This is a genomic window from Kitasatospora sp. NPDC022785 (assembly GCF_055561295.1).
On record NZ_JBVHHB010000012.1, the window covers coordinates 1 to 57671 of the forward strand.

Below are 57671 nucleotides of genomic sequence, written 5' to 3' on the forward strand. Positions count from 1 at the left end.
GACGGCGCCCTCGAAGACCAGCGGCTTGAGGGAGGCACGGGCGGTGTAGAGCGCGGCCGTGTAGCCGGCCGGGCCGGAACCGATGATGATCACGTTACGGACGTCGCTCACTGCATCTCCTGGTTCGCATCGCGACCCGCGTTAGGTGCGGGGAGGGCGGTCCTGCTCCGCCGCCCGGGACAACGACTGACCAGTCTCTCGCATTCCCAGGCGGATCCGTACCAGGTGCCCGCAGTGTGGGAGCGCCGGACGGCCCGGAGCGTGGATCGTGGGGGCACCACCGGTCAGCGGGCCGGGACGGTGCGGTGCAGCAGGACGGGGCCGCAGTCGGGGGCGCGGAGGTAGACGTCCAGCTTCTCCGGCTGGTCCGGGACGGCGTACACCAGGGCCTCGGCCGGGGCGCCGTCGTAGCTGCCGGAGTCGGCGGCGAGCAGCGGTCCGGCGCCCGGCGCCGGGCAGGCCGTGGCGCTGTGCCCGCCGGCGATCCCCTGCTGCCCGTCGGCGGGCGGTACGTCGGACGTACCCGTGGACGGCCGGGACGACTGGGCGGCGCCGTCGGGGGTGACGCCCGTCCGGGCGAGCAGCTGCCGGACCTGGGCGGCCAGCTGGTCGTCCCGGTAGACGGTGCCTCCGTGCTCGGTCCTGGGGGTGTTGGGGGCGCCGCCGGGCACAGCCCCGGCGGTGTCGGGGGCGCCGCTGGGCACGGCCCCGGCGGCGGAAACGGCCGTGGTGTCCGAGGCCGTCCGGTCGGCCGGGGAGAACAGCAGGGAGCCACCGAGGCCCGCCCCGAGCAGGACGGCGGCCGCGCCGAGCAGCAGGCCGATCCGGCGGCGGCGGGAGCGTGGGCGGCCGGGTCCGGTGGCCGCGGAGCCTGCGGGCCTTCCGGGTGGCCCGAGGGGGGCCTGGGAGGGGGCGGCTCCGGGCCGGGACGCGCCGGCCGGGGCGGTGGTCCGTCCGGTCGGTGCGGGGGCCTTCCGGGGGGTGCCGGGGCCCTCGGCGGGTACGTCGCGCTCGGCGGCCGCCGAGGCCAGGGCGGCGTCCAGCCGGGCGGCGACGTCGGCTGGCATGGCGGGCGGCTCGGCGGAGCCGAGCAGGGCCTGCACTTCGGCGAGCGCTTCGGCGGTCTCACGGCAGTCGGCGCAGCCGGCCAGGTGGTCGCGGAGCGCCGCGGTCTCGTCGGCGGACTCGACGAGACCCTCGGCTAGGTCGGCCAGCTCGTCGACGGAGGGGTGCGGTCCGGCGGCGTGCGGATCCACGGGATCCACGGGCTCGCCGGGGTCGGGAGAGGAGAGGGGGGCCGTCATCGCGTGCTCGCATCTCCTTCCAGAATCGGCCGGCCGGTGTCCGGTCCTGTCCTTGTGACGGTGCGCGCCCCGGACGGGTTCCCGGGCGGCGAGGCGGCGTCCCGCGGGGAACGGGCCGGTCTCTCCGTTCCACGTGGAACGGCGTCACGTCGCGCGGTGCCCGTGGCCGGTGCCGCGCCGTCCTCGCGCAGGTGGCGGACCAGCGGCAGCAGCCGCGCGCGGCCGCGGGCGCAGCGGCTCTTCACGGTGCCGACCGGGACGCCGAGCAGCTCGGCGGCCTCGGCGACGGGGTAGCCCTGCATGTCGACCAGGACCAGTGCGGCCCGCTGCTCGGCCGGCAGCTCGGCGAGCGCCGCCGTCAGCTCCCGGTGCAGCTCGGCCCGGACCACGGGGGAGTCGGCCGGTTCGGCGGAGCCGACCAGCGCGTCCAGCCGCTGCGGGTCGTCGTCCAGCGGCTTGGTGCGGCGGGTGGCGGCGCGCCGGGCGCGGTCCAGGCAGGCGTTGACCACGATCCGGTGCAGCCAGGTGGTGACGGCCGAGCGGCCCTGGAAGGTGTGGGCGGAACGGAACGCGGAGACCAGGGCGTCCTGGAGGGCGTCGGCGGCCTCCTCGCGGTCGCCGAGGGTGCGCAGGGCGACCGCCCAGAGCCGGTTGCGGTGACGGTCGACCAGCAGGCCGAAGGCGTCCCGGTCGCCGGCGACGTGCCGGGCGAGCAGCGCCGCGTCGTCGTCCGCCGGTTCCGTGCCGTCCGCCACTGCCACCCCTCGTCGTGCCTGCCGTGTTCGTCCCGGGACCGATGGCTCAGCCGAAGACCTTGACCTCGGCGATCTGGCCGCGCCAGTCCTTCCCATCCTTCGGCAGGCTCGTCATCCAGATCAAGAGGTAGCGCGTGGTGACCGGGCTCTCGAAGGTGTAGTTGGCCGTGACGCCGCTATTCTTCCCGGCCACCGTGAAGTCGCCCGGCTGGGCCGCCTGCGGGTTGGCGGCGGCCGACGCACCGGGCACCCGCAGCTCGGCCGTGGTGGCGCCGACGAACTGGACGTTCACCGAGCTGACGGCCTGTGGTGCACCGAGGTCGATCAGCAGACCGGTGCCCGCCTTGAGCGGCTTGTTGGGACCGAACGGATCCTGGTAGCCCTTCGTGGTCCAGGCGGTGCTCGCGTCTCCGTCGTAGGCGTTGCCGAGCGTGAAGGTGCCCTCGGGGGAGTCGCCCAGCGGGTTGTACGAGATCGCGTCCTTGACCGGGATCGGCACCGGGGTGTGCGCCGCGGCGTGCACGGTCGGGGAGGCGGCCGTGGTGGGCGTGGTGGAGGCCGTGATGGTCGTCCCGTTGTTGCGCAGGTTGTCGACCAGCTGCCAGGAGGCGACGCCGATCGCGCCGAGGGCGACCGTCCAGGCCGTCACCTTGACCACCCGGCGCAGCCGCCGCCGGGTGCGCCGGACGGGGGCCTGCCGGGCCGCGGGCGACGCCATGACGGGACCGGTGTGGGGGGCGGCGACCACCCGGGTCGGGTTGGGTGCGGTGGGCAGCGCGTGGGTGTTGTGCCGCGGCGGGGCGGTGAAGGCCGGCAGCTCCGGCTCGGGCTGGCGGATGCGCGGCATCAGCGCGACCGCCTTCGCCAGCTGCTCGGGGGTGGTGATCGGCTCGGCGTGGTGCGGCGGCTGGTCCAGCAGGGCGCGAGCGGCCAGCTCGGAGAGGCCCTTGTGGACCCCGGCCCGGACCTGGTCCGGCGGTACGTCACGGAGGTTCCTCGGGAGGCCCTTGAGGTCGTAGCGGTCCTCGGGGAAGGGCCAGCGGTGGGTGAGCGCGGCGAACAGCAGGGCGCCGATGGCACGGGTGTCGGTGCGCTCGGCGTCGTCGGTGCCCTCGCCGGCGACCTCGTCGGGCAGGCCGCGCAGGGCGGCGTCGACCGCGATGCCGTTGATCCGGTACTGGCCGCTGTCGGTGCGCAGCACGCAGCGCGGGGTGAGCCGCAGATGGGCCTGGCCCCGGCGGTGGGCGGCGGCGACCGCGTCGGTGACCTGGCGGACCATCTGGTACGCCTCGTGCGGCTCCATCGGGCCGGTGGCGAGCAGCTTGGCGAGGTCGGAGGCGTGCGGCAGCCACTCCCGCACGACGTAGACCAGCTCGCCCTCCTGGACGGCGTCCAGCACCTGGACGAAGCGCGGGTCGCCGAGCAGCGCGGCGGACTTGGCGGCGGCCAGCACCTTGCGGGCGCGCTGGTGGCCCGAGGCCATCAGGTGGACGCCGACGGCGCGGCGCAGCTTCTCGTCGACCGCGCGCCAGCTGCTGAAGGTCTCGGTGTGGGAGATGCACTCCTCCAGCCGGTACCGGTTGCCGATCTTGTCGCCGCTGTGCCGCAGCGGGGCCGGCAGGGTCTTCGGGAGGGTGCCGGTCTCGCGCGGGTCGTGGGTGGGCTGCGGGTCCTGCGGCGGGCGGCCGGCGGGGCGTGCGGTGGCGCCGTCGGCGGTGCCCGCCCGGCGGGCGCGGTCGCCGGCGGCCAGTTCGGCGCGGATCTCGTCGGTCGAGAGCGGCGCGGTGATCTCGGAGGTCTCCTCGCAGGCGGAGGCCATGGGGGACTGCGCGTCGTCGCCGCCGCGGTCGTCACCGCTCCCGGTGCCGGCCTCGCCGTCGGCTTCGGGCGCGTCGGCCTGGTCGGCTTCGGTGGCCTTGCCGGCCGCGGTGGCCCGGCCCGTCTCGCCGGCGAGCTCGTCGATCGCCGCGGCCAGTGCGGCCTCGTCCGCCGCCCCGTCAGCTGCTGACGTGTCGACGACCGCCTTGGTGCCATCAGCCACCGTGGTCCTGCCTCCCCTTGTGTCGCCCCGGCCTGAGAGAGTCGCTGGAGCCGATCGGGCCGAGGCCCCGTGCTCCAGGTCAATTGTGCCCACTCTTCTCCACCGGGTACGACCGCTGAAAGGTCCACGTGGTTGCGCGATGGTGGAGAGATGTGGTGCAGATCCGGCACTGGGCCGCCATTCCGGGCCCGGGAGGACCCCGGGCGCGGAGGGCGGCCCAGTACCCGCCCCATCGGGGCGGAGAAGCCCGGCCGTCCGGTTGACGCCCGGTCAGGGCGGTGGCCGGTACGACCGGTTGGTGCGGAGGTCAGCGGCCCAGTCGGCCGCGGACCATCCCCAGCATGGCGTTGAGCTCCTCGATCCGGAGCTTCTTCGCGATCAGCACGAAGACGGCGAGCTGGAGGCCGCCGGCCACGACGATGGTGAGCACGCTGCCCAGCCAGCCGTCGATGACCTGCTGGACCGCCAGGCTGACGCCCACGCCGACCAGTGCGGCCGGGACGCAGGCGGTGATCAGCCGGGTGTAGGTCTTGCCGATCCGCTTGGTGTCCAGCCCGCCGATCTTCTTCTTCAGCTTGGGCACCGCCACCGTCACCCCGATGGCGTAGGCGAGACCGTACCCGAACGCCATGCCCGTGACGACCCACTCGGCGGGCAGGACGAACCAGCAGGCCAGCGAGAAGGCGGCCTGGCAGGCCGCCACCCAGACGGTGTTGGAGAACGGCGTCCGGGTGTCCTCGTAGGCGTAGAAGCCGCGCAGCATCACGTACTGCGCCGAGTACGGGATCAGGCCCAGCGCGAACGCGGAGAGCATCAGACCGACGTTGGTGGCGTTGTCCAGGGCGACGTCGTTGCCGCCCACCGCGTAGATCGCACGGCCGATCGCCGGGCCCAGCGAGAGGAACAGGAACGCGCCCGGGACGACCGCCACCGCGGTGGTGCGCAGCCCGTACGAGAGGTCGTCGCGGACGGCGCCGGCGTCCTCGTCGGCGGCGGCCCGGGAGAGCCGGGGGAGGACCGCGCTCATGATCGAGACGACGATCACCGCCTGCGGCAGCTGCCAGATCAGCAGCGCGTTGGAGAACGCGGAGAGACCGACGCCGCCGTGGCCGCCCTTCTCGGCGGCGTTCCCGGCCGCGGTGGCCAGCTGGGTGATGACCAGGTAGCCGGCCTGGTTGGCGAGGACGAAGAAGAACGTCCACTTGGCCAGCCGGGCCGCCTTGCCCAGGCCGTGGCCGCGCCAGTCGAACCGCGGGCGGAAGTGGAAGCCGGCCGCCCGCAGGTAGGGCACCATCGCCAGCGCCTGGACGGCGAGGCCGACCAGTGTGCCGATGCCGAGCAGCCGCACGCCCTCGGGGGAGATCGTCTCCGGGGTGACCTTGGTGCCGCCGAAGCTGCCGAAGACCCAGAGGTACGCGGAGAAGGTGAAGATCACCACGACGTTGTTGAGGACCGGGGTCCACATCATCGCGCCGAACCGGCCGCGGGCGTTGAGGATCTGGCCCATCACCACGTGGATGCCCATGAAGAAGATGGTGGGCAGGCAGTACCGGGCCAGCGCCACGGTGGTGTCGGCGCTGGCGGGGTTCCTCATCAGCGGGTGCGCGATCAACTGGACCAGCAGGGGCGCGCCGAGCACGGCCGCGAAGGTCACGCCGGCCAGACCCACCATCACCAGGGTGAGCAGCCGGTTGGCGTAGGCGGTGCCGCCGTCGGCGTCGTTCTTCATGCTGCGGACCAGCTGCGGCACGAAGACGGCGTTCAGGGCGCCGCCGCCGATCAGGATGTAGAGCAGGGTGGGCAGCGTGTTCGCGGCGTTGTACGAGTCGCCCATCACGCCGAGGCCGATCGCCGCGGCGATCACCATCGTCCGCAGGAACCCGGTGCCGCGGGAGACCAGGGTGCCGGCCGCCATGATCGCGCTGGAGTTGAGCAGGCTGGCGACCTTGCCGCCGCCACCGGCCGCCGGAGCGGGTGCCGCGGGGGCGTGCTCCTCGGCGGCCAGCTCATCCAGGGGCTCCACCGCGGGCGGAATCTGCACCGCCGCCACCTGCATGGTGGCCTCCTCCTCGGAGAGCGGCGGGTCGAACTCGATCGGGGGCACGAACGGGCGCTGCCCGTCCGGGCCGTTCGGACCGTTCGGCCCGCCGTGGTGGCCGTGCTGGCCCGGTCCGCCCTGGTACGCGCCGGCCGGGGGGAACGGCGCGGACGAGGGGAACGGCGCCGGCGCCACGGGCGGCTGGGCGAGCAGCGGCTGGACCGGCTGGACCGGGGGCTGCTGGGCGGGCGGACGGACCTCGGCGGCCGGGGCGGCCTGGGCGCCGCCGAACAGCGCGTCCACGCCCACGTACTCGGTGGACTCGGAGTCCCAGGCGGAGTGCGCCGGGCCCGGCTGCCACTGCTGGTCCTGCTGGTCCTGCTGTCCCTGCTGTTCCTGCTGCGGTCCGGCCCACTGGCTGCCGACCGGCGCCGGCCGCCCCCACGGAGCGTGGGGCTCCTGCCAGTCCGCCGCCGGCTCCTGCTGCTGGGCTGCCACCTGCTGCTGGGCCGAGGCCGAGGCCTGCTGCTGGGCCGCGGCCTGCTGCGGCGGGGTGTCCCAGCCGGGCTGCACCGGCGGGACGGGCGGGGCGAACGACGCCGGCGGCACCGGCGTCGGGTAGCCGCCGCCCTGCGGCGGCAGCTGCGGCGGCACGTCGTACGCGGCGGCCGGCGGCTGCGGCGCCGCGGGCCGGGCGGCCCGCAGGCCGTACGGATCCTGACCGTCCCCGGGGCCCTGGTACGCGTCGGCCGCGTACGGGTCCTGGGCGTAGGTGTCGGCCACGTACCAGTCGCCGGACGGCGACTCGGCGCCCGGCCGGCTCTCACCGCGGCCCGGCGGCCGCTCCTCGCTGCGCCCGGTCATGTCACCTCTTCGCTGTCGTGGGGGAGGCCGACCCGGCATCGGGCGGGTGTCGGCGGTATCAAGGACCAACCTTCTCATTGCTGGTGGCCCGATCCCGGCCATCTGTGCTGCTGCCGCGCGGTGTCCGCCCGGCGTCGCTGGGTCCGGCACCCCCGGCAGGGGCCGCTCCCTCGTCGTCCTCCTCCGGGGTGTCGGCCTGCTCGCCGGCCGCCGGGCCGTCCACGAGCGGCGCGTCGCCGATCGGCTCGTCACCCTCGTCGCCGTTCTCCGCGCGACGCTTGCGCTGGCGGAAGAACCGCAGTGCCGCCAGCAGGAGCAGCACCAGGCCGCCGCCGAAGACGTAGAGCACGCCGTTGGTCACCGAGGTGACCTCCACGGTGAACTGCCGTGCCTCGCCGTACTGCTGCGGGTTCGGGCCGGTGGTCCAGAGCTCGGCGGTCACGGTCACCGGCCCGTTGTTCTGCGCCTCGGCGGGGAACCGCAGGGTGACGCCCTGCGAGGCGGGCAGCACCAGCTCCTCGGCCGGGTGGATCTTGAGCCGGTTGGCCTGGGTCGGACGGAGCACCAGCTTGAGGTTGGTGACCGGCTGGGTGAGGTTGTTGCGGACGCTGACCTGCAGCACCCCGGTGTCCCCGGCGAAGGTGATGGAGGTCTTCTCCGGGACGTTCACCGCGTCGGTCAGCTCTTTGAGGTAGCGCTTCACCCCGTCGCGGTAGACGGAGCCGGCCGGGGCCTCGTGGCGCCACTCGGTCGACATCGACCGCACCATCGCCGCGCTGAACGGACCGCGGACCCGCTGCGGCAGGGTGAGGACGCGCATCAGAAGATCCAGCTTGCTCTGGATCTCGACGGTGTCCGTCATCACCGAGGACGGCAGCTCCGAGGCCCGGGCCTGCGCCGGGTAGTCGGTGGCGGGCGGGACGTTGGTGTTGGCCTTCGGATCGGCCGGGCCCTGGGCGATCACGTCCAGCTTGACCGGCTCCACCCATTTGCCGGCCTGCGCCGCCTGCACGGCGGTGGCCAGCACCTTGGCGGTGTCCGCGGTCAGCTCGCGCGGCGGCATCACCAGCAGGCCTCGCGGGTTCTGCGGCTCCTGCCGGGAGATCACGAACGTCTCGGCGAGGAACCGCTGCACCGCCAGGGTCTGCGCCTGCGGGGTGTTGAGGTCCGTCTCGAACAGGGCCGAGACCGTTTCGTCGGCCACCGCCGCGTTCAGTCCGTTGCCGATCGGCCGGACCGCGGTCGGCGTGTACTTCAGCGAGTCGGGCTCGGGCAGGCTCGCGCCGTTGACCAGCACCAGCCCGCTGCCGGTGCGCTGCGTCATGGCCGAGATCTGCTGGTCCAGGTACCCCTGGTAGGGCCAGGCCACGTCCGAGCGGGTGTCCACCGCGAGCCGGCCCTCCACGGTCAGCCGGCCCGCCGTGGTCGCCTTGCCGAGCGCGGTGTCCACGCCCTGGAGCTCGGCGGCGTTGTGCGCGATCGAGGCGAGGTCCGGGTCGGCGTAGGGGAGCGCGACCACCTGGCTGCCGTTCTTGGCCACCGCGGCCCGCAGCTTCTCCAGCCAGGCCGTCGCGGCGGCCGAGCCGGTCCCCACGAAGGTGTTCTCCTCCTTCGCCGCCTTCTTGTCGCTCTTCTCGATGCCGGGCTTCTGCACCCGGTACGTCTTGGACATCGCGAACGCGGTGTCCAGCAGGTCCGGGTCGATCACCCAGGTCAGGCCGGTCATCGACGAGCCGGTCTCGACCAGCTCGTACAGCCGGCCGCCCGGCGCGAAGTCGGCCGCCAGGCTGTCGTCGCGCAGCACCGGGATGGTCTGGTCGTTGTCGGACATGGTCTGCGCGACCAGCACCGGTGCGTGCACCAGCGGCCAGAGGGTGGCGACCTTGGACGGCTGCGCGTCCGTCGGCGTCGGGTCGTACGGCAGGAAGGTCCGGGCGATGCCCAGCGGGCGGTCGTGCTGGTTGTCCGCGGTCGAGCCCCAGACGTCCACCGCCAGCTCGTAGACGCCCTCGCCGGAGAGTTCGAGGTCGCTCACCGCGACGCTCAGCGTGTAGGGCTGGGTCTGGCCCGGGCCCAGCTCGTTGAGCGCGTACTGGGGGCTCTCCAGGTCGACGCCGTCCGCGCCGGCCGGGCTGGTCCGGGTGGTGACCGAGGCCAGCTCGCTGCGGGTGGTCAGCGGCTTGCCCAGCCACGGCTTGCGGACCGCCGCGTGGGCGGACTTGAGCACCGACTTGCCGCCGTTGGTGATGTGCCCGGAGATCGTCACGGTCCCGTTCTGGACGGCCACCGGTTTGTTCACCGCCTCGATGGTCATCACCACCGGGTACTCGGCGGAGACGCCCGAATCGGCGGCGGGGCGCGGGCCCCCGGCGGACAGCGCGGCGGCCGGCAGCGCCGGCAGCAGCGCCAGCACGGCGCCCAGCACGGCCGCGAACCGCCGCACGGTCCGCGCCGTGCGGCGTGCGGGCCCGCGTTCGTGGGTCGGTCCGTACGCCTCCAGGCCCGAGTGCCGTGCCGGCTCGCTCATGCGCCCACCTCGCTGCCCTCGGCGGTCGCTTCGCGAGACGCGCACCTGTTGTCGGCTCGCTCGCTTCGCTCGCTCATGCGCCCACCTCGCTCACGCGCTTCGCCCTCGCCGTTCTCGATCGCTCGCTGCTTGATGCTGTGATGCCGCCGGTTCCCCGCCCGCCGGGGAGGCCGGCCGTGGGATCAGCGGTGAAGAAATGCGACCGGGCATGCTCCGGTCGGCCGTACTGGCACGCGGCACCGCGGCCCCTCGTCGGTGCCGCGACTCGCTCCACCGGCATGGTAACGATGCAGCCGGGGGTGCAGTGTTGCGGGCCTTGTGGTGAGCACCGGAAAACGCGCGGGCGGCGGGGCCGCCGGGGCACGTACCCTTGTGAGCCGTGTCCACTGCCAATGAGCCCCACGAGTCCGGCGTCCATCATCCCAGCATCGCCACCCAGGTCGTCCAAGGCCTGAGCGAGGCGCAGACCCTCGGTCTGCAGGAGCTGCTGCGGGTGTCCCCGGTCGCCGACGAGATCGCCCGCCGCTTCCAGGCGGCCGGTCACCGGCTCGCGCTGGTCGGCGGCTCGGTCCGGGACGCGCTGCTGGGGCGCCTCGGCAACGACCTGGACTTCACCACCGACGCCCGCCCGCAGGAGATCCTGAAGCTGGTCAAGGGCTGGGCGGACGCCGTCTGGGACGTCGGCATCGCCTTCGGCACCGTCGGCGCGCGCAAGGACACCCCCGAGGGGTCCTTCCTGATCGAGATCACCACGTACCGCTCCGAGGCGTACGACCGCAGCTCGCGCAAGCCCGAGGTCACCTACGGCGACACCATCGAGCAGGACCTCGTCCGCCGCGACTTCACCGTCAACGCGATGGCCGTCGACCTGCCCGGCCGTGGCTTCGTCGACCCGCACCGCGGGCTGGAGGACCTGGAGGCCCGGGTGCTGCGCACCCCCGCCACCCCCGAGGAGTCCTTCTCCGACGACCCGCTGCGGATGATGCGGGCCGCCCGCTTCGCCGCCCAGCTGGACTTCGAACCGGCCCCCGAGGTCGTCGCCGCGATGACCGCCATGGCCGAGCGGATCACCATCGTCTCGGCCGAGCGGGTCCAGGCCGAGCTGAACAAGCTGCTGCTGGCCGCCCACCCGGTGAAGGGCCTGCGGCTGCTGGTCGACACCGGGCTGGCCGGCCACGTGCTGCCCGAGCTGCCGGCGCTCCAGCTGGAGCGGGACGAGCACCACCGGCACAAGGACGTCTACGAGCACTCGCTGACCGTCCTGGAGCAGGCCATCGACCTGGAGCAGGACGGCCCGGACCTCACCCTGCGGCTGGCCGCGCTGCTGCACGACATCGGCAAGCCACGCACCCGCCGCTTCGAGTCGGACGGCCGGGTCTCCTTCCACCACCACGAGGTGGTCGGCGCCAAGATGACCCGCAAGCGGATGCGCGAGCTGAAGTACTCGAAGGAGCTGACCGAGGACGTCTCGCGCCTGGTCGAGCTGCACCTGCGCTTCCACGGCTACGGCGGCGGCGAGTGGACCGACTCGGCGGTGCGCCGCTACGTCACCGACGCCGGGCCGCTGCTGGAGCGCCTGCACAAGCTCACCCGCTCCGACTGCACCACCCGCAACCGGAAGAAGGCCGCGGCGCTCTCCCGCACCTACGACGGGCTGGAGGAGCGGATCACCGAGCTGAAGGCGCGGGAGGAGCTGGACGCCGTCCGTCCGGCGCTGGACGGCAACCAGATCATGGAGCTGCTGGAGCTCAAGCCGGGCCCGCAGGTCGGCAAGGCGTACAAGCACATGCTGGAGCTGCGTCTGGAGCACGGCCCGATGGAGCACGACGAGGCCGTCACCGCGCTCCGTGCCTGGTGGGCCGCCCAGCAGGGCTGAGCGCCAACGGCGTCAACGGCGCGAACTGCACCGAAAGCACCGAAAGGGGTGGCCCCGGAATCCCGGGACCACCCCTTTCGCGTACGCGGCGGCGGACCGTCAGTCGTTGATCCCCTGCAGGCAGAGCACGTAGCTCAGGGCGGCGGAGGACGACGTCCGGGTGTAGCTGCTGTCCGAGTCCGGCACGCTGTCGCAGACCTTGTCGTCGCTGGTGGCGAGCATCTTGCGGAGCACCTTGTACTGGGCGCGCTTGTCGCTGCAGGGCAGCATGGTGATCCGCGGGTTGGGGTCGTGGGTGGCGCTGGTGCCGTTCTCGTTGCGCAGGCAGTCGCCGGCCTTGGCGCGGTCGATGTCGTCGGGCACCGTGCTCGCCGCGGCCGACGAGGGCTTCGGCACGGCCGGGGTGGTGATCTCCGGGATCGGCGGCAGTGAGAACGACGGCATCGGGGGGATGCTCACCGCGGTCGGCGAGGGCATCACCAGCGGGTGGTACGGCCTGTCGTTGCGGATGTTGTCGTTGAGCAGGGCGCCGGTCGCGATCAGGATGATCGTCGTGATGATCGAGAAGACCGGCAGCAGCAGCATCAGCATGTGCGGGCGCTTGGTCAGCGGGGCGCCCGGGTCGAGCTGCGGGCCGTGGGTGCCGGGGGCGGGCGGCGGCAGGTCCTTGATCTTGTTGTGCGCCGCGAGGTTCCGCAGCAGGGTGGCCACCGTGAAGATCGAGCCCAGGTAGCTCCACCAGCCCTGCACCATCGTGCGGGCCGACATGTCGCGCACGACCGCCGTCCCGCAGGTGCGGCAGAACGGCCCCGGCTGCTTCAGGAACCGCATGATGATGACGATTCCCTGGTGCCCGCGAACGGTGGTGTTCACGGCCGGGAAGCCGCCGCAGAACCGGCAGACCGGCCCGCCCTGCGGATTCTGCTGGGCGTAACCGGCCTGCTGCGGGGCGGCCGGGTAGCCGTAGCCGGGCGGCGCGGCCTGCGGCGGCGGGGCCTGGGGCGGTACGCCGTACCCGGGTGCGCCCTGCTGCGGGGCGGCGGGGTAGCCGTAGCCGGGCGGCTGGGCGCCGTACGGGCTGCCGCCGGCGTACGGGTTGTTGTTGTCGGCGGGCGGTGGCGCGCCGTACGGCATCTGGGGCGGTGGAACGGACAAAGGGTCCCCCGGGGAAGGTTGGGCGAACGGGTCAGGACTTCTTGGCCGGCGGCACGCCGGGTGAGAGCGGGCCGAGACAGAGGACGTACCGCTTCTTGTTCCAGCGGCGGCCGCTCTTGCCCGAGACCGTGCTGGTGGTTCCGACGGTCTGCTTGCAGCGGTTGGTGTCGGTGGTGCCGGAGTACGTGGACAGCACCTTGTAGTTCGCCTTGGCATCGGTGCACTTGACGATCTCGACGTCGCGCGAGCCGCTCGCCTTGACGCAGTCGCCCGCCTTGGCGCTGCTGACGCTCGGGCCGCTGACGAAGTAGCCGACGACCAGGGCGATCGCGCCGAGCACACCGCCGACCAGCTTCAGCTTGGTCTTGGCGCCGGTCTTCTTCGCCGGCTCGGCGGGCATCGGCGCCATCGGCTGCTGCCCGTACGGCGGCTGCTGGCCGTACGGCGGCTGTCCGTACGGCGCCTGGCCCCCGGGCGGCGGACCGTACGGGGGCTGCTGCCCGTACGGGGGCGCGGGCTGGCCGGGCGGGGGCGCGGCCGGGTGGCCGTACGCCGGTGGCTGCCCGTAGCCGGTGGGGCCCGGCTGCGGCTGGCCGTACTGCGGAGGTGGAGCACCGTACGCCTGGGGGGCCGGCGGCGGGCCGGGGTGTCCCGGGGGTGCCTGCGGGTAGCCGTACTGGGGTGGCGGCCCGTACGGACCGGGCGGTGTGCTCATCAGGTTGTCCCCCGAGACAGTGTGCTGTCGCTCCGACAGATCTGACGTACCTTAGCGACTCGTTCCGACGCCGCCGGTTTGAGGGGGTACAGGCTCTCAGACCGCCTGGTCACCGGGGAGCGGGCCGGTCCGCCGGGCCGCCCGCAGATAGAGGACGGCGGCCAGCGCGTACACCAGGGCGACGCCGGCGACGACCGCGACGGAGCGGCCGGAGAGCGGCAGCACCAGCGCCGTCACCAGGGCGGCGGCCACGAAGGCGACGTTGAACAGCACGTCGTAGATGGCGAAGACGCGCCCGCGGTAGTCGTCCTCGACCGACTCCTGGACCACGGTGTCGGCGCAGATCTTGGTGCCCTGGGTGACCACACCGAGCAGCAGGGCCGCGATCAGGCACGGCACCAGCGAGAAGCCCAGGCCGAGCGCGGGCACGAAGACGACCGGCGCCGCCAGGCAGAGCGTCATCCAGCCCGCCAGCCCGAGCCGGCGGGTGCACCAGGGGCTGATCACCGCGGCGACGAAGAAGCCGGCCGCGGAGAGGGCGACCGCCTGGCCCAGCGTGGCCAGCCCGGCCGCGCTGTCGGCGGGGTCGTTGAAGGTGTAGCGGGCGAGCATCACCACCATGACGATCAGCACGCCGTAGCAGAACCGGGCGGCGGTCACGGCGGCGAGCGCGTGGACGGCGGGCCGGCAGTCCCGCACCAGGTGGGTGACGGCCGCGCCCAGGTCGCGGGCGGCCCGGGCCAGTGCCTGGCCGAGCGCGGGGCGCTCCGCGTGGTGCTCGGGGCCGAGGAGGTCCCGGTGCATCCGGAGGGCGGCCAGCGCCGCCGTGAGGTAGAGCACGGCGGCGACCGTGACCAGCGCCGCGTCGGCCCTGGGCCCGGGCGCCATCACCTGGTGCAGCAGGAAGCCCAGGCCGCCGCCGACGGCTGCCGCGACCGTCCCCAGGGTGGGGGAGAGCGCGTTGGCGGTGACCAGCTGTCGCTGGTGCACCACCCGTGGCAGGGCGGCGGAGAGACCGGCCAGGATGAACCGGTTGAGCGCCGTGACCAGCAGCGCCGAGGCGAAGAAGAGCCAGGTCGGGGCCTCGATGAGGAGCAGCGCCGCGGTGACCAGGCCGAGCCCGAACCGGGCCAGGTTGCCGTAGAACAGCACCTGCCTGCGGCGCCAGCGGTCCAGCAGCACCCCGGCGAACGGGCCGATCACGGAGAACGGCAGCAGCATCACCGCCAGCACCGAGGCGATGTCGGCGGGGGAGGACTGCTTCTCCGGGGAGAAGACGACGTAGGCGGCGAGCGAGACCTGGAAGACGCCGTCGGAGAGCTGGGAGAGCACCCGGGCGGTCAGCAGGCGGCGGAAGTCGCGTCCGCGGAGCAGGTCGAGGAGCGTGGCGCGGTGCGCGGTCTGGTGGGTGTTGCCGTTCTCCGTGATCGCCACCCGCCCAGACTGCCATGGAACCGGCCTGTGTTTCACGTGAAACATTCGCCGTGAAAAGGTGAACGGGCCCACGGTCGGTGACCGTGGGCCCGTTCAGGCGCCTAGGAGCCGCAGACTCAGCGCTCGACCTCGCCGCGGATGAACTTCTCGACGTTCTCCTTGGCCTCGTCGTCGAAGTACTGGACCGGCGGGGACTTCATGAAGTACGAGGACGCCGACAGGATCGGGCCGCCGATGCCGCGGTCCTTGGCGATCTTCGCGGCGCGCACGGCGTCGATGATGACACCGGCCGAGTTCGGGGAGTCCCAGACCTCGAGCTTGTACTCCAGGTTCAGCGGGACGTTGCCGAAGGCGCGGCCCTCGAGGCGGACGTACGCCCACTTGCGGTCGTCCAGCCACGCCACGTAGTCCGACGGACCGATGTGGACGTTGTTGGCGCCCAGCTCGCGGTCGCGGATCTGCGAGGTGACGGCCTGCGTCTTGGAGATCTTCTTGGACTCCAGGCGCTCGCGCTCGAGCATGTTCTTGAAGTCCATGTTGCCGCCGACGTTCAGCTGCATGGTGCGCTCGAGGATGACACCGCGGTCCTCGAACAGCTTGGCCATCACGCGGTGCGTGATGGTGGCGCCGACCTGGGACTTGATGTCGTCACCGACGATCGGCACGCCGGCCTCGGTGAACTTGTCCGCCCACTCCTTGGTGCCCGCGATGAACACCGGCAGGGCGTTCACGAAGGCGACCTTGGCGTCGATGGCGCACTGGGCGTAGAACTTGGCCGCGGCCTCGGAACCCACGGGCAGGTAGCAGACCAGAACGTCGACCTGCTTGTCCTTGAGGATCTGGACGACGTCGACCGGGGCCTCGTCGGACTCCTCGATGGTCTCCCGGTAGTACTTGCCCAGGCCGTCGAGGGTGTGGCCGCGCTGGACGGTCACACCGGTCGGCGGCACGTCGCAGATCTTGATGGTGTTGTTCTCGCTGCTGCCGATGGCGTCGGCCAGGTCGAAGCCGACCTTCTTGGCGTCGACGTCGAAGGCGGCGACGAACTCCACGTCACGGACGTGGTAGTCACCGAACTGGACGTGCATCAGCCCGGGGACCTTGCCGGCCGGGTCGGCGTCCTTGTAGTACTCGACACCCTGCACCAGCGACGCGGCGCAGTTGCCCACGCCGACGATGGCTACGCGAACCGAACCCATTCCGGTTGCTCCCTGTGATCTCATGAGGGCCGCCGGGGCTCGGCGGCACTCGTCCTGCTTCTTCGATGACTCTTTGACGGGCGCGCGAGGCGCCCACTCCTGCCGCGTGGCACAGGGCTGACGCGGTGTCAGCGCTCCTGGGCGGAGCGCCCCGGGCGGTCGTACGGTGGCCCGGGCGGATCCGGGGATCCGTCCTCCTGGCCACGGCCGTCCGAAGTCTTGGGTACTGCGGGGCCGGTCCCGTCGGTGGACGGTCCGGTCCGGCCGGTGCGGTTGGCCCGCTCGGTCTCGATCAGCTCGTTGAGCCACCGGACCTCGCGCTCGACCGACTCCAGGCCGTGCCGCTGCAGTTCGACGGTGTAGTCGTCGAACCGCTCGCGCGCCCTGGCGAGCGAGTTGCGCATCCGCTCCAGTCGCTCCTCCAGCCGGCTGCGGCGCCCCTCCAGGACGCGCATCCGCACGGCCCGGTCGGTCTGGCCGAAGAACGCGAAGTGGACGCCGAAGTGCTCGTCCTCCCAGGCGTCGGGGCCGGAGTCGGCGAGCAGTTCCTCGAATCGCTGCTTGCCCTCGGGAGAGAGCCGGTAGACGATCTTGGACCGCTTGCCGTTGAGCGCGGTGGCCGGGACGTACTCGACGTCCGGGTTGTCCTCGACCAGGAAACCCTGGGCCACCAGGCTCTTCAGACAGGGGTAGAGCGTTCCGTAGGAGAACGCGCGCAACGTTCCGAGCAGGACGTTGAGCCGCTTGCGCAGCTCGTATCCGTGCATCGGGGCGTCGTGGAGCAGGCCGAGAACGGCGAACTCCAGCACTCCTGAGCGCCTGCCCAATGCCGTCGTCCTCCTTCCCCTCAGCCGGTCCGTGACCCGCCGTCTCCGGCGGTATGCCGCTCCGATGTATCGGCTCGATATATCGAGAACAGTAAACCTGGGTCCCCGGCGGGGCAAGGGGGGCACGCGTGAATGTGATCACAAGGCGACGCGCGGGTGTGCTTGGCAACGGGCGTGTAATGATCTGCTGCCGTTTTGCGGGGATTGGCGCCTGATGCCCGATTAGTTGTATTTCTCGGCTGCGTACGCTGTCGCGTGTGCACGAGGACCACCTCCGGGGTTAGGGCGGTTACGGGCATCGGACGTGAACCCTGCCTTCAGGCTCGACCGCCTGGCGAGGAGTAGCTGGAACATGAGCGAACGACGGCGCAGGTCGCCCAACGGCGGGCAGCCTCCGGGCGACAGCGGTCGGCCGATGGGTGCCGGACAGGACGAGCTGGGCTCGGAAGGTCTCGGCCGGCGGCGCCCCCCGGGCGTCCGCGAGACCGCTCAGCAGCCCCGGATGACCCGCGCCGAGATGCGCAAGGCGGCCCAGAAGGGCGGCGGCAAGCGCGGCGGCGCCGAGAGCGCCGGCGCCGGTGCGGGCGGTGACCGGGGCGGCAAGCCCGGCAAGAAGCGGTTCATCGACTACCCGCGCTTCGGCAAGCAGGGCTTCCGTCGCTGGCTGCCGTCCTGGCGGCAGTGGCTCACGGCGTTCCTGGTCGTCTTCGCGGCCTGCGTCGGCACGGTCTTCTTCATCTACCAGAACACCACGATCCCGCCGTTGAAGGATCTGGTGAAGGACCAGAACAACATCTACTACTGGGCCGACGGCACGGAGATGACCCGCAAGGGTGAGACCAACCGTCAGATCGTCGAACTCGCCGACATCAGCCCCAACCTGCAGAACGCGGTCATCGCGGCGGAGAACTCGACCTTCCGCACCGACAGCGGCATCGACCCGATGGGCATGGCGCGCGCGGCCTACAACATGGCCAAGGGCGGCCAGACGCAGGGCGCCTCGACCATCACCCAGCAGTACGTGAAGAACGCGTACCTCAGCCAGGAGCAGACCCTCGACCGCAAGGTGAAGGAGTTCTTCATCACCCTGAAGGTCAATCAGGAGTACGAGAAGCCCGAGATCCTGAAGGGGTACCTGAACACCAGCTGGTTCGGCCGCGGAACCGGTGCGCAGGCCGCCGCCCAGGCGTACTACGGCGTCAACGCCAAGGACCTGGACCTCTGCCAGAGCGCGATGCTGGCCGGCCTGCTCAAGGGCGCCAACCTGTACGACCCGAGCATCAAGGGCAACCACGACCGCGCGGTGGAGCGGTGGAACTGGATCCTCACCCGGATGGTGGAGACGAAGAACACCACCCCCGAGGAGCGTGCCAAGTGCACGACCTTCCCCGAGCCGATCAAGAAGGTCCCGCCGACCAACATGAACGGCGAGATCAGCTACCTGGTCGACGTCGCCAACCGGTACGTCATGTCGAAGGACCCGAACATCAACGCGCAGGCGCTCGAAAAGGGCGGCTACAAGATCTACACCACCTTCGAGAAGGACAAGGTCGACGCCCTCAAGAAGGCCGTGGACGACGTCAAGGGCGAGACGCTCAACGTGCAGAAGCGCCCGGACAACGACAACTTCGTCCAGTTCGGTGCGGCCAGCATCCGCCCCGGTGACGGCGCGCTCGTCGCGATCTACGGCGGCGACGGCGTGGAGAACCAGCACTTCGACAACAACGCCGACGCCCAGGGCGTCCAGGTCGGCTCGACCTTCAAGCCCTTCGTGCTGGCCGCGGCGATGCAGGTCGGCGTGCAGACCGCGACCGAGAACGGCAAGCCGAAGCGGATCAACGCCGACAGCCGCTACCTGGCCGACGACCTGTCGGAGATCCGCAAGCCGGACGGCTCGCTGGTGATGGGCGACGACGGCAAGCCGTACCGGCAGAAGAACGAGGACAAGCGCAAGCCCGGCTACGTCTCGCTGCGACAGGCCATGCAGTGGTCGTACAACGTGCCGTTCGTCCAGCTCAACCAGGACGTCGGCGGCCAGAACGTGGCCAACATCGCCGAGGCGATGGGCGTGCGCAAGGAGAGCTTCGTCGACACGAAGACCGCGACCTTCCCGCTCGGCACCTCGGGCATCAGCCCGATCCGGATGGCCGACGCCTACTCAACCCTCGCGGCCAGCGGCAAGCAGACCGACCCCTACTCGGTGACCAAGGTCGAGTGGCAGGGCGCCGCCCGCCCCGGCTTCAACAAGCCGGAGGCGAAGCAGGCGCTGGAGCCGGTCGTCGCGGACAACGTCACCGACGTGCTGGTGAACGTGGCGAAGAACGGTACCGGTCAGAAGGCCAGCACGCTGGGCCGTCCGGTGGCCGGCAAGACCGGTACCACCGACGAGAACAAGTCGGCCTGGTGGGTCGGCTACACCCCGCAGCTGGCCACCAGCGTCGCGATGTGGCGCGAGGACCCGTCGGCGCACAACCGGCTCTCGCTCAACGGCACCGGCGGCAAGGAGTCCATCCACGGTGGTGACATCCCGACCGACATCTTCACCCGGTACATGAAGGTGGCGCTGGCCAACGAGAAGAAGATGGACTTCCCGGCGCCGCAGCCGGTCGGCAGCCAGGTCGACTCCTCCGGTGCCCCGAGCACGGCCTCGCCGACGACCTCGCCCTCGGCGACCGAGACCATGGCGACCACCGCTCCGGAGCCGGGTGCCCCGCAGCCGCCGGTACCGACCACGACCCAGGCCCCGTCCTGCGTTCCCGGTGTCGACTGCCCGGGCACGGTGCCCACGCCGCCGCCCGCGACCAAGACGAACCCGCCCGGTGGCGGTGGTGGCGGTGGTGGCGGTGGCGGCTCTTCGCCCACCTGCCTCATCCCGGGGCTGTGCGGCTCGAGCCAGCCGGCACCGTCTTCGTCCTCGGCCAGCCCCTCCGGTTCCAAGACGAACAAGCCGAGCCAGTCGTCCAGCGCGACGCCTGGCGGCGGCCCGCAGGGGGCGGCACCCTGACGCGCCGGGTAACGCTCGGCCGGGACGTTCCGAACGGCGCCGAGCAGCGCTGAACGGCGGTGGCGGTCCTCTCCGGAGGGCCGCCACCGCCGTTTCGTCACGATTGGCCCGATCGGGCCGAAGCCGCTCAGGGGGCCTCCTCGTCCAGCCGGGGGAGGTGCGGCAGGATGTCCGGCATGACGTCGAGCGATCCTGACGAATCCGTCGGCCAGATCGGGCCCATCGAGGCCGCCGGGGCGGCTCCGGCAGCGCCCGGCCCGGTCTCCGCCGCCGCGGCCGCGCCCCCGGCCAACACCGTGGTCGTCCCGGCGGACGAGGATCCGGTCGCCGCGGCCGGCAGCGAGGTGATCGGCGGCCCGCCCGGCCGGCGCGCCCTGCTCGGGGTCTCCTGGTGGATCCCGGCGCGCTTCCTGGCGCTGGTGGTGATCGCGGTCTCGGTGCTGGGCATGGCGCAGAAGCTGCCCTGCTACAACGGCGCCTGGTTCCAGCCGGGGTCGCCGCAGTACATCCACGCCTGCTACAGCGACATCCCGCACCTGTTCGGCGGCCGCGGCTTCGCGGCCGGGCTGCACCCGTACGTGGACCGGATCCCGGGCACCTCGGGCGATCTGCAGTTCCTCGAATACCCGGTGCTGACCGGCCTGTTCATGCAGGTCGCGGCCTGGCTGACGCCCGGCGGCGGCACCCAGCAGGCCCAGGAGCAGTGGTTCTGGGCGATCAACGCGGGCCTGCTGATGGCCTGCGCGGTGGTCGCCGTGGTCGCCGTCTCCCGGACCCACCGGCGCCGCCCCTGGGACGCCCTGCTGTTCGCGCTCGCGCCCGGCCTGCTGCTCAACTCCACCGTCAACTGGGACCTCCTGGCGGTCGCGCTGGCCGCCCTCGCACTGGCTTGGTGGGCCGGCTCGCGCCCGGTCTGGGCCGGGGTCTTCATCGGCCTGGCCACCGCGGCCAAGCTCTATCCGCTGCTGCTGCTCGGGCCGCTGCTGATGCTCTGCTGGCGGGCGGGGAAGTGGCGCGAGTTCCGGGCCCTGCTGGGCGGGGCGGTCGGCGCCTGGCTGCTGGTGAACCTGCCGATCATGCTGGCCAACTGGCAGGGCTGGTCGACCTTCTACGTCTTCAGCAAGCACCGCAAGGAGGACTACGGCTCCTTCTGGCTGATCCTGATGCAGAGCCGGGGCGTGGGGCTGGCGGACCTCGACCTCTACATCGGGGTGCTGATGGTGCTCTGCTGCCTGGGGATAGGGTGGCTCGCCCTCTCGGCGCCCCGCCGCCCGCGCGTCGCACAGCTGGCCTTCCTGGTGGTGGCCGCGTTCGTCCTGGTCAACAAGGTGTACTCGCCGCAGTACGTGCTCTGGCTGATCCCGCTCGCGGTGCTGGCCCGGCCGCGCTGGCGGGACTTCCTGATCTGGCAGGCCTGCGAGGTGATCTACACCCTGGGCATCTGGTCCCACCTGGGCTTCGTCACCGGGCCCAAGCAGCACGGGATCGGCGAGTCCTGGTACCACTTCGCGATCGCGCTGCACCTGGTCGGCACGCTCTACCTGGTCGGGATGGTGATCCGCGACGTGCTGCTGCCGGACCGCGACCCGGTGCGCTGGGACGGCAGCGACGACCCGTCCGGCGGGGTGCTCGACCAGGCCCCGGACGTCTTCGTGCTCGGCACCGCCCGGCAGCTCCACGAGGAGGCGAGCTACGCCGGATACGCGCCGGCCGGCCCGGAGCAGTGGCTCGACGAGCCGTACACCCCGGAACCGGCCGAGACCACCAGGCCGTAGCGGCCGAGCGGGTCCTAGCGGTCCACCACGCGGTCGAAGTGCGTGGTGGTGTGCCGGACCTGCAGGGTCAGCTCGTCGCCGACCGCCGGCGGCTTGGTCTCGTTGTCCAGCAGGAGCAGCGAGACCTGCATGTGCGGCGGCTCGGCGAACCAGAGCTGCTTGCCGGCCCAGTTGAACGGCGACTTGGTCTTGTTGACCGTCGCCAGGCCGGCCCGGGCGATCCCCTTGGCCCGCGAGGACATGCCCTGCACGTACTTGGGCGCCTCCAGCCCGATGCCGTGCGCGGTGCCGCCGGCGACCACCAGCAGGTGGCCGTCGGTCGGTGCCGGGTGCTGGCGGTAGCCGTAGCGGTCGCCCTTCGCCACCGGGGTGACGTCCAGCACCGTCGCCCGGACCTCCAGCGCGCCGTGGTCGCCGAGCCAGAGCCGGGTGCCGATCCGGGCCCGGAAGACGGTGTCCGGGTAGCGCCGGCCCAGCTCCTCCATGCCCGCCGCGCCGAGGTGGCTGACGAAGACGGTGTGCACCGGCACCCCGGCGGCCCGGGCGGTGTCCACCCAGTAGGCGACCTCGTCCACGGGGGAGGAGCCGTCCGGCCGGTCCATCGGCAGGTGCAGCGCCAGGCCCTCGAAGGAGACGCCGTCCAGCTCGGCGGCGACCACCGGCAGGTCGGCCGCGCTCACGCCGTGCCGGCGCATGGTGGTCATGCACTCCAGCACCACCCGGGAGCCGCGCAGCGCACGCAGCCCGTCCAGGCTCGCCACCGTCCGGATCACCCGGGCGTGCGGCAGCGGCAGCACCTCCTCGCCGACCCGGTACGGGGTGAGGACCAGCAGCTCGCCGCCGTACCAGTCGGCCGCGTCGGCCGCCTCGTACGCGGTGCCGACGGCCAGCACACCGGTGCCGAGGAGGGTCGCCTCCTCGGCCAGCCGGTGGTTGCCCAGGCCGTAGCCGTTGCCCTTCGCCACCGGCACCAGGCCGGGGAACTCGGCCAGGACGGAGCGCTGGTGGGTGCGCCAGCGTTCGGTGTCGAGGTAGAGCGACAGCGTCATCGGGTCATCTCCCAGGGGGTGTTGGGCACGGCGGGGCGCAGGCTGCTCAGCGGCGCGACATGTAGAGGTCGAGCGCCTTGTGCAGCAGCTTGTTGAGCGGGAAGTCCCACTCGCCGAGGTACTCGGCGGCCTGGCCGCCGGTGCCGACCTTGAACTGGATCAGGCCGAACAGGTGGTCGTCTTCGTCCAGGGTGTCGCTGATGCCGCGCAGGTCGTACACGCCGCCGCCGAGCGCGTACGAGTCGCGCATCATCCGCCACTGGATCGCGTTGGAGGGCTTGACCTCGCGCTTGTGGTTGGCCGAGGCGCCGTAGGAGTACCAGACGTGCTCGCCGACCACCAGCATCGTGGTCGCGGCCAGCGGCTCGCCCTCGTGGTAGGCGATGTAGAGCCGCATGCGGTTCGGGTCCTCGGCGGTGAGCGCCTTCCACATCCGCTGGAAGTAGGCCAGCGGACGCGGGGTGAAGCGGTCGCGCTCGGCGGTCACCAGGTACAGCTGGTGGAAGATCGGCAGCTCGTCGTAGCCGCCCTGGACCACCTCGACGCCGCTCTTCTCGGCCTTCTTGATGTTGCGGCGCCAGAGCTGGTTGAAGCCCTTCTGGATGTCGTCCAGCGAGCGGTTGGCCAGCGGCACCTGGAAGACGTAGCGCGGCTGGACGTCGCCGAAGCCGGCGCCGCCGTCCTCGCCCTGCAGCCAGCCGGCCTTGCGCAGCCGGTCGGCCACCTCGAAGGCGCGCGGCTCGTACCAGTCGGCCTCGATGTCGCGCAGGCGCTTGGCCTGCTTGCCGGCGATGGCCTCCTTGATGGTCGGCGCGTTCCAGCGGCGGATGACCACCGGCGGGCCCATCTTCACGGAGAACGCGCCCTGCGACTTCAGGTGCGCCAGCATCGGGGAGAGCCAGCGGTCGAGGTCGCGGTCGAACCAGTCGATGACCGGTCCCTCGGGCAGGTACGCCAGGTAGCGCTTGACCTTCGGCAGCTGGCGGTAGAGCACCAGGCCGGCGCCGACGATCTGGTTGGAGTCGTCGATCCAGCCGATCGACTCCGAGCGCCATTCGGCCTTCACATCCCCCCAGGACGGCACCTGCATGTGGCTCGCCGAGGCGCGGCTCCTGATGAAGGCGAGGTGCTCCTCGCGGGTGATCGTCCTCAGGCGCAGGCTCATGCTCGGTGCTCCTCGTCGGTCGGGCTCGGTGGGGGCCCCAGGTTCTCGGGGGTGACTTTATCGCCCGGGGCCCGCTCGGCTGCGGGCGCGGCGGCGCCCCCGTCGGGTACCTGTCTCCATCAGGTAGGTACGCGACGGGGGCGCCGAGGGTTCCTTGTGGGGCGGACGGGGCCGTTTCTGTCGGGCGGGTCGGGCCGGTGGACCGGCCGGTGGGAGGGTCAGCCCAGGAATCCGCCGCGGGCGATACCCAGGTAGAGGCCCCACGCGGAGGCGACGACGGTGATCATGAGGACGAAGCGCTCGGCCGTGGTGACGGAGACGAACTGCCCCCAGAGGCCGGTGACGACGCCGAAGAGTCCGGTCCACGAGCTCACTGCGTGGAGGCCGTGGAAGAACGAGGTCGTGAAGGCCAGCACGCCCAGCAGGGCCGTGATGCCGACCAGGGTGTTCTCGCGGGGGTGCCGGTGGCCGTCGGTGTTCAGGGTGAGCGGGAGCCCGTGGATGGTCAGGGCCATGAGTCCTACCTCCTGGCGAGGAGACGAACGAGCAGGAAACCCGTTCCGTCCAGATTGCGGCGGTTGGGTGGGGATCACAACCCCTATGCGTTTTGTTCGTCCGTCCGAGTGCAGGTAGGCTGTGCCGTCTGCACTGGTGTAGTTGTGCCCCCTTGCGCCCTCTTCCGGGTCGGCGGGGCTCGACTGTCGGACCCGGCCGCTACGGTGGCCGGTGTCGTCACTACTCCGGTGCCGACGCTGCACAACCCTCCTGCCACGGAGAGACCGTGGCCGCTGAGTCCAAAGGAGGTGGGTTACTCATGCGTCACTACGAGCTGATGGTCATCCTCGACCCCTCGGTTGAGGAGCGCGCTGTCGCCCCCCTGATCGAGAACTTCCTCACCGTCGTCCGCAACGGCGGCGGCAAGGTGGAGAAGGTCGACACCTGGGGCCGTCGCCGTCTGGCTTACGAGATCAACAAGCAGTCCGAGGGCATCTACTCGGTCATCGACCTCAAGGCCACGCCTGAGGTCGTCAAGGAGCTCGACCGCCAGCTGGGCCTGAGCGAGTCGGTTCTGCGGACCAAGGTCCTGCGCCCGGACACCCACTGAGCCACCTCTGAGGCCCTCGGGCCTCGGGTAGCTCGCGTCCGCTGTTTCACGTGAAACAGCGGTGAACGGAACTCTTCCGGAGAGGTCATCACCACCATGGCAGGCGAGACCGTCATCACCCTCGTCGGCAATCTCGTCGACGACCCCGAGCTGCGCTTCACCCCGTCGGGTGCGGCGGTCGCGAAGTTCCGCATCGCGTCCACCCCCCGCACCTTCGACCGTCAGACGAACGAGTGGAAGGACGGCGAGAGCCTCTTCCTCACGTGCAACGTCTGGCGGCAGCCGGCGGAGAACGTGGCCGAGTCGCTGCAGCGCGGCATGCGCGTCATCGTGCAGGGCCGACTGCGCCAGCGGTCTTACGAGACCAAGGAAGGCGAGAAGCGGACGGTCTTCGAGGTCGAGGTCGACGAGGTGGGCCCGAGCCTGCGTTCGGCGACCGCGAAGGTCACCCGGGCCAACCGGTCCGGCGCTCCCGGTGGCGGCGGCTTCGGCGGCGGCCAGCAGGGCGGCGGCCAGGGCGGCGGTAACTGGGGCGGCGGTGGCGGCCAGCAGGGCGGCGGCTGGGGTGGAAACTCCGGCGGCGGCCAGTCCGGCCCGTCCGACGACCCGTGGGCGTCCAGCGCTCCCTCTGGTGGCAACCAGGGCGGCGGCAGCTGGGGCGCCCCGTCCGGTGGCGGCTTCTCGGAAGAGCCCCCGTTCTAAGAGCTGACAGATTTCGTGCGGCCCGGCGGCCGGCGTCGTGAGACGCCTGCCGGGCCGTGAACCCCAAATGGAGCACACAATGGCGAAGCCGCCTGCTCGCAAGCCGAAGAAGAAGGTTTGCGTCTTCTGCAAGGACAAGGTCAACTACGTTGACTACAAGGACACGAACCTGCTGCGGAAGTTCATCTCCGACCGTGGCAAGATCCGTGCCCGCCGGGTCACCGGCAACTGCACCCAGCACCAGCGTGACGTCGCCACGGCCGTGAAGAACAGCCGTGAGATGGCGCTGCTGCCCTACACCAGCACCGCGCGCTAAGAGAGGGTGACCAAGTAATGAAGATCATCCTCACGCACGAGGTGCCGGGTCTCGGCTCCGCCGGCGAGGTCGTCGAGGTCAAGGACGGCTACGGCCGCAACTTCCTGGTCCCGCGTGGCTTCGCCATCCGCTGGACCAAGGGTGGCCAGAAGGACGTCGACGCCATCCGTCGCGCCCGCAAGATCCACGAGATCCAGACCCTCGACGCCGCCAACGAGGTCAAGGGCAAGCTGGAGGGCGTCCAGGTCAAGCTGGCCGTCCGTTCGGGTGAGGCCGGCCGTCTGTTCGGCTCGGTCACCCAGGCCGACGTCGTCGAGGCCATCAAGGCCGCCGGCGGTCCGGCTGTGGACAAGCGCGCCGTCGCGATCGCCTCGCCGATCAAGACCGTGGGCACCCACAAGGTCTCGGTCAAGCTGCACGCCGACGTCCAGGCCAACCTCGACGTCGCCGTCGTCGCTGCCTGAGCTCCGTAGCAGTGGCCTGAGGGCCGGTCTCCCCTTCCGGGGGAGGCCGGCCCTCGGTCGTTCCCGCCGCGCGCCGGGGCTCCGGACGCTCCCGGTGTCAGGCCCGCACCGCGCCGGTGACCAGCCACTTGCCGCCGCGGGCCCGCCAGGCCAGGAAGCCGCCGCGGACCAGCATGAACAGGTTCATCGCCCACCAGAGCCCGGCCAGCCCCGCGCCGGTGGCCGGGACGGCGAAGGCCACCGGGGCGAAGACGGCCAGCGTGGCCAGCATCGCCCAGGCCAGATAGGTGCCGTCCCCGGCGCCCATCAGCACCCCGTCCAGCACGAAGACCAGGCCGGCGACCGGCTGGCAGAGCGCGAGCAGCAGCAGGACGGTGTTCAGCTGTGCCTGCACCGCCGGGTCCGGGGTGAACAGCGGCACGTACAGCGGCCGGGCGGCCACCACCAGCAGGCCGAGCACCAGGCCGGAGCCGACGCCCCACTCGATCATCCGACGGGTGGCCGCCTTGGCCCCGGGGGCGTCCTCGGCGCCCAGGTACCGGCCGATGATGGCCTGGCCCGCGATGGCGATGGCGTCCAGTGCGAAGGCGATGAAGAGGAACACCGTCATGGCGATCTGGTGCGCCGCGATCTCGTCGTCCCCGAGCCCCGCGGCCACCGCGGTGGCGATCATCAGGATGGCGCGCAGGCTCAGCGTGCGGACCATCAGCGGCCCGCCGGCCCGGGCACAGGCGCGGATGCCGGCCGCGTCCGGCCGCAGCGAGGCACGCTCCCGGCGGGCCCCGCGCACCACCACGACCAGGTAGGCGGCGGCCATCCCGGTCTGGGCCAGGACCGTGCCCCAGGCCGAGCCGGCCACGCCGAGCCCGGCGCCGTAGACCAGGCCGGCGTTCAGGGCGACGTTGGCGGCGAAGCCGGCGATGGCGACCAGGAGCGGCGTCCGGGTGTCCTGGAGCCCGCGCAGCACGCCGGTGGCGGCCATCACCATGAGGATCGCCGGGATGCCGAGCGCGCTGATCCGCAGATACGTCACGGCGTATGGCGCGGCGGTGGCCGAGGCGCCCAGGACGTCGGCGACCCAGGGCGCCAGCAGCAGGGTGAGGACGACCACGCCGGCCGAGAGTGCCAGGGCGAGCCAGATGCCGTCGATGCCCTGCTGGACGGCGGCCCGGCGGTCGCCGGCCCCGATCCGGCGGGCGACCGCGGCGGTGGTGGCGTAGGCGAGGAAGACGAAGACCCCGGTGGCGGTGGTGAGCGCGGCCGAGGCGACGCCGACACCGGCCAGCTGCGAGGTGCCGAGGTGGCCCACGATGGCCGAGTCGGCCATCAGGAACAGCGGCTCGGCGACCAGGGCGCCGAAGGCCGGGACGGCGAGGGCGAGGATCTCCCGGTCGTGCCGGCGGCGGTCGGTGGTGGGGGCGGTCATGCGGTCAAGGCTACTCATCCACAGGTAATGAGTACCAGCCAGTTTGAGGTGTTACTCGAAATCCTGAGCGACGGCTCCGGCGTGGGATGTGTCCACGGCCACGCGGCTGTGTGTGAAGTATTTCTCATGCACAGCCCCGGGAAGAGGTAGTTGCAGGTCAGCTGGTTGACGGTGGATCGATGGTCGGGTTATCCACAGAGCTTTCCACAGGGGCGTCCACAGGTTTGCGGCACTTCTCCACAGCCTCGGGCCGCTCGTCCACACCCCCTGTGGATAACCACCTTGGCTGAAGCCCTCCCGGCGCCTTAGCGTGGGCTCTCCGTCCGACACTCCCACCCGCCACCGGCGTCCGATTTGTCGGTGCGGTGGCGTAGAAATGCGGTGGCGCAGTACCAGGAGCGCGGCTCCGCTCCACCCAGCCACCGGCAAGGCCCGCTCCAACTCGCACCACTCGCTGATCGGGGAACACGCGTGACCGGCCCCCAGTACGACGACCACGACGCCCCGCCGCCGGAGGACGACTGGCCCACCGCCGACGACCCCTTTCCCGCCGGAGCCTTCGCCGACGCGCCGTTCCCGGAGGGCCCGGGCGACCGGCTGCCGGTCTCGCGCGGGCGCGGCGGCAACGGTCAGGGCTCGGGCGGCGGGTTCCAGAAGGGCGGCCAGGGCGGGGGCTTCCAGAAGGGCGGCAAGGGCTCCGGAGGCTCCCAGCGCGACGGCAAGTGGCGCCAGGGCGAGGACGACCGCTCCGAGGGCGTCGACGGCTTCGAGCGGGTCCCCCCGCAGGACCTCGCCGCCGAGCAGTCCGTCCTCGGCGGCATGCTGCTCTCCAAGGACGCCATCGCCGACGTCGTCGAGGTGCTCAAGCCGGCCGACTACTACCGGCCCGCCCACGAGCTGATCCACGGCGCGATCCTCGACCTCTACGCCCGCGGCGAGCCGGCCGACCCGATCACGGTGGCCGGTGAGCTGACCAAACGCGGCGAGCTCACCCGCGTCGGCGGCCCCGGCTACCTGCACACCCTGGTCAACTCCGTCCCGACCGCCGCCAACGCCGAGTACTACGCCGAGATCGTCCACGAGCGCGCGGTGCTGCGCCGGCTGGTCGAGGCCGGCACCCGGATCGCCGGCATGGGCTACGCGGCCGAGGGCGACGTCGACGAGATCGTCAACGCGGCCCAGGCGGAGATCTACGCCGTCACCGAGCAGCGCACCAACGAGGACTACGCACCGCTCGCCGACATCATGGAGGGCGCCCTCGACGAGATCGAGGCGATCGGCTCCCGCAACGGCCAGATGTCCGGCGTCCCGACCGGCTTCGCCGACTTCGACCAGCTGACCAACGGCCTGCACCCCGGCCAGATGATCGTCATCGCCGCCCGACCGGCCATGGGCAAGTCCACGCTGGCGCTGGACTTCGCGCGCGCCTGCTCGATCCACAACAAGCTGCCGAGCGTGATCTTCTCGCTCGAAATGGGGCGCAACGAGATCGCCATGCGTCTGCTCTCCGCCGAGGCCCGGGTGGCGCTGCACCACATGCGCTCCGGGAACATGACGGACGACGACTGGACGCGGGTCGCCCGCCGGATGCCGGACGTCAGCGAGGCGCCGCTGTTCATCGACGACTCGCCGAACCTGTCGATGATGGAGATCCGCGCCAAGTGCCGCCGGCTCAAGCAGCGCAACGACATCAAGCTGATCGTCATCGACTACCTCCAGCTGATGCAGTCCGGCGGCTCCCGCCGGGCCGAGAACCGTCAGCAGGAGGTCTCCGACATGTCGCGAAACCTGAAGCTGCTGGCCAAGGAGCTGGAGGTGCCGGTGATCGCGCTCTCCCAGCTGAACCGTGGTCCCGAACAGCGAACCGACAAGCGGCCGATGGTCTCCGACCTGCGTGAGTCCGGCTCGATCGAGCAGGACGCCGACATGGTCATCCTGCTCCACCGTGAGGACGCCTACGAGAAGGAGTCCCCGCGCGCGGGCGAGGCCGACCTGATCGTCGCCAAGCACCGAAACGGTCCGACGGCCACGATCACCGTGGCCTTCCAGGGCCACTACTCGCGGTTCGTCGACATGACGAGGGACTGACCGGGACGACGGGCCGGCCGAGGGGCTGACCGGGGCGAGGGCCGGGGCAAACGGGCCGGGACGATGGGCCGGGCCGACGGGCCCGGCCGAGGCCGCCGCGGCCGGCGAGCCGGCCCTGCCTACAGCTGGGTGGGTGGTGGGATCACCACCTGCGCCCGGGGGGTAGCCGGATCGTCCGGGCCGGTGCATCCGGACATGCTGGGGACGCCACATACCGCTGGTTTCCCCACCATTCCGTAGGAGTTGGCTCGTGCGTGAGCAGACATGGCAACGGCTTCGTTCCTCCCGCCGGCAGCCGGGCGGCCGGCGCAGAGCGGTCCGGGCCGCGGCCGCGGTGGCCGTGGGCGTCATGACGGCGGGTGTCCTGATGCCGCCCGCGGCGTCCGCCGCCGCCCGGCCGGACACCGTCCAGCAGGGCCTGAGCGCGCTGGTGCGGCCCGATGGTCCGCCCGCCGCCCTGGCGAGCGTCAGGACCCGTGAGGGCCGTACCCGTAGCTACACCGCAGGGGTGGGCGACGTGGCCACCGGCTCGAAGGTGCCCACGGACGGGCAGGTGCGGATCGGGAGCAACACCAAGACGTTCACCGCCGTGGTCGTGCTGCAACTGGTCGGCGAGGGGAGGATCGGGCTCGATGCCACCGTCGACACCTATCTGCCCGGCCTCGTCCGCGGGGAGGGGATCGACGGGAGCCGCATCACCGTCCGTCAGCTCCTCCAGCACACCAGCGGACTCCCCAACTACAGCGACTACCTCGGCGACGAGGTCCGGTACTTCGAGCCCCGCGAGCTCCTCGGCACCGCACTCCGGCACAAGGCCGACTTCGATCCCGGGAAGGGCTGGAAGTACAGCAACACGAACTACGTGCTGGCCGGCCTGATCGTCGAGGAGGTCACCAGGCGGCCCCTCGCGGAGGAGATCGACCGGCGCATCATCAGGCACCTCGGGCTGCGCCACACCTACTTCCCCGCGCCCGGTGACGCGACGATCCGCGAACCCCATCCCAAGGGCTACGACCGGGAATCAGCGGGCGCGCCCCTGCGCGACGTCACGGAGACGGACCCCTCCTGGGGCTGGGCGGCAGGTCAGCTGATCTCCACCGACTCCGACCTCAACCGGTTCTTCGGCGCGCTCCTGGGCGGCGATCTGCTCGCGGACGCCCAGCTCGCCGAGATGCGCACCACCGTCCCCGCCGAGAGCACCTTCGGCCCCGGCGCCCGCTACGGACTGGGGCTGGTGAGCAAGCCGCTGCCGTGCGACGACGGCGTCTACTGGGGCCACGGCGGCAGCTTCCCGGGGTACGAGACCCGGGGCGGCGCCACCGACGACGGCCGCGCCGCCAACATCGCGGTGACCACCCAGCTGACCGCCGAGGCCCGGGCGCGTGTCGACAAGGTGGTGGAGACCGCCCTGTGCCGCTGAGCCGCAGCTCTCGGGGGCGGCGAGGGGGAGCCGGGACCCCCTTTGAGGTCCTTCACGCGGCAGGGAAATCGGCTTTCTTCCGTACCCGGGCCCTCTGTACTCTGTGCGAGCCTTATTTGATGATCATTCAATAATTCTTGGGGGGTACGGTGCCTCGTCACCGTCATATCGTCATCGCGGCCGCCGTGGCGGCCGGCGTCGCCGTCGTTCCGGGCCTGGCCCAGGCGGCCGACTCGCCCGCTCCCGCCACCGGCGTCCACGGCGCGAGCACCACGCCGGTGAACAAGGTCTCCAGCCCGGCGTTCACCACCGCCAGCAGCCCGGTCGGGTCCACGGTCAAGCAGCTGCGCAAGGCCGCGCCGAACGCGCAGAACGCGCCCGGTGCGCAGGAGGGCGCGGCCGCCCCGGCCGCCAACCCGAACCTGGGGACCGGCGTGACCGTGACGGGCACCAGCGCCTACGGCGTCAGCCTGACCGCCGACGTGGTCAGCGACCCCGTTGCGGTCACCGTCATGATCTCCTGGGGCGACGGCACCGCGACCGAGCTCTACACCACCGGCACCAGCAAGGTCGAGCGCACGCACACCTACGCGAAGCTCGGTGTGTACGACGTGAAGGTGAACCTCTACACCGTCGACGCCACCGCGTCCAACGGCGTCACCATCGCGACCCCCGGCTCGGCCTACACCCCGTACGGCCCGACCCGTCTGCTGGACACCCGTGACGGTACCGGCGCGCCCGCCGCCAAGGTGGGGAACGACCAGCTGGTCCGGGTGAAGATCGCCGGCAACGGCGGGATCCCGGCCGGGGTCACCGCGGTGGCGCTCAACGTCACGGTCACCGAGCCGGGCGGCGCCGGCCACATCATCGCCTACCCGGACGGCGCCACCCGGCCGACCACCTCGAACGTCAACTACACCGAGGGCCAGACCGTCCCCAATCTGGTCATCGTCCCGGTCGGTGCCGACGGCTACGTCGACCTGTACAACCGCGGTACGGCCCCGGTGCACCTGATCGCCGACGTCGCGGGCTACTTCAGCCACACCGCGGCCGCGGGCTACACCGGGGTCTCCCCCACCCGCCTCGTCGACACCCGGGAGGGCCTCGGCACCGCCCGCGGCCAGGTCGCCGGCTGGACGTCGTTCCCGGTGCAGGTCCGGGGCGCCGCCGGGGTCCCGGCCGGGGCCAAGGCCGTGGCGCTCAACGTCACCGTGACCGACCCGCAGACCGACGGTCACCTGACCGTCTACCCGGGCGCCCAGTCGGCACCGACCGCGTCCAACCTGAACTTCCGCGCCGGCCAGACCATCGCCAACTCGGTGATCGTGCCGATCGGCGCGGACGGCCGGATCCAGGTGCTCAACGCCGCGCCGGGCTCGTCCGACGTGATCGTGGACGTGGTCGGCTACTACGGCGACGACAGCAAGAGCGCCTACCTGCCGGTCCTCCCGACCCGTCTGCTGGACACCCGCGAGGACTCCTGGGGCGCCGGCCCGCTGCCCGGGCAGAACTACATCTACATGCCGCTGTCGGACGGGCTCCCGCAGTTCACCGGCTTCGTGCTCAACAGCACGGTGACCAACACCAAGGACGCGGGCCACCTGACGGTCTTCCCGGACCCGAACACCGTGGCCCAGTACGACGACGGCACGGCGATCCTGCCCGTCAAGCCGAACACCTCCACGCTGAACTGGAAGGCCGGGGACACCGTGCCCAACCTGGTCCAGGCGAACCCCGGTGCCAACGGCATCGTCGACTTCTGGAACGCCAGCGGCGGTGACATCGACCTGGTCGTGGACATGTTCGGGGTCTACCAGAACAACTGATCGCGACGCGGGTCCCGTGGAGCCCCCCGGGGCGGCCGTCCGACGGTCGCTCCGGGGGGCTTCGCCGTGCACGGGCCGGGCGGCGGGGCCGGTGCTCCGGGAACGATGGGTTCCGGTGGATGAGCTACTGTCCTCGCCGTGACACAAATACGACTGCGGCTTCCCGGTAGAGCCGGGGGAACTACGCGAGGGGCGGCGGCCGTAGGAGCCGGGGCCCGGCTGGGGTGGCTGGACGCGCTGCGCGGACTGGCCGCCCTGGTGGTCGCGTTGCACCACTTCGGCATCCTCGAGATGCTGCCGTTCGGCGGCGCGATCTGGTGGCACTTCGACCTGGGACTGTACGGCGTGATGCTGTTCTTCCTGGTCAGCGGTTACATCATCCCGGCCTCACTGGAACGCCGGGGTGACGTCCGGGCGTTCTGGGTGGGGCGCCTGTTCCGCATCTACCCGGCACTGATCGCCACCTTCACGGTCTCGATCATGATGCTGCCCAAGGGTGACGGATCGGTGGCGCTGTTCCGCACCGGCCACAACCTCATCTCGCTGGTCGCCAACGCGACGATGCTCCAGGACATGCTGAACGTGGTCAACGGCATGGGCGTGACCTGGACCCTCACCTACGAGATGATCTTCTACTTCCTCGTCACCGGCCTGTTCACCCTCGGCTGGCACCGGCGCAGCAGCAGCTTCGCCGTCGGCTTCGCCGCCGTGGCGCTGGTGTTCGGCGGTTCGCTCGCCACCGGCACGATCGCCCACGACCTGGGTTCGACCCGCAACCTGGTCCTGGCGGCGGCCCTGATCGTGCTGATGGGCTTCGCCTGCATGCTCAGCGGCAACCCGGTGCTGACCCGTACCGGCGCGGTGCTGGTGGCCTCGCTCGGGGTGGTGCTGCTGCTCAACAACAGCCGGGCGCCGGTCTTCGAGACCCTGCTGATCTTCGCCACGATGTTCGCCGGCACGGTGCTCTACCGGGCCGAGCACGGCCAGATCGACCGCATGCAGGCGTGGCTCTGCTGCGGGTTCGTGGTGGTCGCGGGGGTGGCGATCGGCTGGATGTACAACCGCAACGGCGTCGAGCAGAACACCTGGAACTCGGGCTGGATCGCCTGGTCGACGTCGTACACCGGGGCCTGGGCCACCTTCCTCGGTGCGATGGCGCTGCGCAAGCGGCGGTTCCCGAAGGTGCTGACCTGGCTGGGCGCGGTCAGCTTCTCGCTGTACCTGATGCACGTGCCGCTGCTGCACACCATCGCCCCGCTGCTGGCGCACCCGGCTCCGACCACGACGGGTGCGAAGACCCTGTGGGTGGCGGAGTACCTGGCCATCGCGCTGGCCGCCGCCTACCTGATGTACCGGCTGGTGGAGCTGCCGTTCCAGAAGCTGGGGCGCAAGGTGCTGAAGGCGGTCGAGCGGCGGTTCCCCGGCGGGCCTCCGGCCGCACCGGAGGGCGCCGCCCGCCCGGCGGCGGTACCGGCGGCCGCCGAGCCCGTCCGGGTGCCGGCCGAGGTCGGTGCCGGAGCGGGCGGGCCCGGCGCGAGCTGACTCCCGGCGCGTGAACGAAAGCGGGCGGCCGACAGCGTGACAACGCTGTCGGCCGCCCGCTTTCCGTTCCCTGGAGCAGCCCCCGGAGCAGCCGTGGAACATCCGGGGGAGTGCCGGGGGAGTGCCGGGGGAGTGGCCGTCAGAGTGCGACGGTGGCGCGGAAGACGGTGGCGTCCACGCCGTCCAGCCTGGTGCCGGTGCCGGTCGCGGGGAGGAAGACGGACTCGCCGCGGGCGAGGTCCAGCGTGGTGCCGTCGGCGGCGGTGAGCCGGGCGGTGCCGGCGGTGCAGAGCAGGATCTGCGGGGCGTGGCCGTCGATCTCGCGCTCCCGGCCGTCCAGGGTGAAGCGGGAGAGCCGGAACTCGTCGATCGGGACGGGGTAGAGCTCCTCGCCGGGGGTGCCGTCGACCGCGGTCGGGACGAGCAGGTCCGGGGCGCCGGGGGTGAATTCGACCACCTTGAGCAGCTCGGGCACGTCGATGTGCTTGGGGGTGAGCCCGGCCCGCAGCACGTTGTCGGAGTTGGCCTGCAGCTCGACGCAGACGCCGTGCAGGTAGGCGTGCGGGACGCCGGCGCCGAGGTAGAGGGCCTGGCCGGCGCGGAGCCGGATGGCGTTGAGCAGCAGCCCGGCGATCAGGCCGCGGTCGCCGGGGAAGCCGTGGGTGATCCGGGTGTACAGCGCGTACGGGCCGTCGGGGTCGCCGGCGGCGGCCTTGTCGACCGCCTCGGCGGTGTCCCGGACGGCGGCGGCGGCGGTGGCCTCGTCCATGGTGAGGACGGCGGCCAGGGTGGTGCGCAGGGCCTCGGACTCGTCCTCGTCGGCCAGCAGGGCGATCAGCGGGGAGAGCGCCGGCACCTGGAGCCCGGCCATCAGGGCGGCCGCCTCGGCGGGCGGGCGGAAGCCGCAGAGGCCGTCGAAATCGCCGAGCGCGCAGATGAGTTCGGGCTTGTGGTTGGCGTCGCGGTAGCTGCGGTGCGGGGCGTCCAGCGGGATGCCGAGGGCGTTCTCCGCGGCGTACCCGGCCCGGGCCTGGCCGAGGGTCGGGTGGGCCTGGATCGAGAGCGGAATGCCGGCGGCCAGGACCTTGAGCAGGAACGGCAGAGCGGGGCCGAACCGGGCCACGGCGGCGGCGCCGAGCTCCCCCTCGGGGTCGGCGGCGATCAGCTCGTCCAGGGGGCGCGGTCCGTCACCGCGGTCGGCACGGGAGGGTGCGCCGGGGTGGGCGCCCATCCAGAGCTCGGCCTGCGGTTCGCCGGTGGGTTCCTGCCCGAGCAGCTCGGGGAGTGCGGTGACCGACCCCCAGGCGTACGGGCGGACAGTGTTGACGAGCCTGTCCATGCGCGCGGTCCTGCTCCTCTGCTGCAGTGGCTGGTGTGCCGGATCGCCGGTTCGCCGGAGGCGGGCCCGGCGTGCGGGCGGTCCGGGCAAAGGCTGGGCATCGACACTAGCCGACCGGTGCCGTCACCGGGGAAACGGCCGGGGCGGGCGGGGAGTGCCGTAGCCGTACCGGCGGTCCGAGGGCGCGGTAGTAGGATGCCAGGACGCAGTGGTTTCCACAGTGGGGACCGGTCGGCGGGGCGCCGACGGGGACTGCGTTCCAGAGTGCGGGCAACGGTGACTGGCACTTCCCGCCACCGGCCGAGAGGTTTGTACGTGACCGTGAACCAGCAGAGTTTTGCTGATCTCGGCAGGGTGCTGGTGATCATTCCGACGTTCAACGAGGCGGAGAACGTCGAGCGGATCGTCGGCCGGGTCCGCGTTGCGGTGCCCGAGGCACACGTCCTGGTCGCCGACGACAACAGCCCCGACGGCACCGGTGAGCTGGCCGACAAGCTGGCCGCCGAGGACCGGAACGTCCACGTCATGCACCGTCTGGGCAAGGAAGGCCTGGGCGCCGCCTACCTGGCCGGGTTCGCCTGGGGCATCGAGCACGGCTACGACGTCCTGGTCGAGATGGACGCGGACGGCTCGCACCAGCCCGAGGAGCTGGACCGGCTGCTGGGCGCGCTGCGCGGCGCCGACCTGGTGCTCGGCTCGCGCTGGGTGCCGGGCGGCCGGGTGGTGAACTGGCCGAAGTCGCGGTTGCTGCTCTCGCGCGGCGGGTCGACGTACTCGCGGCTGATGCTGAACGTGCCGATCCGGGACGTCACCGGCGGTTACCGGGCGTTCCGCAAGGAGACGCTGCTCGGCCTGGGCATGGACGAGGTGGCCTCGGCCGGGTACTGCTTCCAGGTCGACCTGGCGTGGCGGACGGTGAAGGCCGGCTTCAAGGTGGCCGAGGTGCCGATCACCTTCGTCGAGCGCGAGCTGGGCGCCTCCAAGATGAGCCGCCACATCGTGATCGAGGCGCTCTGGCGGGTCACCGCCTGGGGGGTCTCCGACCGGATCGCCAAGCTCACCGGCCGCAAGGGCTGACGCGGCCGCGAGGGCCGAGGAGCTCGCCGCCCGACCGCGGGGACGCGAGCCCGCCCTGCGGTGGCGGACACGACCGGGAAGGCGCGCCCCGCCGGGCGCGCCTTCCCGGCATTCGGCGGGTGGTACTCCCATGCTGTAGGGCGCAGGAAGTCCGACCGCCGAACCAGAGGGAGCAGCCAGTGACGTCGTCCCCGCCCGAGGACAGCGCCGGCGCGGAGCGCGCGGACGCCGTGGCCGGCGCCGGCGCCCGGGCGAACGCGGCCGGGGAGGCGCCGGCGGCCCGTCCGCTGGAGATCGCCGTCTTCACCGGCCCGGAATCGGCCTTCTTCGCCACCTCCACCCTGATCCTCGGCGAACGCACCGCGATCCTGGTCGACGCCCAGCTCACCCGCAGCGCCGGCCGTGAGCTGGCCGAATGGGTGGCGGGCAAGGGCCGCCGGCTGCTGGCCATCGTCATCACCCACCAGCACCCCGACCACTACTTCGGCGCCGAGGAAGTGCTCAGGCTCTTCCCGGACGCGCAGCTGCTCGCCGCCCCGCCGGTGGTGGACGGCATCCTGCGGACCGCCGCCGCGAAGGTCGCCCAGTGGAAGCCCGTGTACGGGGACGACATCCCCGATCACCCGCTGGTGCCCGCCCCGCTGCTGCCCCAGCCGCTGATGGTCGACCGCCAGGTGATCCCGGTGCTGCTGTTCGGCCAGGGGGACTGCGGGGACTCCACCGTGGTGCACGTGCCCAGCATCGGCACCGTGATCGCCGGGGACTTCGTCTACAACGGCACCCACGTCTGGACCGCCGACACCACCCCGGCAGAGCGCACCGCCTGGGGCCGCAACCTCGGCCGGATCGCCGAGCTCGGCGCCGAGCGGGTGATCGCCGGCCACCGGGCACCCGACCAGGGCGACGAGGCGGCCCGGGTGCTCGCCTTCACCGGCGAGTACCTCCAGGACTTCGACCGGCTGCTGGCCGAGCACCCGGCCGACCCGGAGGCGCTGGCCACCGCGATGAACGAGCGGTACGGGGAGCTGACCCTGCCGGCCATTCTGCAGCTGAGCGCCGCCGCCAACACCGCTCGCCACCGGCACGCGGACGAGGACGACGGGATCGTCGACGCCGAGATCGTCGAGGACGAGCCCGAGGACTGAACCGGACGGGCCGACCCGCGGCGCCCGCGGCGGATACTGGCGGCATGACGCCGTACGACGTGATCGTGCCGGCCGGGGGCGCCGCCCGTCGGCTCGGCGGAGTGGACAAGCCCGGCCTCACCGTCGGCGAGACGACCCTGCTCGACCGCGTGCTCACCGCCTGCGCCGGCGCCCGGACCACCGTGGTGGTCGGCCCGGCCCGGCCCACCACCCGCACCGGCGTCCGCCGGACCCGCGAGCAGCCGCCCGGCGGCGGGCCGGTGGCGGCCGTCGCGGCCGGCCTCGCCGAGGTCACGGCCGGGACGGTGCTGCTGCTCGCGGCCGACCTGCCGTTCCTGGACGAGCGGACCGTCCACCGGCTCGTCACCGCCCTCGCCGAGGCGGACCGGGGCATCGAGGCCGCCGTCCTGGTCGACGCCGCCGGCCGCGACCAGCCGCTCGCCGCCGCCTACCGCACCGCCGCCCTGCGCACCGCGCTGGCCGCCCTCGGCGACCCGGCCGGCCTCCCGCTGCGCCTCCTGACCGGCGGTCTGCGGACGTTGCGGCTGGCCGACACCGACGACGTCACGTACGACTGCGACACCTGGGAGGACCTGGAGCGCGCCCGTGAGCGCGAGGGGTCCGGGGGCCCGTGAGTCAGTGCTCACCCGCTGCCTCACGGGCCCCGGGCCCCCGCGTGAGGGAATCGACGCGCGGCGCTCACCGGGCAAACACCTCGGCGAAACCGGTGATCAGGCAGCATGGGGCCCATGGAGCGCACGCTGGATGACTGGATCGCCGAGGTCGGGACCGAGCTGGGGATCGACCTGGACGTCGACGTCCACGGACTTCTCGACCTCGCCCGGGTGGTCGCGCACGGGGTGGCCCGGCCCGCCGCGCCGCTGACCGCCTTCCTGGTCGGCTACGCCGCCGCGCAGCGGGGCGGCGGCCCGGAGGCGGTCGCCGAGGCGTCCCGGCGGACGGCCGCGCTGGCCGAGCGCTGGGTGGCGGCCGCGGGACCGGAGCAGCCGTGAGCACCATCGAGGAGGCACTCGTGCTCGGCCGCAGCCCCGCCGGTCCGCCGACGCTCACCTGGGCGCAGGCCCGGGAGACCGCCCGCCGGGCCGGGCTGCACCCGCTGCCGCCCGAGCGACTGGACCTGGCCGACGCGCTCGGCCGCACCCTCGCCGAGCCGCTCGCCGCGCTCACCGACCTGCCCGCCTTCGACACCTCGGCGATGGACGGCTGGGCCGTCTCCGGGCCCGGCCCCTGGCGGGTCGCCGGCCGGCTGCTGGCCGGGGAGCAGGCCGTGGAGCCGCTGGCCGACGGCGCCGCCGTCGAGATCGCCACCGGTGCCCAACTGCCCCCCGGCGCCACCGCCGTGCTCCGGCGCGAGCACGGCGAGCGGGACGGGGCGCTGCTGCACGACCGGACCCCGGGCTCGCTGACCACCGGGCAGGACGTCCGACCGCGCGGCCAGGAGTGCCGCCGGGGAGAGGCGCTGCTCGCCGCCGGAACGCCGGTCGGCCCGTCCGTCCTGGGCCTGGCCGCGGCCTGCGGCCACGACCGCCTCGCCGTCCGGCGCCGCCCGGTGGTCGAACTCCTCGTCCTGGGCGACGAACTGCTCGGCTCCGGACTCCCGCGGCCCGGCCTGGTCCGGGACGCGCTCGGCCCGCTGCTGCCGCCGTGGCTGCGCGCGGCCGGCGCCGAGGTGGGCGCGGTGCGCGCCGTCCGGGACGACTTCGGGCTGCTCCGGGACGCCGTCCGGCACTCCACCGCCGACGTGGTGGTCACCACCGGGGGGACGGCCGCCGGGCCGGTCGACTTCCTGCACCGGGCGCTCGCCGAGGCCGGCGCCCGGCTGCTGGTGGACGGGGTCGCCGTCCGCCCCGGCCATCCGATGCTGCTCGCCGAGCTCCCGGGCGGCCGCCACCTGGTGGGCCTGCCCGGCAACCCGCTCGCCGCGGTGGCCGGAACGGTCACGCTGGCCCTGCCGCTGCTGCACGCCCGCGGCGGCCGGTCGACGGGCGAGCCGGTGCTCGCACCCGCCGCCGTCGACCTGCCCGGCCACCCGGCGGACACCCGGCTGCTGCCGGTCCGCCGGACGCTGCGCGGGGTCGTCCCGTTGGCCTTCGACGGCCCGGCGATGCTGCGCGGACTGGCCCGTGCCGAGGCGCTCGCCGTGGTGCCGCCCGGCGGGGTGGCGGCCGGTGGAGCACTGGAGCTGCTGGACACCCCCTGACCGCCGTGCGCCCGGCTCCCGGTCTCAGCCGGCGCGCGTGACGGCCGGCCTGATGGTGATGACCCGGTCGGTGAGCTGGAGGGTGGCGGCCTCGGGATCGGTGTAGTTGAGCACCCGCCGGCCGCGCACCACCGCGACGACGAGGTCCGTGCACTCGCGCGGGCTGTGCCCGGCCTCGGCCCGGGTGACCGGTCGCTCGTGCATGTCGAGGCCGGTGCCGTAGGTGAGGAGGTCCTCCATCACCGCGCCGGTGGTCGGGCTGAGCATCGACATGCCGAGCAGCCGGCCCGCCGAGCTGGAGCTGGTGACCACGACGTCGGCCCCGCTCTGCCGCAGCAGCGGGGCGTTCTCGTCCTCGCGGACGGCGGCGACCACGGTGGCGGCCTTGTTGAGCTGGCGCGCGGTCAGGGTGATCAGGACGGCGGTGTCGTCGCGTTCGGGGGCGACGACCACCCGGGAGGCGCGGGGGAGTTCGGCGCGCAGCAGGGTGTCGGTGCGGGTGGCGTCGCCGACCACGCCGACCAGGCCGTCGAGGGTGGCCTGCTCGATCACCTTGCGCTGCGGGTCGACGACCACGATCTCGTCCCGGCGGACGCCCTGGCCGAGCAGGGTGTCGACGGCGCTGCGGCCCTTGGTGCCGTAGCCGATCACGACGGTGTGTTCCCTCACTGCGGACCTCCAGCGTCCGATCCGCCACTGCCGGCGGGTGCGTTCGGTGAGCACTTCGAGCGTGGTGCCGACCAGGATGATCAGGAAGAGCACACGCAGCGGGGTGATCACGAAGATGTTGGTGAGCCGGGCGCTGTCGCTGAACGGCGTGATGTCCCCGTACCCGGTGGTGGAGAGCGTCACGGTGGCGTAGTACGCCGCGTCGAGGAAGCTCAGGCCTCCGCCGGCGTTGTCGTTGTACCCGGCGCGGTCCAGCCAGACGATCACGGTGGTGGCCACCAGCACGGCGAGCGCCAGCAGCAGACGTCCGGACACCTGGCGCATCGGCGCCCGCGGCTTCCGCATCGGGAGGATGACCCGGTCGCCGGCCTCGACGTCGGACTCCGCCCGGCCGGTGCGGCGTCCCGACAGGCGGTGCCGGAGGCCGGTCTCGTGTGGCCCGGAGGGCTGCTCACCGTTCGTCACCCACTCAGGATGGCGTGGATGCCGCGCGGCGTGAGCCCGAGGTGGGTGCCTGGGCGTGTCGGTGCCCGGTTGTCGCCGGTGGTTAGAGTCCGGGGCATGACTGAGCAACCGCAGCCCCCGTTCGGCAAGTTCGAGTCGGTCGCCCCGGCGCTGGACGTCCGCGACCTGCTGGCCGGGCCGGTGGCCGACGCCCTGGAGAGCTGGGACGACCGGGAGGCCGCCCGGTCCGTGCTGTACGTGGACACCGATCCGGAGAAGGCCGACACCGCGGTGTTCTGCGAGACCTACGACGTGCCGCCGGAGGTCTCGGCGAACTGTGTGGTGGTCGCCGCCAAGCGCGGCGGGGAGACCACCCTCGCCGCCTGCCTGGCGCTCGCGCACACCCGGGTGGACGTCAACAAGGCCGTCCGCAGGCACCTGGAGGCGCGCAAGGCCTCGTTCGCGCCGATGGACACGGCGGTGGCGCGGAGCGGCATGGAGTACGGCGGGATCACCCCGGTCGGACTGCCGGCCGGCTGGCCGCTGCTGGTCGACGCGGCGGTGGCCGCCGCGCCGTACGTGCTGGTGGGCAGCGGGCGCCGCCGGGGCAAGCTGATCGTGCCGGGGCGGGTGCTGGCCGGCCTCCCGGGCGCCGAGGTGCTGGCGGACCTGGCCGGCTGAGCCTTCGACCCGGTGGCGTCGGTTCCGTGCGCCCCGGTGGCCGACTGGGCGGCGGGGGCGGCGGGTTGAGACTCCCGGCCGCGCGGGGCGCCCCCGTGCGGCGGGCGCCACGCAGTAGCTTCGGGGCATGCATGCGATGACGATTCCTGAACCCGGCGGGCCCGAGGCACTGGTCTGGGCGGAGGTGGCGGACCCGGTGCCCGGCGAGGGCGAGGTCCTGGTCGAGGTGGTGGCCACCGCGGTCAACCGCGCCGACCTGCTCCAGCGGCAGGGCTTCTACAACCCGCCGCCCGGCAGCTCGCCGTACCCCGGGCTGGAGTGCGCGGGCAGGATCGTCGCCCTCGGGCCCGGGGTGGCCGGCTGGGCGGTCGGCGACGAGGTCTGCGCGCTGCTGGCCGGCGGCGGGTACGCGCAGCTGGTCGCGGTGCCGTCCGGGCAGCTGCTGCCGGTGCCGAAGGGCCTCGCCCCGGAGGAGGCCGCCGCACTGCCCGAGGTGGTCTCGACGGTCTGGTCCAACGTCTTCCTCACCGCCCATCTGCGGCCGGGCGAGACGGTGCTGCTGCACGGCGGCGCCAGCGGCATCGGGACGATGGCGATCCAGCTGGCCAAGGCGGTCGGCGCCCGGGTGGCGGTGACGGCGGGCAGCGCGGAGAAGCTCGCCCGGTGCGCCGAGCTGGGCGCGGACATCGTGATCAACTACCGCGAGCAGGACTTCGTCGAGGTGCTCCGGGAGGCCACCGACGGCGCCGGGGCGGACGTGATCCTGGACATCATGGGCGCCAAGTACCTGCAGCGGAACGTGGACGCGCTGGCGGTCAACGGGCGGCTGGTGATCATCGGGCTGCAGGGCGGGGTGCAGGGCGAGCTCAACCTCAACACCCTGCTGCGCAAGCGCGGCGCGGTGATCGCGACCAACCTGCGCGGACGGCCGCTGGCCGAGAAGGCCGCGATCGTGGCGGCGGTGCGTGAGCACGTCTGGCCGCTGGTCGAGTCCGGGGTGGTCAAGCCGGTGATCGACCGGGTGCTGCCGCTGACCGAGGCCGCCGCCGGGCACCGCGTGCTGGCCGACGGCGAGCAGGTCGGCAAGGTGGTGCTGCGGGCCTGACGGGGGCGGCCCGGGGTGCGGGGGTGGCGAGACGGTTGGTGCACAGTCGTTCGAAATGCCCGGAATGCCGGATTGTGTGAATCTGGTCGGGAGCTGTCCCGCCGCCGACCCCGCCTGTGCGCGGTCGGCCGTCGGAAGGACCTCGACCGTGGCCGCACCTTCGAAGACGTTCCTCGGGCCGCTGCCCGCCGCGCCGTCCTGCCGCTGTATCCGGGCCCTGGGCCGTCCCCTCCGCCGGGACGCCGGCCATCGCCGGGGCGGCCGCCGCCTGCGGCTGCTGCTGACGCTGGCGGCGCTCGGGCTCGTCGTGCCGCTGGGCGTCGCGCCGGTCGCGGTGGCGGCCTCGGGGGTTCCCTCGGAGCCGCCGGCCGGGGCGGGGACCTCCTTGGTGTCCGGGGTGCCGTCCGAACCGTCCGAACCGTCCGAACCGTCCGTGCCCTCCGTGCCGTCCGGGCAGGCCGAGCCGGCCGAGCCGTCGGCGCCGTCCGCGCCGGCCGTGTCGTCCGGGCCCGGCAGCGGACCGGCCACCGGGCCCGGCCGCTCCGGCTCGCCGTCCGCGGGGGCCACGACCGTCTTCCCGTCCCCCGAGGCCTCGCCGGTGCCGGCAGGCACCCCGACGGGCACGACGGGCGCGGCGCCGTCGCCGACCGGCACGTCCGCACCCGAGCCCGCGCCCTCGGCGAGTGCCGCCCCGGGCCCGGTCGCGCAGCCCTCGCCGGAGGCCTCCGGCCCGGCCGCCGCGCCGCCGCAGCACCAGGGGGTCCGCCCCTGGCCGGCCGCCGGCGGTCCCTGGGTGGACGTGGCCGGGCACCGGCACCGGCCGGCGTCGGCGCCCGAGCGCGCCGACGCCGCTCCGGACCGGACGCCGGACCGGGCGCCCGCGCAGGTCCCCGACCGGCTGCCGGACCGGGCGCCGGGCCGGCAGGCCGAGGCCGATCAGTCCCAGGCCGCGGCCGTGCCCGACGCCGACGCCCCGGCCGACGACGCCGCCGCCGACAGCGCGACGCTGGCGGCCGGCCAGGCCGCCCAGCAGGCCGCCGCCACCGGCCCGGCCGTCGTCCCCGCCCGCTGGGGCGACGCCTCGACGCTCCAGCTGCCGCTGGGCGCGGGCCTCGGCCTGATCGGCTGCGGCCTGGGGTTGATCGGCCTGCGCCTGCGCAAGGGCTGAGCCCGGGCGGGTCCGCTCCGCCCCCGCGCGCGAACTGAGTATCCGTACGGATACCGGGACACCGCGCGGGGGCGTACCGTCGTGCCCGGGCGGGCGGAACGGCCGGTGACGGCGCGACCGGGGGCTTCCGTCCGACCAACCCCAGTGAGGGAGAATGTTGTTCATGACGAATCCGATGAACGAGCGCTCGCCGCAGGAGCTGTACCAGGCCATGGGCGGGCAGTCGCAGGACGGCCAGAAGGTGCTGATCGTCGGACCGGACGGGCTGCCGGTGGGCCAGGGTTTCGCCGGCCCGACGGGGGACGACGACGGTGACGGGCCGCGTGAGCTCCCGGTGACGGAGATGGTGGAGCAGCCGGCCAAGGTCATGCGGATCGGCAGCATGATCAAGCAGCTGCTGGAGGAGGTCCGGGCGGCTCCCCTCGACGAGGCCAGCCGCGCCCGGCTGAAGGACATCCACGCCAGCTCCATCAAGGAGCTGGAGCTCGGCCTGGCCCCCGAACTGGTCGCCGAACTGGAGCGGTTGTCGCTGCCGTTCACCGAGGACTCCATCCCCACCGAGGCCGAGCTGCGGATCGCGCAGGCCCAGCTGGTGGGCTGGCTGGAGGGGCTGTTCCACGGCATCCAGACCGCGCTGTTCGCCCAGCAGATGGCGGCGCGGGCGCAGCTGGAGCAGATGCGCCGGGCGCTGCCGCCCGGTCTGCACGGCGGCGAGGTGGAGGGCGAGGAGCCCGGCGAGGGCCGCGGCATCCGCTCCGGCCCGTACCTGTAGGCCGTCACCCGCGGCCCGTACCCGGGACGGCGCCGGGCCCGGTCGGGGGGGCAGGTCGGACGTACCGCCACGACCCGGGCCGGACGGACGACCGCACGCCGCACCACCGGGTAGTGGATCGCAGCTCGGACACAGTGTCGGCCCTGCGCCGATCACTGTCGCCGTGAGCCGATACCCTGAGCCCCTGTCGTCGCCGGGCGAGCCGCCGCGACAGGGGCGGGCAGGCCGACGGGCCGGGCCCGCAGCACGCACGGACGAGACCGAACGTCACGGTTGCGGCGGCAGGGCCGCGCCGAGGGGGAGCAGAGGACCATGAGCGAGCACGGCAACGCGGCGGTCGAGGGCCACTCCCTGGGCAACGGCAGGTACGTGCTGCAGCGGGTGCTCGGCGAGGGCGGCATGGCCTCGGTGCACCTCGCCTACGACAACGTGCTGGACCGCCAGGTCGCGCTGAAGAGCATGCACGCCGAGCTGGGCCGCGACGACACCTTCAAGGAGCGGTTCCGCCGCGAGGCGCAGTCGGTGGCCCGGCTGGAGCACACCAACATCGTCACCGTCTACGACAGCGGCGAGGACATCGCCCCGGACGGCTCCAGCACCCCGTACATCGTGATGCAGCTGGTCGACGGCAAGGGCCTGCGGGACGCGATCAACGACGCGGTCGCGCAGTACGGCGCGATGCCGGTCGAGGAGGCGCTGCGGATCACCGTCGGCGTGCTGAACGCGCTGGAGGCCTCGCACGACCAGGGCCTGGTGCACCGCGACATCAAGCCCGGCAACGTCATGTTCGACCGCAAGGGCACCGTCAAGGTCATGGACTTCGGCATCGCCCGCGCGCTGGACAGCGGCGTCACGTCGATGACCCAGACGGGCATGGTCGTCGGCACCCCGCAGTACCTCTCGCCCGAGCAGGCGCTCGGCAAGCCGGTGGACGCCCGCTCCGACCTCTACTCGGTCGGGGTGATGCTCTTCGAGATGCTCACCGGCCGGCTGGTCTTCGACGGCGACTCGGCGTTCTCGATCGCCTACAAGCACGTGCAGGAGGAGCCGTCGGCGCCGTCCAGCATCAACCGGGCGGTCAGCCCGGCGGTGGACGCGTACGTCGCGCAGGCGCTGCGCAAGGACCCGGCGCACCGGTTCCCGAGCGCGGCGGCGATGCGTGACGAGGCCGAGCGGCTGATCGCGGTGGAGAAGGGCGGCAACGGCAACGCGCTGGCGGCCAGCACCCCGCTGCTGATCACCGACGGCCCGCGCTCGGCGCACGCCGCCCCGCAGGCGCCGCAGACCCCGCAGCCCTTCCAGCAGCAGTTCCAGACGCCGCCGCCGGCCTTCCAGACCCCGTCGCCGCAGCCCTTCCCGCAGCAGTTCCAGACCCCTCCGCCGGCGTTCCAGACACCGCCGCCCGCGTTCCAGACCCCTCCGCCGGCCTTCCAGACCCCGCAGCCCTTCCCGCAGCAGGCGCACACCCCGCCGCCGCAGCCGATGCCGCCGTTCCAGCCCGCCCCCGCGTCGAACAGCGGCGGCTGCTCCACGGCGCTGGTGATCGTCGGCATCATCATCGGCGTGATCGTGCTCGCGATCATCATCATCGCCATCGTGGTGACCAGGGCCGAGAAGAGCAACAGCAGCGCCACGAGCCCGCGCGGCGCCGAGCGGACCGCCACGGTTCTCCACCTGGAGACCCCGGCCGACCGGAATGGCCTGCTCTGATGCAGCCTGCCCGAATCGGGCGTGCTACGGGGGACGGCCGGAGGCGGTAGCGTTCGGGGACACGAAGCGACAGGGCACCGCGATCCGAGCGAAGGCCCGGGGCGAGGAGCGATGGCACAGACGCAGCATCCGGACGACGACGAGGGTGCCCGGGCGGCCGGTGGTGCCCCGCAGGCGCCCGGCGCCGGTGGCGACAACGCCGCCACCACTGCGCTCCCGCCGTTCGGCGGCGGCCCGCAGACGCCCGGCCGCGGCACCGCGGCCCCGCTCGGCACGGTCGGTGACGGACGTTACCGGCTGACCCACCGGCTCGGCCGTGGCGGTATGGCCGAGGTGTTCGCCGCGCAGGACATCCGGCTCGGCCGGACCGTCGCCGTCAAGCTGCTCCGTGGCGAGCTCGCCCAGGACGACATCGCCCGGCTGCGCTTCACCCGCGAGGCGCACGCCGTCGCGGCGCTCAACCACCACTCGATCGTCGCGGTCTACGACACCGGCGAGGAGTACGTCGGCGACGAGTCGACGCCGTACATCGTGATGGAGCTGGTCGAGGGCCGGACCGTCCGCGAGCTGCTGGTGGACGAGGAGGCGCCGCCGGTCGACCAGGCGCTGATCATCATCGCCGGGGTGCTGGAGGCGCTGGCCTACAGCCACCGGCACGGCATCGTCCACCGCGACATCAAGCCGGCCAACGTCATCATCACCACCACCGGCGCGGTCAAGGTGATGGACTTCGGCATCGCCCGCGCGCTGACCGGCACCGCCAGCACCATGACCCAGACCGGCATGGTCATGGGCACCCCGCAGTACCTCTCGCCCGAGCAGGCGCTCGGCAAGCCGGTCGACCACCGCTCCGACCTGTACGCGGCCGGCTGCATGCTCTTCGAGCTGCTGACGCTGCGCCCGCCGTTCACCGGCGACACCCCGCTCTCGGTGGTCTACCAGCACGTGCAGGACATGCCGGTGCCGCCGTCGCAGGCCAACCACCGGGTGCCGGCCGGCCTCGACCCGCTGGTGCTGCGCTCGCTGGCCAAGAACCCGGACGACCGGTTCCAGGACGCCGACGAGTTCCGCGCCCACCTCCAGCACGCGCTGCGCGAGATGCACGGCGCCGGCGGGGCCTGGGCGGCCGGCGCCGCGGCGGCCGGGCTGGCGGCCGCGGGCCAGGGCCACAGCGGCGCCACCCCGGTGATCGGCACCGACGAGACGGCCGTGCTCGGGGCCGGCTCCGGTGTGCCGGGCGACCCGACCGCGATGCTGCCGTACCAGGTGCCCGGCGGCCCGCACACGCCGTCCGCGCCCTACCAGGGCGTCGGCGGACCGTACGGGGGCGGCAACGGCCCGGGCGGCGAGGACGACGGCGACGGGCACGACGACGGCCGGCGGCGCGGGCCCTGGGGCTGGGTGGCCGGCGCCGCGGCGGTGCTGGTCGCGGCGGGCGTCGGGATCGCACTCGCGCTCAGCGGCGGCGACGGCAACCCCAACCAGAACCCGAAGCCCAGCACGCCGGCTTCGGTGGTCGTCACGCCGGAGACGACCGCGCCCTCCACGGGACCGATCCCGACCACGGCGCCGACCGTGCCGACCACCAGCCGGCGGCCGCAACAGCCGACCGACAACAACAACAGCAACCAGAGCCCGCCGGTCGGCCAGTCCCCCAAGCACACGCCGACCCCGACCCCGACGGGCAGCGCGACCAAGACGCCGACGCCGACCCCGACGTCGAGCGGCACGCCCACGGGCGGGGCGAGCAGCACCCCGACAGGCGGCGGGGCGACCGGCACGGCGACGACCGGCCCCGGGGGCGGCGGGGCGACGGGCACCCAGGCGCCGCCGCCCACGAAGCCCGTGACCCCGCCGGTGACCCCGCCGGTCGGCGGCGGGAACTGACCTCCCGGGTCAGTTGGCGAAGGCGTCCAGGACCTGCTCGTACTCCTGGCACCACCACGCCAACTGGCCCGCCGAGGCGGGGTAGAGCGGGTCGGCCCGGTGGTCGGCCCGTTGGTAGCGCCACTGGAGCATCCAGAAGTCGTTGAGCCGCTCCCACCAGACCCGGTGCACGGCGGCCGCCAGGTGCTCCGCTCCGGCGGCCCCGGTGGCCCGGTAGGCCTGCGAGTAGTGCCGGACCCGGACCAGGTCGAGCACCCCCGTCGTCCGGTCGTGGAAGACCAGGGTGGCGGCGCGGACGGCCTCCTCGGCGCGCGGCTGCACCCCCAGCTTGTCCCAGTCCAGGACGGCGGAGATCCGGCCGTCCCGGTGCAGCAGGTTGAGGCCGTGGAAGTCGCCGTGCGTCCAGCCGGTGGGCGGGGCGGCCTGCGGGGCCGGCCGCCGGTGGGCGTACTCGGCGAGCAGCTCCAGCCGTTCGGTGAGGCGTCGTTCGACCAGTGCGTCCAGTTCGTCGTGCGGGCGGTGCTCGTGGGCGCGGCGCCGTAGGTCGCGGGCGAGTGCGGCGCTGTCCAGCGGGTCGGCGCTGCGGTAGCCGGCCGGCTGTGCGACCGGGGCGCAGACGTCGTCGAGTGCGCCGTGCAGGCGGCCGAGCAGCGCGCCGAGTGCGTCGCACTGCGGGAGGGAGAGGTCGGTACCGTGCCGGTGTCGGCCATCCACCCAGGGGAAGAGCGCGAACAGCCGGCCGCCGAACGCGGCCACCGTGCCGGCCCGTTCGGCACAGCCCAGCGGGGGCGCGACGGGCAGTCCGAGGGCGCGCAGCGAGGCCATCGCGCGGTGGTGGCCGGCGATCGACCGGCGGTTGGCGGTGGCGGCGTCGACGTAGCACTTCAGGAAGTACGTCCCGGCCTCGGTGGTCACGCGGTAGCCCCGGTTCAGCAGGCCCTCGGCGACCGGCTCGGCGGTCAGCAGCCGCCCGACCCGGTAGCGGCGCAGGACTTCCGCCAGGGCGGTGTGCGGGACGGGCGGGCTGAGGGTCCCTATCGGGGGAGCGGAGAGGTCGGGGCGGGCCGGGGCGCAGGCAAGGGTCTGGCTGAAAGTCACAGCCTGAGGTTAGGGCCCCCTGGCGGGGGTCCTTGACAAACAGTCAGTTCTCTGCATGCGACGCGAATCGCGCGGCCGGCGGGAGGGTGATGCCGGGTCAGTGGTGCTGGTCGGCCTGGTGCTGGTCCGCCTGGTGCCGGGCCACGTAGGCCGCGGCCTGAGTGCGCCGCTCCATGCCCATCTTGGCGAGCAGGCTGGAGACGTAGTTCTTCACCGTCTTCTCGGCGAGGTGCAGTTCGTTGCCGATCTGGCGGTTGGTCATCCCCTCGCCGATCAGGTCGAGGATGCGCCGCTCCTGCTTGGTGAGCTGGGCCAGCCGCTCGTCCTCCTTCTCGCCGCCGTTGCGCAGCCGCGCCAGCACCCGGCTGGTGGCGACCGGGTCGAGCAGCGACTTGCCGGCCGCGACGTCCCGGACGGCGGTGATCAGGTCGGTGCCGCGGATCGCCTTCAGGACGTAGCCGGAGGCTCCCGCCATGATCGAGTCGAACAGCGCCTCGTCGTCCGAGAACGAGGTCAGCATCAGGCACTTGATCTCCGGCAGCCGGGAGCGGATCTCCCGGCAGACCTCGACGCCGTTGCCGTCCGGCAGCCGGACGTCCAGCACCGCGACGTCGGGGTGGACGGCGGGGATCCGGGTGATCGCCTCGGCGGCGGTGCCGGCCTCCCCGACCACTTCGATGTCGTCCTCGACCGAGAGGAGATCGTGGACGCCCCGCCGGACCACCTCGTGATCGTCGAGCAGGAATACCCTGATTTGTCCGTTATCAGTCACCCACAAAGCCTCCCATATCACCGTACGAAAGACCTATCGCCCGCACCGCCACGGGATCGTGATCCGGCCAGACCGGCGGAAACCGATGCCGGTAACCCCCTTACGTACGGGCCTTCGCCCGGATAACGTGCGCAGGTGTCCTGAAGGCGACCGAATTGAGAGCTGCGCCACACCCGCAGTTGTAGACCCTGAACAAGTAGGACGTCCTAGCGCAAGCGCGCCAAGGGCTGCCGCTGGGTAACGTTCTCGTGAGGGACGCCGTCGGAAAAGGATCACCACCTGCCTCGCAGTCGGTGCGCACACCCACGCGCGCCCCGCGAGGCGGTGACCGGACCGGTCACCGGCGACCCCGGGCGGCCGGACAGACCGAGGAGTGAACGTGACCGTCAAAAGCACGGCGAGGGCTCGCAAGAAGGCGGCCCCCGGCGTCCCTGACACCCTCCGCGCCACGGGTACGGACGCCCAGCCGGAGCTCGTACAGCTGCTCACCCCGGAAGGCGAGCGGGTCGAGCACCCGGACTACCCGCTCACCGTCACCCCGGACGAGCTGCGCGCCCTCTACCGCGACCTGGTGCTGGTGCGCCGGTTCGACGCCGAGGCGACCTCGCTGCAGCGCCAGGGCGAGCTGGGCCTGTGGGCCTCGCTGCTCGGCCAGGAGGCCGCCCAGGTCGGCTCCGGGCGGGCCATGCGCACCGGCGACTACGCCTTCCCCACCTACCGCGAGCACGGCGTGGCCTGGTGCCGCGACGTCGACCCGCTGAACCTGCTCGGCATGTTCCGCGGCGTGAACCACGGCGGCTGGGACCCGAACGAGAAGAACTTCCACCTCTACACCATCGTGATCGGCGCGCAGACCCTGCACGCCACCGGCTACGCGATGGGCATCACCAAGGACGGCTCCGACGACGCGGTGATCGCGTACTTCGGCGACGGGGCCTCCAGCCAGGGCGACGTCAACGAGGCCTTCACCTTCGCCTCGGTCTACAACTCCCCGGTGGTCTTCTTCTGCCAGAACAACCAGTGGGCGATCTCCGAGCCCACCACCACCCAGACCAAGATCCCGCTGTACCGCCGCGCCTCCGGCTTCGGCTTCCCCGGCGTCCGGGTCGACGGCAACGACGTGCTGGCCTGCCTGGCCGTCACCCGCTGGGCGCTCGACCACGCCCGCAGCGGCAACGGCCCGGTGCTGATCGAGGCGTTCACCTACCGGATGGGCGCGCACACCACCTCCGACGACCCGTCCCGCTACCGGCCCTCCGAGGAGACCGAGGCCTGGAAGGCCAAGGACCCGATCACCCGGCTCAAGGCGCTCCTGGAGAAGGAGGGCCTGGCCGACGAGGAGTTCTTCGCCTCGATCGACGCCGAGAGCGAGCAGCTGGGGCTGCGGGTGCGCGAGGGTGTGCGCAGCATGCCGGACCCGGACCCGACCCTGATCTTCGACCACGTCTACGCCGAGCCGCACACGCTGGTCGATGAGGAACGGGCCGAGTACGTCGAGTACGCGGCCTCCTTCGAGGCGGGGGAGAACCTCTGATGGCCGGTCAGCTCAGCATCGCCAAGGCGCTCAACGACGCGCTGCGCAAGTCGCTGGAGAACGACCCGAAGACCGTCCTGATGGGCGAGGACATCGGCAAGCTCGGTGGCGTCTTCCGGATCACCGACGGCCTGCAGAAGGACTTCGGGGAGAGCCGGGTGATCGACTCCCCGCTCGCCGAGTCCGGCATCGTCGGCACCGCGATCGGCCTGGCACTGCGCGGCTACCGCCCGGTGGTGGAGATCCAGTTCGACGGCTTCGTCTACCCGGCCTTCGACCAGATCGTCTCCCAGCTGGCCAAGATGCACGCCCGCGCGCTCGGGCACGTCAAGATGCCGGTCACCATCCGCATCCCGTACGCGGGCGGCATCGGCGCGGTCGAGCACCACAGCGAGTCGCACGAGGCGTACTTCGCGCACACCGCCGGCCTGCGGGTGGTCTCCCCGTCCAACGCGCACGACGCGCACTGGATGCTGCGCCAGGCGATCGAGTCCGACGACCCGGTGATCTTCCTCGAGCCGAAGCGCCGGTACTGGGACAAGGGCGAGGTCGGCGACGCCGCCGACCTGGGCCTGTACGACGCCCGGATCGTCCGCCCCGGCGCGGACGCCACGCTGATCGCGTACGGGCCGATGGTCAAGGTGTGCCTGGAGGCCGCCGCGGCCGCCGAGGAGGACGGCCGCCGGCTGGAGGTCGTCGACCTGCGCTCGCTCTCCCCGGTGGACTTCGCCACCCTGGAGGAGTCGGTCAAGCGGACCGGCCGCGGCATCGTGGTGCACGAGGCGCCGGTCTTCCTGGGCATGGGCGCCGAGCTGGCCGCCCGGCTCACCGAGCGGTGCTTCTACCACCTGGAGGCACCGATCCTGCGGGTAGGCGGCTACCACGCGCCGTACCCGCCGTCCCGGGTCGAGGAAGCCTTCCTGCCGGACCTGGACCGCGTGCTCGACGCCGTCGACCGCGCGCTCGCGTACTGAACCGGGGAGCGAAGATGACCACCGAAGTTCGCTCGCTCCGCGAGTTCAAGATGCCCGACGTGGGCGAGGGCCTCACCGAGGCCGAGATCCTCAGCTGGTACGTCAAGCCCGGCGACACCGTGACGGACGGCCAGGTCGTCTGTGAGGTGGAGACCGCCAAGGCCGCCGTGGAGCTGCCGATCCCCTTCAACGGGGTCGTCGAGCAGCTGTTCTTCCCGGAGGGCGCGACGGTCGACGTCGGCACCGTGATCATCTCGGTCGCCGTGGCGGGGGAGGCCCCTGCCGCTGCTCCGGCGGCCGCGGCGCCGGCCTCCGCTCCCGCTCCCGCGAAGGCCGAACCGGCCGAGCCGGAGCGGCGCGAGGTGCTGGTCGGCTACGGGCCGCGGACCGGCGGCTCCCAGCGCCGGGCCCGCCGGACGACCACGACCACCGTGGTCTCCGCTCCGGCCGCCCCGGCCCCGGTCGCGCCTGCCGCGCCCGTCGCGCCGGCGCCCGCGCCGGTGGTGCCGTCGCCGGTGGTGCCGGAGCAGCAGAACGGCGAGCGGCCGTTGGCGAAGCCGCCGGTGCGCAAGCTGGCCAAGGACCTCGGCGTCGACCTGCGGGCCGTCACCCCGACCGGCCCGGACGGGGTGGTCACCCGCGAGGACGTGCACGCGCACGCCTCTGCGGCGGCCGCCGCAGCAGCGGCCCCCGTGGCGGAGCCGGTGGAGGCGCCCGCCGCCGCGCCGGTGGCCGTGCCGGCCGAGGCCGCGGGCGACGTCAGGGTGCCGATCAAGGGCGTCCGCAAGGCGACCGCTCAGGCGATGGTGGCCTCGGCCTTCACCGCCCCGCACGTCACCGAGTTCGTCCAGGTCGACGTTACCCGCACGATGAAGTTCGTCCGCCGGCTCAAGGAGAGCGGCGAGCTGGGCCGGGACGTCCGGGTCAGCCCGCTGCTGCTGGTCGCCAAGGCGCTGCTCACCGCCATCAAGCGGCACCCCGAGATCAACGCCCAGTGGGACGAGGCGGCCCAGGAGATCGTCATCCGGGGCCAGGTGAACCTCGGCATCGCCGCGGCGACCCCGCGCGGCCTGATCGTCCCCAACATCAAGGACGCGGGCGGCAAGACCCTTTCGGGCCTGGCGTCCTCGCTCGGCGAGCTGATCGACACCGCCCGCCAGGGCAAGACCTCGCCGAGCGACATGCAGGGCGGCACCGTCACCATCACCAACGTCGGCGTCTTCGGCGTCGACACCGGCACCCCGATCCTCAACCCGGGCGAGGCCGCGATCCTCGCCTTCGGCGCGGTCCGGGAGCTGCCGTGGGTGCACAAGGGCAAGGTGGTCCCGCGTCAGGTGACCACGCTGGCGCTCTCCTTCGACCACCGGCTGGTGGACGGGGAGCTGGGCTCCAAGGTGCTGGCCGACGTGGCCGCGCTGCTGGAGCGGCCCAAGCGTCTGATCACCTGGGGCTGACGACCCCGGGAGCGATGAAAGGGGCCCTCCTCCGCACCGCCGTGCGGAGGAGGGCCCCTTCGGGTTTCCGTGCGTGCCGGTCAGCGCTGGGGACGCAGGCGGCGCACGGCGATCAGGACGCCGGCGCCGAGGGCGACGAAGGCGGCGGCGGAGGCGGCGAGGAAGCCGTTGGTGGAGCTGGAGCCGGTCTGGGCGAGCTCGGGGGTGCCGGCGGGGGCGGTGGTGGCGGGGGCGGTGGTGGCGGGGGCCGAGGGGGTGGCGGCCGGGGCCTTGGTGGCGGGTGCGGCCGGTGCGGCCGGCGCCGTGGTGGCGTCGGCGGCGGGCTTGGCCGGGACGGGCTTCGCGGTCGGCTTGGCGGTCACGGAGGGCGTCGGCTTGGCGGTGGGCTTGTCGGACGGCTTGGCCGGGGTGGTGGAACGCACCACCTTGAAGGTGTGGGAGCCACCGGACGCCGAGGGGAAGCCGTCGGCCTTCCCGCCGACGTAGACCTGGAGCTCGTTCAGGTCGGCGGTGGCGTTCGCCGCGACGGAGATGCGGAACCCGAAGTTGGCGGCCCGGCCGTCGTCGAGGCGCTTGGCCTTCAGGCTGCTGGTGTCCGCGAAGACCGTCGGGTCGCAGCCGTGACGGAGCGACAGCTTCTTCCAGCCGCCGGGGGTGGCCGCCTCGACCGTGAAGTCCTCGATCCGCGTGGCGCCCTTCGGGTTGTAGAGGGCGAGGACGGGCGCGACGTTCTCGTACGGCGCGCCGGTGAAGTTGGTGACCCCGACGCCGACTTCGAGCTTCGGGCCCCCTGCGGTGATGCTCTGCCCGTCCGGGGTCATGTGGAACCCGGCCGAGAGGTCGCCCTTGTGCGCGGTGGCCGGGGTGACCGGCTTGGCCTCGGCGGTGGCCTTCGCCTGCGGACCGTCCCCGCAGGCCCAGGCGGTGTCGGTGGCGAGCAGCTGGACGCCGCCCGCGAGGACGACGGTGGCGGCGAGGGTGGCGAGGCCGCGGCGGCCGGAGAGCGAGCGGACGTTCTTCTCAGAAGTGGTGATAACGGACTTGTGCATGACGTGTCTCCCCAGGGTCATGGTGCGGATGGTGTGGTGAAGGTGACCGGCTGTCCGCTCGCTGTGGTCGAGCGGTAGCGCCCCCCGGCCTTGCCGGTCTCGCTCTCCGTGCCTTCATCCGTATAGACGCGCATCCCCGCAGGGGGTTGCAGGTGAGTTCGGAAGTTTTTCCGGAGATCTCCGAACGGCCTGGCGCGGCCGTGTCTCCGCGATACTTCCGGGATGGCAGAGGAGCTGATAACCCGTTCGGCAGACCGTCGTACCGACCCGGAGGAGCGCCGTTCGCTGCGGCGTGACGCCTCCCTCCCGGCGCTGCTGGCCGGGCTGGTGTGCATCGTCGTGTCGTTCTCCGGGCCGCTGGTGGTGGTGCTCGCGGCGGCGGCCGCCGGGCGGCTGGACCAGGCGCAGACCGCTTCCTGGATCTGGGCGGTGGCCGTCGGCAGCGGGCTGACCTGCCTGCTGCTCAGCTGGTGGACCAGGACGCCGGTGATCACGGCCTGGTCCACCCCGGGCGCCGCGCTGCTGGTGACCAGCCTCGGCGCGTACCCCTACCGGGAGGCGGTCGGCGCCTTCCTGGTGAGCGGGGTGGTGGTGGCGCTGTTCGGGGTGACCGGGCTGTTCGGCCGCCTGATCGCGGCGATCCCGGCCGGGATCGTCAACGCGATGCTGGCGGGCATCCTGTTCTCCTTCGGCGCCGGGATCTTCGGCGCGGTGAAGGGAGCGCCCGCCCTGGTGCTGGGCAGCTTCGCGGCGTTCCTTCTGGCCAAGCGGCTGGCTCCGCGGTACGCCGTCCCGGCCGCGCTGCTGGCCGGCGGGGTGCTGGCGGCGGTCACCGTCGGTCTGCCGCTGCACTTCGGCGAGGGCGGGCCGACCCGGCCGGTGCTGACCGTGCCGGCCTTCTCCGGGCCGGCGATGGTGGGCCTGGCGCTGCCGCTCACCATCGTCGCGCTGGCCTCGCAGAACGCCCCCGGCCTCGGGGTGATGCGGGCCTTCGGCTACCGGCCGGACGACCGGCTGCTGATCGGGGCCACCGGCGGGCTCTCCGTCCTGCTGGCGCCGTTCGGTTCGCCGGGCGTCAACCTGGCGGCGATCACCGCGGCCATCTGCGCCGGTCCGGAGAGCCATCCCGACCCGCGCCGTCGTTATGTCGCCGGGATGTCCGCGGGCGTGCTCTACCTGCTGGTGGGCAGCTTCGGCGGGGTCCTGGTGAGCCTGTTCACCGGGCTGCCGAAGGAGCTGATCGCGGTGATCGCCGGGGTCGCGCTGCTGGCCTCGTTGCAGGGCAGCCTGGCCGCGGCGGTCGCCGAGGAGCGCGGCCGGGACGCGGCGGTGGTGACCTTCCTGGCCACCGCCTCCGGGATGAGCCTGTTCGGCATCGGCTCGGCGTTCTGGGGTCTGCTGTTCGGCCTGGCCACCCATCTGCTGCTGGACGTGCGGCGGAGCGCGGACGGCTGAGGGCCGGTGCGCGGGCGGGGTGCGGGGGCTGAGGCCGGACCCAGGCCGCCGGTGCGGGCCGATGAGGTCACGGTCGGTGAGAATCATCCACCTGGTCGGACTCATAGGTATGACCGGGATGATCCCGGTCGTTCGGCCAGGTCGGTGACTTTTTCGCCGGACGGGAGGGGAGACACGCCGGGCCGGGTACGTCTTCGCGTCCACCACCCGGGCGACGCCGGGTGACCGGATCCCCGAGGACGCACCCGTATGCCGCCTGGCAACCCTGGCCGTCTCGTCCGGAGTCTGGCCGCGCTCGTGCTGGTGTCCACCGCCGTACTGCCCGCCGCCCTGGAGCTGGCCGGCCCCTCGCCGTTCGGCGTGATCGGGCCCGGTGCCCCCGCCGACCGGGCGGTACCGCCGCACACCGTGCAGCGGGCCGACCTGCGTGCGGCCGCCGCCGCCCCCACCGTCGACATAAGGCGGACCGGGGACCCGGCCAACCGGATCACCCTCGTCCT

The 57671-nt window shown here is 72.8% G+C and carries 45 protein-coding genes and 1 pseudogene (1 of these 46 running past the window's edge); 26 read left to right on the top strand and 20 right to left on the bottom strand.

Annotated elements, in window-relative coordinates; genetic code table 11:
- From ACZ3YO_RS20255 to ACZ3YO_RS20280, 6 genes are all read right to left on the bottom strand, one after another.
- Positions 1-111: FAD-dependent oxidoreductase (locus tag ACZ3YO_RS20255; RefSeq protein ID WP_396324356.1), on the bottom strand; the 111-nt coding region annotated here is incomplete at its 3' end.
- A 173-nt stretch (positions 112-284) separates the two neighbouring features.
- A complete protein-coding gene (locus ACZ3YO_RS20260) occupies positions 285-1304 on the bottom strand; it encodes a hypothetical protein (protein ID WP_465571013.1) in 1020 nt (339 codons plus the stop codon).
- Positions 1301-2059, bottom strand: a complete 759-nt coding sequence (gene sigM / locus ACZ3YO_RS20265) for an RNA polymerase sigma factor SigM (protein WP_465571016.1) — start codon at positions 2057-2059, stop codon at positions 1301-1303. Before sigM ends, ACZ3YO_RS20260 begins: the two co-directional genes overlap by 4 nt.
- Positions 2060-2105: 46 nt before the next feature.
- A complete protein-coding gene (locus ACZ3YO_RS20270; protein WP_465571019.1) occupies positions 2106-4100 on the bottom strand; it encodes a protein kinase family protein in 1995 nt (664 codons plus the stop codon).
- 307 nt (positions 4101-4407) lie between these two features.
- Positions 4408-7002 carry a murein biosynthesis integral membrane protein MurJ gene (gene murJ / locus ACZ3YO_RS20275; RefSeq protein ID WP_465571021.1) on the bottom strand — a complete coding sequence of 865 codons (2595 nt, stop codon included), beginning with the start codon at positions 7000-7002 and terminating at the stop codon, positions 4408-4410.
- A gap of 58 nt (positions 7003-7060) precedes the next feature.
- Positions 7061-9529 carry a DUF6049 family protein gene (locus tag ACZ3YO_RS20280; RefSeq protein ID WP_465571024.1) on the bottom strand — a complete coding sequence of 823 codons (2469 nt, stop codon included), beginning with the start codon at positions 9527-9529 and terminating at the stop codon, positions 7061-7063.
- A 427-nt stretch (positions 9530-9956) separates the two neighbouring features.
- Here ACZ3YO_RS20280 and ACZ3YO_RS20285 point away from each other — a divergent pair, with 427 nt between their 5' ends.
- Positions 9957-11405 carry a CCA tRNA nucleotidyltransferase gene (locus ACZ3YO_RS20285; RefSeq protein WP_465571424.1) on the top strand — a complete coding sequence of 483 codons (1449 nt, stop codon included), beginning with the start codon at positions 9957-9959 and terminating at the stop codon, positions 11403-11405.
- Positions 11406-11504: 99 nt separating this feature from the next.
- Here ACZ3YO_RS20285 and ACZ3YO_RS20290 read toward each other — a convergent pair whose 3' ends face one another.
- The 5 genes from ACZ3YO_RS20290 to ACZ3YO_RS20310 all read right to left on the bottom strand — a co-directional run bounded on the left by ACZ3YO_RS20290 (position 11505) and on the right by ACZ3YO_RS20310 (position 16735).
- Complete coding sequence (locus ACZ3YO_RS20290) at positions 11505-12539, bottom strand: LppU/SCO3897 family protein (RefSeq protein WP_465571026.1); 1035 nt, start codon at positions 12537-12539, stop codon at positions 11505-11507.
- A gap of 52 nt (positions 12540-12591) precedes the next feature.
- Positions 12592-13275 (bottom strand): LppU/SCO3897 family protein, encoded by a 684-nt coding sequence (locus tag ACZ3YO_RS20295; protein ID WP_465571029.1) that lies wholly within the window; start codon positions 13273-13275, stop codon positions 12592-12594.
- 96 nt (positions 13276-13371) lie between these two features.
- Complete coding sequence (locus tag ACZ3YO_RS20300; protein ID WP_465571031.1) at positions 13372-14709, bottom strand: MFS transporter; 1338 nt, start codon at positions 14707-14709, stop codon at positions 13372-13374.
- A 116-nt stretch (positions 14710-14825) separates the two neighbouring features.
- Positions 14826-15908: an inositol-3-phosphate synthase gene (locus ACZ3YO_RS20305; RefSeq protein ID WP_396324342.1), complete on the bottom strand. Its 1083-nt coding sequence runs from the start codon at positions 15906-15908 to the stop codon at positions 14826-14828.
- Positions 15909-16036: 128 nt separating this feature from the next.
- Entirely contained in the window at positions 16037-16735 is a 699-nt protein-coding gene (locus ACZ3YO_RS20310; protein ID WP_396324341.1) for a PadR family transcriptional regulator, read from the bottom strand.
- A gap of 352 nt (positions 16736-17087) precedes the next feature.
- Between ACZ3YO_RS20310 and ACZ3YO_RS20315 the strand changes: the two genes are divergently transcribed.
- Positions 17088-19739: a transglycosylase domain-containing protein gene (locus tag ACZ3YO_RS20315; protein ID WP_465571035.1), complete on the top strand. Its 2652-nt coding sequence runs from the start codon at positions 17088-17090 to the stop codon at positions 19737-19739.
- Between the two features lie 176 nt (positions 19740-19915).
- Positions 19916-21514: a glycosyltransferase family 87 protein gene (locus ACZ3YO_RS20320; RefSeq protein ID WP_465571037.1), complete on the top strand. Its 1599-nt coding sequence runs from the start codon at positions 19916-19918 to the stop codon at positions 21512-21514.
- 14 nt (positions 21515-21528) lie between these two features.
- On the opposite strand, the gene ACZ3YO_RS20325 is transcribed toward ACZ3YO_RS20320, so the two are convergent.
- The 3 genes from ACZ3YO_RS20325 to ACZ3YO_RS20335 all read right to left on the bottom strand — a co-directional run bounded on the left by ACZ3YO_RS20325 (position 21529) and on the right by ACZ3YO_RS20335 (position 24243).
- Positions 21529-22563: an alanine racemase gene (locus ACZ3YO_RS20325; RefSeq protein ID WP_465554883.1), complete on the bottom strand. Its 1035-nt coding sequence runs from the start codon at positions 22561-22563 to the stop codon at positions 21529-21531.
- A 46-nt stretch (positions 22564-22609) separates the two neighbouring features.
- Positions 22610-23728 (bottom strand): lipid II:glycine glycyltransferase FemX, encoded by a 1119-nt coding sequence (locus ACZ3YO_RS20330; RefSeq protein WP_396324337.1) that lies wholly within the window; start codon positions 23726-23728, stop codon positions 22610-22612.
- A gap of 218 nt (positions 23729-23946) precedes the next feature.
- A complete protein-coding gene (locus ACZ3YO_RS20335) occupies positions 23947-24243 on the bottom strand; it encodes a hypothetical protein (RefSeq protein ID WP_465571041.1) in 297 nt (98 codons plus the stop codon).
- Positions 24244-24542: 299 nt separating this feature from the next.
- Here ACZ3YO_RS20335 and rpsF point away from each other — a divergent pair, with 299 nt between their 5' ends.
- The 4 genes from rpsF to rplI all read left to right on the top strand — a co-directional run bounded on the left by rpsF (position 24543) and on the right by rplI (position 26315).
- The gene (gene rpsF / locus ACZ3YO_RS20340; protein WP_148643846.1) at positions 24543-24833 is read left to right on the top strand and encodes a 30S ribosomal protein S6; all 291 of its coding nucleotides are present in this window, start codon (positions 24543-24545) and stop codon (positions 24831-24833) included.
- Positions 24834-24929: 96 nt separating this feature from the next.
- Entirely contained in the window at positions 24930-25535 is a 606-nt protein-coding gene (locus tag ACZ3YO_RS20345) for a single-stranded DNA-binding protein (protein ID WP_396324335.1), read from the top strand.
- 79 nt (positions 25536-25614) lie between these two features.
- Complete coding sequence (rpsR, locus tag ACZ3YO_RS20350; protein WP_030304537.1) at positions 25615-25851, top strand: 30S ribosomal protein S18; 237 nt, start codon at positions 25615-25617, stop codon at positions 25849-25851.
- A gap of 17 nt (positions 25852-25868) precedes the next feature.
- Positions 25869-26315 carry a 50S ribosomal protein L9 gene (gene rplI / locus ACZ3YO_RS20355; RefSeq protein ID WP_465554888.1) on the top strand — a complete coding sequence of 149 codons (447 nt, stop codon included), beginning with the start codon at positions 25869-25871 and terminating at the stop codon, positions 26313-26315.
- A 97-nt stretch (positions 26316-26412) separates the two neighbouring features.
- On the opposite strand, the gene ACZ3YO_RS20360 is transcribed toward rplI, so the two are convergent.
- Positions 26413-27741, bottom strand: a complete 1329-nt coding sequence (locus tag ACZ3YO_RS20360) for an MATE family efflux transporter (protein ID WP_465571045.1) — start codon at positions 27739-27741, stop codon at positions 26413-26415.
- A gap of 597 nt (positions 27742-28338) precedes the next feature.
- Between ACZ3YO_RS20360 and dnaB the strand changes: the two genes are divergently transcribed.
- From dnaB to ACZ3YO_RS20380, 4 genes are all read left to right on the top strand, one after another.
- Entirely contained in the window at positions 28339-29829 is a 1491-nt protein-coding gene (gene dnaB / locus ACZ3YO_RS20365) for a replicative DNA helicase (protein ID WP_465571427.1), read from the top strand.
- A gap of 250 nt (positions 29830-30079) precedes the next feature.
- Positions 30080-31249, top strand: coding sequence for a serine hydrolase domain-containing protein (locus ACZ3YO_RS20370; RefSeq protein ID WP_465571048.1), 1170 nt, complete (start codon positions 30080-30082; stop codon positions 31247-31249).
- 149 nt (positions 31250-31398) lie between these two features.
- Positions 31399-33075 carry a hypothetical protein gene (locus tag ACZ3YO_RS20375; RefSeq protein WP_465571051.1) on the top strand — a complete coding sequence of 559 codons (1677 nt, stop codon included), beginning with the start codon at positions 31399-31401 and terminating at the stop codon, positions 33073-33075.
- Positions 33076-33213: 138 nt separating this feature from the next.
- On the top strand, positions 33214-34617 hold the full coding sequence (locus tag ACZ3YO_RS20380; protein WP_465571053.1) for an acyltransferase family protein: 1404 nt from the start codon (positions 33214-33216) through the stop codon (positions 34615-34617).
- 139 nt (positions 34618-34756) lie between these two features.
- Here ACZ3YO_RS20380 and manA read toward each other — a convergent pair whose 3' ends face one another.
- Positions 34757-35956, bottom strand: a complete 1200-nt coding sequence (gene manA / locus ACZ3YO_RS20385) for a mannose-6-phosphate isomerase, class I (RefSeq protein WP_465571056.1) — start codon at positions 35954-35956, stop codon at positions 34757-34759.
- A gap of 315 nt (positions 35957-36271) precedes the next feature.
- Here manA and ACZ3YO_RS20390 point away from each other — a divergent pair, with 315 nt between their 5' ends.
- The 4 genes and pseudogenes from ACZ3YO_RS20390 to ACZ3YO_RS20405 all read left to right on the top strand — a co-directional run bounded on the left by ACZ3YO_RS20390 (position 36272) and on the right by ACZ3YO_RS20405 (position 40399).
- Positions 36272-37033, top strand: a complete 762-nt coding sequence (locus tag ACZ3YO_RS20390; protein ID WP_465571059.1) for a polyprenol monophosphomannose synthase — start codon at positions 36272-36274, stop codon at positions 37031-37033.
- Positions 37034-37212: 179 nt separating this feature from the next.
- Positions 37213-38178 carry an MBL fold metallo-hydrolase gene (locus ACZ3YO_RS20395; protein WP_465571061.1) on the top strand — a complete coding sequence of 322 codons (966 nt, stop codon included), beginning with the start codon at positions 37213-37215 and terminating at the stop codon, positions 38176-38178.
- Positions 38179-38222: 44 nt separating this feature from the next.
- A pseudogene (locus ACZ3YO_RS20400) lies at positions 38223-39191 on the top strand (NTP transferase domain-containing protein).
- Between the two features lie 5 nt (positions 39192-39196).
- Entirely contained in the window at positions 39197-40399 is a 1203-nt protein-coding gene (locus ACZ3YO_RS20405; RefSeq protein ID WP_465571430.1) for a molybdopterin molybdotransferase MoeA, read from the top strand.
- A 24-nt stretch (positions 40400-40423) separates the two neighbouring features.
- Here the strand turns inward: ACZ3YO_RS20405 and ACZ3YO_RS20410 are convergent, their stop codons facing one another.
- Positions 40424-41413 (bottom strand): potassium channel family protein, encoded by a 990-nt coding sequence (locus ACZ3YO_RS20410; protein WP_465555196.1) that lies wholly within the window; start codon positions 41411-41413, stop codon positions 40424-40426.
- Between the two features lie 216 nt (positions 41414-41629).
- Here ACZ3YO_RS20410 and ACZ3YO_RS20415 point away from each other — a divergent pair, with 216 nt between their 5' ends.
- The 6 genes from ACZ3YO_RS20415 to ACZ3YO_RS20440 all read left to right on the top strand — a co-directional run bounded on the left by ACZ3YO_RS20415 (position 41630) and on the right by ACZ3YO_RS20440 (position 48835).
- Complete coding sequence (locus tag ACZ3YO_RS20415) at positions 41630-42193, top strand: YbaK/EbsC family protein (RefSeq protein ID WP_465571064.1); 564 nt, start codon at positions 41630-41632, stop codon at positions 42191-42193.
- Between the two features lie 127 nt (positions 42194-42320).
- On the top strand, positions 42321-43298 hold the full coding sequence (locus tag ACZ3YO_RS20420; protein ID WP_465571067.1) for an NAD(P)H-quinone oxidoreductase: 978 nt from the start codon (positions 42321-42323) through the stop codon (positions 43296-43298).
- A 148-nt stretch (positions 43299-43446) separates the two neighbouring features.
- Positions 43447-44466, top strand: a complete 1020-nt coding sequence (locus tag ACZ3YO_RS20425; RefSeq protein ID WP_465571070.1) for a hypothetical protein — start codon at positions 43447-43449, stop codon at positions 44464-44466.
- Positions 44467-44629: 163 nt separating this feature from the next.
- Complete coding sequence (locus tag ACZ3YO_RS20430) at positions 44630-45238, top strand: bacterial proteasome activator family protein (RefSeq protein WP_465555188.1); 609 nt, start codon at positions 44630-44632, stop codon at positions 45236-45238.
- Positions 45239-45550: 312 nt separating this feature from the next.
- Positions 45551-46948 carry a protein kinase domain-containing protein gene (locus ACZ3YO_RS20435; protein WP_465571074.1) on the top strand — a complete coding sequence of 466 codons (1398 nt, stop codon included), beginning with the start codon at positions 45551-45553 and terminating at the stop codon, positions 46946-46948.
- Between the two features lie 111 nt (positions 46949-47059).
- A complete protein-coding gene (locus ACZ3YO_RS20440) occupies positions 47060-48835 on the top strand; it encodes a protein kinase domain-containing protein (RefSeq protein ID WP_465571077.1) in 1776 nt (591 codons plus the stop codon).
- Between the two features lie 9 nt (positions 48836-48844).
- Here the strand turns inward: ACZ3YO_RS20440 and ACZ3YO_RS20445 are convergent, their stop codons facing one another.
- Positions 48845-49933: a phosphotransferase gene (locus tag ACZ3YO_RS20445; RefSeq protein ID WP_465571079.1), complete on the bottom strand. Its 1089-nt coding sequence runs from the start codon at positions 49931-49933 to the stop codon at positions 48845-48847.
- Positions 49934-50030: 97 nt separating this feature from the next.
- Complete coding sequence (locus tag ACZ3YO_RS20450; RefSeq protein WP_465555181.1) at positions 50031-50705, bottom strand: response regulator; 675 nt, start codon at positions 50703-50705, stop codon at positions 50031-50033.
- A gap of 379 nt (positions 50706-51084) precedes the next feature.
- Here ACZ3YO_RS20450 and pdhA point away from each other — a divergent pair, with 379 nt between their 5' ends.
- The 3 genes from pdhA to ACZ3YO_RS20465 are packed head-to-tail and all read left to right on the top strand — an operon-like array spanning position 51085 to position 54667.
- Positions 51085-52239, top strand: a complete 1155-nt coding sequence (pdhA, locus tag ACZ3YO_RS20455; RefSeq protein WP_465571082.1) for a pyruvate dehydrogenase (acetyl-transferring) E1 component subunit alpha — start codon at positions 51085-51087, stop codon at positions 52237-52239.
- Positions 52239-53213 carry an alpha-ketoacid dehydrogenase subunit beta gene (locus tag ACZ3YO_RS20460; protein WP_465555178.1) on the top strand — a complete coding sequence of 325 codons (975 nt, stop codon included), beginning with the start codon at positions 52239-52241 and terminating at the stop codon, positions 53211-53213. Before pdhA ends, ACZ3YO_RS20460 begins: the two co-directional genes overlap by 1 nt.
- 14 nt (positions 53214-53227) lie before the next feature.
- Entirely contained in the window at positions 53228-54667 is a 1440-nt protein-coding gene (locus ACZ3YO_RS20465; protein WP_465571084.1) for a dihydrolipoamide acetyltransferase family protein, read from the top strand.
- Positions 54668-54747: 80 nt separating this feature from the next.
- On the opposite strand, the gene ACZ3YO_RS20470 is transcribed toward ACZ3YO_RS20465, so the two are convergent.
- A complete protein-coding gene (locus ACZ3YO_RS20470) occupies positions 54748-55716 on the bottom strand; it encodes an LPXTG cell wall anchor domain-containing protein (protein ID WP_465571086.1) in 969 nt (322 codons plus the stop codon).
- A gap of 222 nt (positions 55717-55938) precedes the next feature.
- Between ACZ3YO_RS20470 and ACZ3YO_RS20475 the strand changes: the two genes are divergently transcribed.
- Together ACZ3YO_RS20475 and ACZ3YO_RS20480 are read left to right on the top strand one after the other, a co-directional pair.
- Positions 55939-57171 (top strand): benzoate/H(+) symporter BenE family transporter, encoded by a 1233-nt coding sequence (locus ACZ3YO_RS20475; protein ID WP_465571089.1) that lies wholly within the window; start codon positions 55939-55941, stop codon positions 57169-57171.
- Positions 57172-57420: 249 nt separating this feature from the next.
- A protein-coding gene (locus tag ACZ3YO_RS20480) for a M64 family metallopeptidase (protein ID WP_465571102.1) crosses the window boundary here: on the top strand, positions 57421-57671 show its beginning. The gene runs 982 nt beyond the window's last position; the window shows 251 of its 1233 coding nt (coding positions 1-251); the start codon lies at positions 57421-57423; its stop codon lies beyond the right edge, outside the window.

Bases quoted from the DNA above. Each gene is read 5' to 3' on its own strand.
- ACZ3YO_RS20260 (WP_465571013.1), bottom strand. From the start codon at position 1,304: ATGACGGCCCCCCTCTCCTCTCCCGACCCCGGCGAGCCCGTGGATCCC.
- murJ (WP_465571021.1), bottom strand. From the start codon at position 7,002: ATGACCGGGCGCAGCGAGGAGCGGCCGCCGGGCCGCGGTGAGAGCCGG.
- ACZ3YO_RS20280 (WP_465571024.1), bottom strand. From the start codon at position 9,529: ATGAGCGAGCCGGCACGGCACTCGGGCCTGGAGGCGTACGGACCGACC.
- ACZ3YO_RS20290 (WP_465571026.1), bottom strand. From the start codon at position 12,539: ATGCCGTACGGCGCGCCACCGCCCGCCGACAACAACAACCCGTACGCC.
- ACZ3YO_RS20295 (WP_465571029.1), bottom strand. From the start codon at position 13,275: ATGAGCACACCGCCCGGTCCGTACGGGCCGCCACCCCAGTACGGCTAC.
- ACZ3YO_RS20305 (WP_396324342.1), bottom strand. From the start codon at position 15,908: ATGGGTTCGGTTCGCGTAGCCATCGTCGGCGTGGGCAACTGCGCCGCG.
- ACZ3YO_RS20315 (WP_465571035.1), top strand. From the start codon at position 17,088: ATGAGCGAACGACGGCGCAGGTCGCCCAACGGCGGGCAGCCTCCGGGC.
- ACZ3YO_RS20320 (WP_465571037.1), top strand. From the start codon at position 19,916: ATGACGTCGAGCGATCCTGACGAATCCGTCGGCCAGATCGGGCCCATC.
- ACZ3YO_RS20325 (WP_465554883.1), bottom strand. From the start codon at position 22,563: ATGACGCTGTCGCTCTACCTCGACACCGAACGCTGGCGCACCCACCAG.
- ACZ3YO_RS20330 (WP_396324337.1), bottom strand. From the start codon at position 23,728: ATGAGCCTGCGCCTGAGGACGATCACCCGCGAGGAGCACCTCGCCTTC.
- ACZ3YO_RS20335 (WP_465571041.1), bottom strand. From the start codon at position 24,243: ATGGCCCTGACCATCCACGGGCTCCCGCTCACCCTGAACACCGACGGC.
- rpsF (WP_148643846.1), top strand. From the start codon at position 24,543: ATGCGTCACTACGAGCTGATGGTCATCCTCGACCCCTCGGTTGAGGAG.
- ACZ3YO_RS20345 (WP_396324335.1), top strand. From the start codon at position 24,930: ATGGCAGGCGAGACCGTCATCACCCTCGTCGGCAATCTCGTCGACGAC.
- rpsR (WP_030304537.1), top strand. From the start codon at position 25,615: ATGGCGAAGCCGCCTGCTCGCAAGCCGAAGAAGAAGGTTTGCGTCTTC.
- rplI (WP_465554888.1), top strand. From the start codon at position 25,869: ATGAAGATCATCCTCACGCACGAGGTGCCGGGTCTCGGCTCCGCCGGC.
- ACZ3YO_RS20360 (WP_465571045.1), bottom strand. From the start codon at position 27,741: ATGACCGCCCCCACCACCGACCGCCGCCGGCACGACCGGGAGATCCTC.
- manA (WP_465571056.1), bottom strand. From the start codon at position 35,956: ATGGACAGGCTCGTCAACACTGTCCGCCCGTACGCCTGGGGGTCGGTC.
- ACZ3YO_RS20410 (WP_465555196.1), bottom strand. From the start codon at position 41,413: ATGCGGAAGCCGCGGGCGCCGATGCGCCAGGTGTCCGGACGTCTGCTG.
- ACZ3YO_RS20415 (WP_465571064.1), top strand. From the start codon at position 41,630: ATGACTGAGCAACCGCAGCCCCCGTTCGGCAAGTTCGAGTCGGTCGCC.
- ACZ3YO_RS20420 (WP_465571067.1), top strand. From the start codon at position 42,321: ATGCATGCGATGACGATTCCTGAACCCGGCGGGCCCGAGGCACTGGTC.
- ACZ3YO_RS20430 (WP_465555188.1), top strand. From the start codon at position 44,630: ATGACGAATCCGATGAACGAGCGCTCGCCGCAGGAGCTGTACCAGGCC.
- ACZ3YO_RS20435 (WP_465571074.1), top strand. From the start codon at position 45,551: ATGAGCGAGCACGGCAACGCGGCGGTCGAGGGCCACTCCCTGGGCAAC.
- ACZ3YO_RS20440 (WP_465571077.1), top strand. From the start codon at position 47,060: ATGGCACAGACGCAGCATCCGGACGACGACGAGGGTGCCCGGGCGGCC.
- ACZ3YO_RS20460 (WP_465555178.1), top strand. From the start codon at position 52,239: ATGGCCGGTCAGCTCAGCATCGCCAAGGCGCTCAACGACGCGCTGCGC.
- ACZ3YO_RS20465 (WP_465571084.1), top strand. From the start codon at position 53,228: ATGACCACCGAAGTTCGCTCGCTCCGCGAGTTCAAGATGCCCGACGTG.
- ACZ3YO_RS20470 (WP_465571086.1), bottom strand. From the start codon at position 55,716: ATGCACAAGTCCGTTATCACCACTTCTGAGAAGAACGTCCGCTCGCTC.
- ACZ3YO_RS20475 (WP_465571089.1), top strand. From the start codon at position 55,939: ATGGCAGAGGAGCTGATAACCCGTTCGGCAGACCGTCGTACCGACCCG.